56 protein-coding genes (2 of these 56 cut by a window edge) are annotated in these 57,671 nt (G+C 39.0%); 35 read left to right on the forward strand and 21 right to left on the reverse strand.

Going from position 1 to position 57,671, the window contains the following annotated elements:
- The 3 genes from RT138_RS10015 to RT138_RS10025 form a co-directional block, all read right to left on the reverse strand.
- Positions 1-1,042, reverse strand: partial view of a TonB-dependent receptor gene (locus RT138_RS10015; RefSeq protein ID WP_313190562.1) — the 5' end (the start) only. The gene continues 1,646 nt to the left of window position 1, outside the view; the window shows 1,042 of its 2,688 coding nt (coding positions 1-1,042); it begins with the start codon at positions 1,040-1,042; its stop codon lies beyond the left edge, outside the window.
- 220 nt (positions 1,043-1,262) lie between these two features.
- The gene (gene fdhA, locus RT138_RS10020) at positions 1,263-2,456 is read right to left on the reverse strand and encodes a formaldehyde dehydrogenase, glutathione-independent (protein WP_185211556.1); all 1,194 of its coding nucleotides are present in this window, start codon (positions 2,454-2,456) and stop codon (positions 1,263-1,265) included.
- A 43-nt stretch (positions 2,457-2,499) separates the two neighbouring features.
- Positions 2,500-2,901 carry a heme-binding protein gene (locus RT138_RS10025; protein WP_313190563.1) on the reverse strand — a complete coding sequence of 134 codons (402 nt, stop codon included), beginning with the start codon at positions 2,899-2,901 and terminating at the stop codon, positions 2,500-2,502.
- 138 nt (positions 2,902-3,039) lie between these two features.
- On the opposite strand from RT138_RS10025, the gene RT138_RS10030 reads away from it, so the two are divergent.
- The 13 genes from RT138_RS10030 (at position 3,040) to RT138_RS10090 (ending at position 15,901) form a co-directional block, all read left to right on the forward strand.
- Positions 3,040-3,939, forward strand: a complete 900-nt coding sequence (locus RT138_RS10030; protein ID WP_313190564.1) for a helix-turn-helix domain-containing protein — start codon at positions 3,040-3,042, stop codon at positions 3,937-3,939.
- Positions 3,940-4,304: 365 nt separating this feature from the next.
- Positions 4,305-5,645, forward strand: a complete 1,341-nt coding sequence (locus tag RT138_RS10035; RefSeq protein WP_313190565.1) for a MutS-related protein — start codon at positions 4,305-4,307, stop codon at positions 5,643-5,645.
- Between the two features lie 162 nt (positions 5,646-5,807).
- Positions 5,808-6,668, forward strand: coding sequence for a sugar phosphate isomerase/epimerase (locus tag RT138_RS10040; protein ID WP_313190566.1), 861 nt, complete (start codon positions 5,808-5,810; stop codon positions 6,666-6,668).
- Between the two features lie 28 nt (positions 6,669-6,696).
- Positions 6,697-8,403 carry an IlvD/Edd family dehydratase gene (locus RT138_RS10045; protein WP_313190567.1) on the forward strand — a complete coding sequence of 569 codons (1,707 nt, stop codon included), beginning with the start codon at positions 6,697-6,699 and terminating at the stop codon, positions 8,401-8,403.
- A 20-nt stretch (positions 8,404-8,423) separates the two neighbouring features.
- On the forward strand, positions 8,424-9,188 hold the full coding sequence (locus tag RT138_RS10050; protein WP_313190568.1) for an SDR family oxidoreductase: 765 nt from the start codon (positions 8,424-8,426) through the stop codon (positions 9,186-9,188).
- 55 nt (positions 9,189-9,243) lie between these two features.
- Positions 9,244-10,407: a Gfo/Idh/MocA family oxidoreductase gene (locus RT138_RS10055; RefSeq protein WP_313190569.1), complete on the forward strand. Its 1,164-nt coding sequence runs from the start codon at positions 9,244-9,246 to the stop codon at positions 10,405-10,407.
- Positions 10,408-10,691: 284 nt separating this feature from the next.
- A complete protein-coding gene (locus tag RT138_RS10060) occupies positions 10,692-11,417 on the forward strand; it encodes a hypothetical protein (RefSeq protein WP_313190570.1) in 726 nt (241 codons plus the stop codon).
- Between the two features lie 21 nt (positions 11,418-11,438).
- On the forward strand, positions 11,439-12,095 hold the full coding sequence (locus tag RT138_RS10065; protein ID WP_313190571.1) for a hypothetical protein: 657 nt from the start codon (positions 11,439-11,441) through the stop codon (positions 12,093-12,095).
- The gene (locus RT138_RS10070; protein WP_313190572.1) at positions 12,041-12,823 is read left to right on the forward strand and encodes an ATP-binding protein; all 783 of its coding nucleotides are present in this window, start codon (positions 12,041-12,043) and stop codon (positions 12,821-12,823) included. Before RT138_RS10065 ends, RT138_RS10070 begins: the two co-directional genes overlap by 55 nt.
- On the forward strand, positions 12,823-13,491 hold the full coding sequence (locus tag RT138_RS10075; protein ID WP_313190573.1) for a response regulator transcription factor: 669 nt from the start codon (positions 12,823-12,825) through the stop codon (positions 13,489-13,491). The genes RT138_RS10070 and RT138_RS10075 overlap by 1 nt, the downstream gene beginning before the upstream one ends.
- Before the next feature lie 130 nt (positions 13,492-13,621).
- Positions 13,622-13,948 (forward strand): hypothetical protein, encoded by a 327-nt coding sequence (locus tag RT138_RS10080; RefSeq protein ID WP_313190574.1) that lies wholly within the window; start codon positions 13,622-13,624, stop codon positions 13,946-13,948.
- Positions 13,949-14,141: 193 nt separating this feature from the next.
- The gene (locus tag RT138_RS10085) at positions 14,142-15,386 is read left to right on the forward strand and encodes a tetratricopeptide repeat protein (protein WP_313190575.1); all 1,245 of its coding nucleotides are present in this window, start codon (positions 14,142-14,144) and stop codon (positions 15,384-15,386) included.
- 29 nt (positions 15,387-15,415) lie between these two features.
- Positions 15,416-15,901: a hypothetical protein gene (locus tag RT138_RS10090; RefSeq protein WP_313190576.1), complete on the forward strand. Its 486-nt coding sequence runs from the start codon at positions 15,416-15,418 to the stop codon at positions 15,899-15,901.
- Here RT138_RS10090 and arr read toward each other — a convergent pair.
- On the reverse strand, positions 15,898-16,320 hold the full coding sequence (gene arr, locus RT138_RS10095; protein WP_313190577.1) for an NAD(+)--rifampin ADP-ribosyltransferase: 423 nt from the start codon (positions 16,318-16,320) through the stop codon (positions 15,898-15,900). The genes RT138_RS10090 and arr overlap by 4 nt on opposite strands.
- Positions 16,321-16,498: 178 nt before the next feature.
- Here arr and RT138_RS10100 point away from each other — a divergent pair, with 178 nt between their 5' ends.
- Positions 16,499-17,290 carry an NIPSNAP family protein gene (locus RT138_RS10100; RefSeq protein ID WP_313190578.1) on the forward strand — a complete coding sequence of 264 codons (792 nt, stop codon included), beginning with the start codon at positions 16,499-16,501 and terminating at the stop codon, positions 17,288-17,290.
- A gap of 205 nt (positions 17,291-17,495) precedes the next feature.
- A complete protein-coding gene (locus RT138_RS10105) occupies positions 17,496-19,025 on the forward strand; it encodes a CotH kinase family protein (protein ID WP_313190579.1) in 1,530 nt (509 codons plus the stop codon).
- A gap of 129 nt (positions 19,026-19,154) precedes the next feature.
- On the opposite strand, the gene mgrA is transcribed toward RT138_RS10105, so the two are convergent.
- A complete protein-coding gene (gene mgrA, locus RT138_RS10110; RefSeq protein ID WP_313190580.1) occupies positions 19,155-20,183 on the reverse strand; it encodes an L-glyceraldehyde 3-phosphate reductase in 1,029 nt (342 codons plus the stop codon).
- Positions 20,184-20,411: 228 nt separating this feature from the next.
- On the opposite strand from mgrA, the gene RT138_RS10115 reads away from it, so the two are divergent.
- On the forward strand, positions 20,412-21,143 hold the full coding sequence (locus tag RT138_RS10115; RefSeq protein ID WP_313190581.1) for a hypothetical protein: 732 nt from the start codon (positions 20,412-20,414) through the stop codon (positions 21,141-21,143).
- A gap of 78 nt (positions 21,144-21,221) precedes the next feature.
- Positions 21,222-22,037, forward strand: a complete 816-nt coding sequence (locus tag RT138_RS10120; RefSeq protein WP_313190582.1) for a glycoside hydrolase family 16 protein — start codon at positions 21,222-21,224, stop codon at positions 22,035-22,037.
- A gap of 48 nt (positions 22,038-22,085) precedes the next feature.
- Here the strand turns inward: RT138_RS10120 and RT138_RS10125 are convergent, their stop codons facing one another.
- On the reverse strand, positions 22,086-23,507 hold the full coding sequence (locus tag RT138_RS10125) for a DUF1501 domain-containing protein (RefSeq protein WP_313190583.1): 1,422 nt from the start codon (positions 23,505-23,507) through the stop codon (positions 22,086-22,088).
- Between the two features lie 14 nt (positions 23,508-23,521).
- Positions 23,522-26,050, reverse strand: a complete 2,529-nt coding sequence (locus tag RT138_RS10130) for a DUF1549 domain-containing protein (RefSeq protein ID WP_313190584.1) — start codon at positions 26,048-26,050, stop codon at positions 23,522-23,524.
- A gap of 208 nt (positions 26,051-26,258) precedes the next feature.
- Here RT138_RS10130 and RT138_RS10135 point away from each other — a divergent pair, with 208 nt between their 5' ends.
- The 9 genes from RT138_RS10135 (at position 26,259) to RT138_RS10175 (ending at position 34,268) form a co-directional block, all read left to right on the forward strand.
- Complete coding sequence (locus RT138_RS10135) at positions 26,259-27,236, forward strand: alpha/beta hydrolase (protein ID WP_313190585.1); 978 nt, start codon at positions 26,259-26,261, stop codon at positions 27,234-27,236.
- A 54-nt stretch (positions 27,237-27,290) separates the two neighbouring features.
- Positions 27,291-27,821: an N-acetyltransferase gene (locus tag RT138_RS10140; protein ID WP_313190586.1), complete on the forward strand. Its 531-nt coding sequence runs from the start codon at positions 27,291-27,293 to the stop codon at positions 27,819-27,821.
- A gap of 279 nt (positions 27,822-28,100) precedes the next feature.
- Positions 28,101-28,850, forward strand: a complete 750-nt coding sequence (locus RT138_RS10145; protein WP_313190587.1) for a sulfite exporter TauE/SafE family protein — start codon at positions 28,101-28,103, stop codon at positions 28,848-28,850.
- Positions 28,851-28,860: 10 nt separating this feature from the next.
- Positions 28,861-29,103, forward strand: a complete 243-nt coding sequence (locus tag RT138_RS10150; protein ID WP_313190588.1) for a MoaD/ThiS family protein — start codon at positions 28,861-28,863, stop codon at positions 29,101-29,103.
- A 1-nt stretch (position 29,104) separates the two neighbouring features.
- On the forward strand, positions 29,105-29,521 hold the full coding sequence (locus RT138_RS10155; RefSeq protein ID WP_313190589.1) for a molybdenum cofactor biosynthesis protein MoaE: 417 nt from the start codon (positions 29,105-29,107) through the stop codon (positions 29,519-29,521).
- Between the two features lie 45 nt (positions 29,522-29,566).
- Complete coding sequence (fdhD, locus tag RT138_RS10160; RefSeq protein ID WP_313190590.1) at positions 29,567-30,442, forward strand: formate dehydrogenase accessory sulfurtransferase FdhD; 876 nt, start codon at positions 29,567-29,569, stop codon at positions 30,440-30,442.
- A complete protein-coding gene (locus tag RT138_RS10165; protein ID WP_313190591.1) occupies positions 30,439-30,789 on the forward strand; it encodes a DUF7009 family protein in 351 nt (116 codons plus the stop codon). The genes fdhD and RT138_RS10165 overlap by 4 nt, the downstream gene beginning before the upstream one ends.
- 22 nt (positions 30,790-30,811) lie before the next feature.
- Entirely contained in the window at positions 30,812-33,205 is a 2,394-nt protein-coding gene (locus RT138_RS10170) for an FdhF/YdeP family oxidoreductase (protein WP_313190592.1), read from the forward strand.
- A gap of 145 nt (positions 33,206-33,350) precedes the next feature.
- Positions 33,351-34,268 carry a bestrophin family ion channel gene (locus RT138_RS10175; protein ID WP_313190593.1) on the forward strand — a complete coding sequence of 306 codons (918 nt, stop codon included), beginning with the start codon at positions 33,351-33,353 and terminating at the stop codon, positions 34,266-34,268.
- Here RT138_RS10175 and RT138_RS10180 read toward each other — a convergent pair whose 3' ends face one another.
- The 8 genes from RT138_RS10180 to RT138_RS10215 all read right to left on the reverse strand — a co-directional run bounded on the left by RT138_RS10180 (position 34,269) and on the right by RT138_RS10215 (position 42,278).
- The gene (locus tag RT138_RS10180) at positions 34,269-35,303 is read right to left on the reverse strand and encodes a HesA/MoeB/ThiF family protein (protein WP_313190594.1); all 1,035 of its coding nucleotides are present in this window, start codon (positions 35,301-35,303) and stop codon (positions 34,269-34,271) included. It lies immediately after the preceding gene.
- Positions 35,304-35,972, reverse strand: a complete 669-nt coding sequence (locus tag RT138_RS10185; RefSeq protein ID WP_313190595.1) for an NTP transferase domain-containing protein — start codon at positions 35,970-35,972, stop codon at positions 35,304-35,306.
- Positions 35,899-36,375: a cyclic pyranopterin monophosphate synthase MoaC gene (gene moaC, locus RT138_RS10190; RefSeq protein ID WP_313190596.1), complete on the reverse strand. Its 477-nt coding sequence runs from the start codon at positions 36,373-36,375 to the stop codon at positions 35,899-35,901. The genes RT138_RS10185 and moaC overlap by 74 nt, the downstream gene beginning before the upstream one ends.
- A 6-nt stretch (positions 36,376-36,381) precedes the next feature.
- Positions 36,382-37,620, reverse strand: a complete 1,239-nt coding sequence (locus RT138_RS10195; RefSeq protein ID WP_313190597.1) for a molybdopterin molybdotransferase MoeA — start codon at positions 37,618-37,620, stop codon at positions 36,382-36,384.
- A complete protein-coding gene (gene moaA / locus RT138_RS10200) occupies positions 37,583-38,569 on the reverse strand; it encodes a GTP 3',8-cyclase MoaA (RefSeq protein WP_313190598.1) in 987 nt (328 codons plus the stop codon). The genes RT138_RS10195 and moaA overlap by 38 nt, the downstream gene beginning before the upstream one ends.
- A gap of 99 nt (positions 38,570-38,668) precedes the next feature.
- Positions 38,669-40,534 carry a hypothetical protein gene (locus RT138_RS10205; RefSeq protein ID WP_313190599.1) on the reverse strand — a complete coding sequence of 622 codons (1,866 nt, stop codon included), beginning with the start codon at positions 40,532-40,534 and terminating at the stop codon, positions 38,669-38,671.
- Between the two features lie 172 nt (positions 40,535-40,706).
- Complete coding sequence (locus tag RT138_RS10210) at positions 40,707-41,084, reverse strand: hypothetical protein (RefSeq protein ID WP_313190600.1); 378 nt, start codon at positions 41,082-41,084, stop codon at positions 40,707-40,709.
- Positions 41,085-41,288: 204 nt separating this feature from the next.
- Positions 41,289-42,278 carry a hypothetical protein gene (locus RT138_RS10215; RefSeq protein WP_313190601.1) on the reverse strand — a complete coding sequence of 330 codons (990 nt, stop codon included), beginning with the start codon at positions 42,276-42,278 and terminating at the stop codon, positions 41,289-41,291.
- A gap of 323 nt (positions 42,279-42,601) precedes the next feature.
- Here RT138_RS10215 and RT138_RS10220 point away from each other — a divergent pair, with 323 nt between their 5' ends.
- From RT138_RS10220 to RT138_RS10240, 5 genes are all read left to right on the forward strand, one after another.
- The gene (locus RT138_RS10220) at positions 42,602-44,452 is read left to right on the forward strand and encodes a sensor histidine kinase (RefSeq protein ID WP_313190602.1); all 1,851 of its coding nucleotides are present in this window, start codon (positions 42,602-42,604) and stop codon (positions 44,450-44,452) included.
- Between the two features lie 3 nt (positions 44,453-44,455).
- Positions 44,456-45,082 (forward strand): response regulator transcription factor, encoded by a 627-nt coding sequence (locus tag RT138_RS10225; protein WP_313190603.1) that lies wholly within the window; start codon positions 44,456-44,458, stop codon positions 45,080-45,082.
- Between the two features lie 364 nt (positions 45,083-45,446).
- Positions 45,447-46,067, forward strand: coding sequence for a M17 family peptidase N-terminal domain-containing protein (locus RT138_RS10230; RefSeq protein ID WP_313190604.1), 621 nt, complete (start codon positions 45,447-45,449; stop codon positions 46,065-46,067).
- Between the two features lie 7 nt (positions 46,068-46,074).
- The gene (locus RT138_RS10235) at positions 46,075-46,368 is read left to right on the forward strand and encodes a hypothetical protein (protein WP_313190605.1); all 294 of its coding nucleotides are present in this window, start codon (positions 46,075-46,077) and stop codon (positions 46,366-46,368) included.
- Positions 46,369-46,512: 144 nt separating this feature from the next.
- The gene (locus tag RT138_RS10240; RefSeq protein ID WP_313190606.1) at positions 46,513-46,941 is read left to right on the forward strand and encodes a hypothetical protein; all 429 of its coding nucleotides are present in this window, start codon (positions 46,513-46,515) and stop codon (positions 46,939-46,941) included.
- Between the two features lie 99 nt (positions 46,942-47,040).
- On the opposite strand, the gene RT138_RS10245 is transcribed toward RT138_RS10240, so the two are convergent.
- The 3 genes from RT138_RS10245 to RT138_RS10255 all read right to left on the reverse strand — a co-directional run bounded on the left by RT138_RS10245 (position 47,041) and on the right by RT138_RS10255 (position 48,690).
- Positions 47,041-47,694 carry a sigma-70 family RNA polymerase sigma factor gene (locus RT138_RS10245; protein WP_313190607.1) on the reverse strand — a complete coding sequence of 218 codons (654 nt, stop codon included), beginning with the start codon at positions 47,692-47,694 and terminating at the stop codon, positions 47,041-47,043.
- Complete coding sequence (locus tag RT138_RS10250; RefSeq protein ID WP_313190608.1) at positions 47,691-48,077, reverse strand: hypothetical protein; 387 nt, start codon at positions 48,075-48,077, stop codon at positions 47,691-47,693. The genes RT138_RS10245 and RT138_RS10250 overlap by 4 nt, the downstream gene beginning before the upstream one ends.
- A 91-nt stretch (positions 48,078-48,168) precedes the next feature.
- Positions 48,169-48,690, reverse strand: a complete 522-nt coding sequence (locus tag RT138_RS10255; protein ID WP_313190609.1) for a hypothetical protein — start codon at positions 48,688-48,690, stop codon at positions 48,169-48,171.
- 168 nt (positions 48,691-48,858) lie between these two features.
- On the opposite strand from RT138_RS10255, the gene RT138_RS10260 reads away from it, so the two are divergent.
- Entirely contained in the window at positions 48,859-49,383 is a 525-nt protein-coding gene (locus tag RT138_RS10260) for a DinB family protein (protein ID WP_313190610.1), read from the forward strand.
- 118 nt (positions 49,384-49,501) lie between these two features.
- Positions 49,502-51,700 (forward strand): TlpA disulfide reductase family protein, encoded by a 2,199-nt coding sequence (locus tag RT138_RS10265; protein WP_313190611.1) that lies wholly within the window; start codon positions 49,502-49,504, stop codon positions 51,698-51,700.
- Between the two features lie 19 nt (positions 51,701-51,719).
- Here RT138_RS10265 and RT138_RS10270 read toward each other — a convergent pair whose 3' ends face one another.
- On the reverse strand, positions 51,720-52,199 hold the full coding sequence (locus tag RT138_RS10270) for an energy transducer TonB (protein ID WP_313190612.1): 480 nt from the start codon (positions 52,197-52,199) through the stop codon (positions 51,720-51,722).
- 207 nt (positions 52,200-52,406) lie between these two features.
- On the opposite strand from RT138_RS10270, the gene RT138_RS10275 reads away from it, so the two are divergent.
- A complete protein-coding gene (locus RT138_RS10275) occupies positions 52,407-53,129 on the forward strand; it encodes a hypothetical protein (RefSeq protein WP_313190613.1) in 723 nt (240 codons plus the stop codon).
- A gap of 8 nt (positions 53,130-53,137) precedes the next feature.
- Here RT138_RS10275 and RT138_RS10280 read toward each other — a convergent pair whose 3' ends face one another.
- Complete coding sequence (locus tag RT138_RS10280) at positions 53,138-55,375, reverse strand: S41 family peptidase (protein WP_313190614.1); 2,238 nt, start codon at positions 55,373-55,375, stop codon at positions 53,138-53,140.
- A gap of 263 nt (positions 55,376-55,638) precedes the next feature.
- Here RT138_RS10280 and RT138_RS10285 point away from each other — a divergent pair, with 263 nt between their 5' ends.
- Positions 55,639-57,078 carry a TlpA disulfide reductase family protein gene (locus RT138_RS10285; RefSeq protein ID WP_313190615.1) on the forward strand — a complete coding sequence of 480 codons (1,440 nt, stop codon included), beginning with the start codon at positions 55,639-55,641 and terminating at the stop codon, positions 57,076-57,078.
- A gap of 83 nt (positions 57,079-57,161) precedes the next feature.
- Here the strand turns inward: RT138_RS10285 and RT138_RS10290 are convergent, their stop codons facing one another.
- Positions 57,162-57,671: the 3' portion of an AAA family ATPase gene (locus RT138_RS10290; RefSeq protein WP_313190616.1), read on the reverse strand. The gene runs 3 nt beyond the window's last position; only the last 510 of its 513 coding nucleotides appear in the window; its start codon lies beyond the right edge, outside the window; the stop codon is at positions 57,162-57,164.

Here is a 57,671-nt window from a genome sequence, read left to right on the forward strand (position 1 = left end):
TATAAAAGGAATTGGATTCGCTTCGGGAATCATAATAAAAATCGTGTTGGCCATAGTTGTACATCAGATTGACCTTGAGTTTTTTCTCAATATCATAGTTAATGTTTACACCAGCAGAGATTTGATTCATTAAGCCACTTGTGCCATAATTACTAAAACTTGGATTTTCCGATCTATTCATCCCTCCATGTTCATTGAGTTCAGAATAATCAAATCCTTGTCGGTTAATATTGTTGGCAAAACCGATAAAACTGACCTGCAGGGTATCCCTGAACGTATTGATCAATGCCCCAGCCTCATATCGATCCCGCGTGGCTGCCCCTCCATAGAGCTTACCGAAATTGGCTTTTAAAAACTCTTTCTTCATCTTTAGGTTTAGGACTATCGGTAATTGGCTATCGTCTAAAATCTCCCTTTTTGATTCCCCTTTATCCTTGATGACCTGGACCACATCGATTAATGAAGCATCCAAGTTTCGGGTCGCTATTTTCAGGTCTTGGGCAAAAAAATCTTTGTTGTTTACCCGGACACTTTGAACCTGCCGACCTTGGTAATAGATTGTCCCATCAGCATTAACCTGTAGCCCTGGTAACAAACTGATCAATTCCTCCACATTCGCATTGGGTCTCGTCTTGAAATAGCTGGCTTTATATTCTAAGGTATCCCCATTTAATCGGATCGGTGGAACAGCAGTAATTTCAATTTCCTCGATAGTATTCCCTTTCATGATTATACTGTCCATTCTTAACTTTTCATTGGGCTTTAGGTTGATTTTCTTTTGAAAAGCCGAACTGTTGACATGAGAAATGAAGAAGGTCAATTCTTTATTGGTCGGAATCCTGACCAATTCAAACTCTCCCTTATCATTGGTCAACGCATAGGTAACAACTAAGGAATCCTGTTCGGAAACTAGGGAAACGGTCGCTTTTTCTAAGGGCTTAAGTTCGGAATCAAAGACCTTTCCTTTAATGCCAGCATTATTTTGAGCTTGCACAAAACTGATCATGGATACAAGAAAAATAAGGAGGTAAATTTTCTGCATAAAGGTTAATAAAAGTTAGTTAACCTAAATTAGATTATTTTTTTGACTAATAATTCCCGTACACAGGATTTAACATTATTTAGCTGTTTCAGGCAAATGATGGTAGGTTGAAAAACGAAAGCCCCAACATCTGTTGAGGCTTTACTTTCATTTGATAGATAGATGTGAACTTAAATTTTGTATAAAACCTAGTGAGTTTTATCCATAGTTCGTGTGATCTTTAAGCTGGGATCATACCATGTGGGTCGATTACATATTTCCGTGCTGCTCCTTTATCGAAATCTGCATAGCCTTGCGGCGCTTCATTTAAGCTGATCACCTGAACATTTACGGCATCGGCAATTTTGATCTTATCATATAGAATAGCGTTCATCAATTGGCGATGGTACTTCATGACAGGACATTGTCCTGTGTGAAAGCAATGTGATTTTGCCCAGCCCAAACCAAACCTGATCTTTAGGTTTCCTTGTTTAGCTGCTCCATCTACCGCTCCTGGATCTTCCGTTACGTACAGTCCCGGGATTCCGATCGCTCCACCAGCACGGGTGATTTCCATTGCCTGATTCAATACCACCGCTGGTTGTTCCTCCGAACTGCCCCCATGCGAATGGGCCCTCGCTTCAAATCCTACACAGTCCACAAAACAGTCTACTTCCGGAACACCAACGATGGCAGCGATCTGTTCCGACAGATCTTCACCTGTATTTAAGTTTACCGTTTCGCAGCCAAAACTTTTGGCTTGTGCAAGACGTTCCTCATTTAAATCGCCGACGATTACCACTGCTGCCCCCAAAAGATGGCAGCTCGCTGCACAGGCCAACCCAACAGGACCAGCACCTGCTACATATACTACCGAACCTGGACCTACACCTGCAGATACTGCACCGTGAAAGCCCGTAGGGAAGATATCTGACAACATCGTCAGGTCGCGGATATATTCCATGGCCTGTTCATTGTCTGGAAATTTCAACAGATTAAAATCTGCATAGGGTACCATGACATATTCTGCCTGGCCACCAACCCAACCGCCCATATCTACATAGCCATAGGCAGCACCCGGACGTGAAGGGTTTACATTTAAACAGATCCCTGTCTTTCCCTCTTTACAGTTTCGGCACCTTCCGCAGGCAATATTGAAGGGAACGGAAACAATATCACCGACATTGATGAATTCTACATCCCTTCCTTTCTCGACCACCTGACCTGTAATTTCATGGCCTAGGACCAATCCTGCAGAGGCTGTGGTCCTGCCGCGAACCATATGCTGGTCGGATCCACAAATATTGGTCGAAACGATCTTAAGAATAACCCCATGTTCACACTTGCGGTCTCCCAAGGCCAATTTCGGATAATCTATTTCCTGTACCTGGACCTCACCGGGTCCCATATATACAACACCGTGATTTTGACACATAATAAATAGCTTTAATTAAAAATTGTGGTTTAATTAATCTGCATTAAACAGCAGAAGCACCTGCAGCGGCAACTGCATGGTCATCCTCAACGGTACTGCCACTTACGCCTACCGCACCGATAATCTTGCCGCTTCCGTCCTTGATGACAACCCCTCCCGGGAAAGTAATCAAGCCATTATTGGAATGCTCGATGTTATAAAGAGAACCTCCAGGTTGTGATAACTTACCGATTTCTCCCGTATCCATATTAAAGTATCGAGCAGTTCTCGCTTTCTTCTGTGAAATATCAATAGAACCCAACCAGGCATCATCCATCTTGTTGAAGGCAACTAAATTAGTCCCCGAATCGACAACGGCAATATTCATTTTTACTCCTAATTCCTCTGATTTTTTAAGGGCTGCATCTACAACTTTTCTTGCTTGTTCTAATGTGATGTTACTCATAGCTTATGTTTTTTTAAGTTTATAAACATAAAGTTATTCCATAATGCTCTGGATTTGTGTAAGTATAGTTTCATTAAGTATTACGATAGTTCCAAAAAATAAATTTAACTTTAGGCTATAGGTAATCCTCCAATACAGATGAACAATACCATTGACTTACTGTCCTTACAGACTCCCGAACACCTAAGAAGTGGTCAGGAACACCAAACTCGCTTTGATTGTGGCGAATTTGAAGTCAATATTTTTGAAACCTTTCAATCGTCGACCAAGGTCAAGATTACCTATAAAGGCCTATCTATTTCCAGTATGATCCGTGGGTACAAAACGGTATATACGAAAAAAGGAGAGAGTTTTAAGTTCCTTCCTGGAACTTCTTTGATCTTACCTGAAGGGGAGACCATCTATGCTGATTTTCCTGAAGCAGACCTGAAAAATCCCGTACAATGCGCTACTATTCTAATAGGAAAGGATTCGCTAGAGAATCAACTAAAGTTCTTGAATGAAAATTATCCTGAAAATGAAGCCTGGAAACTGGATTTCTCTAATTTTCACTTTAATAACAATCCTGGATTGGTACGTGCTTTCAATGAATTGCTCCAAGTAGCCACCCGAGAAGATCCGAATATCCCTTTGAGCGATCTCTTGCTCAAATCACTTTTGATCAGGATCATGGAGTCCCAAAAAGAACATGCAAAGGAACAAAATAGCCTGACTGCCAATAGCCAGTTGCATGTAATCAAAAACTATATCCGCGAAAATTTGGGACAGACCCTGAATACCGAATTGTTAATGAAGATTGGTAACTGTAGCAAGAGTACATTGCACCGCATGTTTGAAGCGTATTGTGGAAAAACTCCAGGTGCCTATATCTTGCAGGAAAGGATGCTCAATGCACGAAACCTACTCCTCCAGGCTGATTCCAATGTTTCAGAAGTTGCCTATAAAACCGGCTTTAGTTCCTTAAGCTATTTCGTAAAACAGTTTAAGGCTTTCCATAACTGTACCCCTGGAGATTTCATCAAAAAATTTGGGAAATAAACCAACTTATTGAAAAATTTTAACCTTCTTCCTGGGTTTTGTTTTGACCTTATTCGAGACTCATTCGGAATTTTGGCAAGCTGTCCCGAATATGGGTAAAGCAAGGGTCGAAGCATGCTCGGATTTTCGGAACTGTTTCATTCTAAATTGTTTATTGAAAAAATGAAAGAATTATTGAAAAAGAATATGCAATTCTTAGGTTGAGTGCATCCTATATAAAAGGAAAGCTGACCTAGTGCTGGCTTCTAACTTAAAATATATATGATTTTTAGCTATGTACATGGTTTGAAAATTGTATTTTTAGTTTAGTATCCTTGGAGTGTAAAGCAATTTCAATAACCAACATTCGATCTAATCCAATAGTTATGAGTGAAAAATTCTTAATTGATGAACAGACCTTACAAGATATACAGCTTAGAGATAGGCATAGCCGTACCATTTTAGAATTCTTTGATCATACCATTACAGACGGAGGGATGTTCCATTTGATGGATATTTTCTATAATCCTGTTCTGGATGTGGATGTCATCAAAGATCGGCAGATGAAGATCCGTCGTTTAGAACCTGTGGCTGATCAGGATTTTCTGTTTTACAGGGTGATTGTAAAAGATTTGGAAAAATATGTCAAATCCTCACATTCTGGCCGTGCGGCTTCGCTGACCTTGATGGATTTTATCGGCGTAAGGAGTCCTGCTTATTATTATAAGAAAAGGTCTATTCAGGAAGCATGCGACTTTATGATCAAATGCCGCGACTATTATATGCAGATCAACAAGGATATACAATATCCCGATGTGGAAGATATCCTTCAATTAATCGAGGACTGCCTTTCCATGATTTTCAAAAAGAAGAATTATGATGCTGATAAGTTGCGGATCAATATCTTCAATATAGAGAATTTTGACAAGATGGTCCGTTATACCTTGGCTCCAAAGATCAAGAAGATCATTACGTTCTTTTATGAGATCGATGCTTTCTTGTCTGTTGCAAAAGTTTCCAAGGCGCATGGATTTTGCTATCCCGAGGTCTATCCTAAAAATCAGACAGGCGTGATAGAGATGAAGGGTGTTTACCATATCTTCCATAAGAATCCGGTAAAGAATGATGTGAGGATGGCCAGGGATAAAAAGATCTGGTTTTTGACTGGAGCTAACATGGCCGGTAAATCATCTATTATCAAAACGATTTCATCAGCACTTTATTTGACCCATATTGGTTTCCCTGTTCCTGCAGATTCCATCAAGACTGATTTGATCGATGGCGTCTTTACCAGTATTAATCTGCAAGATAATCTAGAAATGGGCTACAGCCATTTTTATGTGGAAGCGATGCGTTTAAAAACAATAGTGGACCAATTGCCTAAGGATTCCAACGCGGTTATCATTTTGGATGAGCTGTTTAAAGGTACCAACCACAGTGACGCTTCCAATGCGATATTAAAGGTGTTGCAGAATTTAGCCGAAGTGGATGGGCCTTATGTTATCGTATCATCCCATATTACGGAGCTGTCCAAGGAACTTGAGCATATACCTTCTGTTGGTTTCTTTAAGATGAATATTGAAAGCGACCCTGAAGGCTTGCCTATCTTTACCTATAAGATCAAAGAGGGAGTTGCAGAAGAAAAATTGGGCATGTGGCTGTTAAAGAAGAGTGGTGCATTTGACTCCATTGATAAGATCAAGAATACCGAGACAACAGCTTCTTAATGAGTTATAAAAGGCTTAAAAACGAGGTAACATAATTATTTCAGAAAAAACACCTTCAAATATCATGGAGGTGTTTTTTATTCATTAAATTTAGAGTAACTTATTCCTAAGGCATTTGCTGATCGGCAGCTCAATGCTTGAATAAACCTAAATCATAGCTGTATGAAAAGATACCTTCCGAGATTCGAAATGATGGCCTTTATGGCAGTCCTTTCCCTTCTGGTTTTTTCCTGTACGGGCCAATCGAAACCTGTGGAAAATAACCTGGAGGAAGCTGAAAATATGGAAGTGGGCGTAGGTCTGTATTCATTTAATCGATTTCCTTTTGAAAAATCAGTTGAAATGGCCAAAGGAGCCCATGCCCAAAAAGTGGAAGGTTTTTCCTTTCATAATTTAGGGGATCGGTTCGGGGGGAAGGTTATAGCAAACCTATCGGATGAAGAACTTTCGATGATGAAAGGCATTTTGGATAGCAATCAGGTTCAGATGGTTTCCATGTATGCCGATGGAAAAACGATAGAAGACTGGGAACAATTATTTAAGCAAGGCCAAAAGTTGGGATTACAGTTTTTGGTTGGAGAACCTGATCCATTGCTACTAGATAAAATCAATGAATTGGCTGGACAATATAAGCTACCCTTGGCCATTCATGAACATGCAAAAGGGCTGAGCCACTATTGGCATCCAGACAGCGCAATGGCAGCCGTGGAAGGACGAGAGCATCTAAAGATCTGTGCAGATATTGGTCATTGGGTGCGAAGTGGACTCGATCCAGTGGAATGCTTGCAAAAAGTAGAGCACAAATTATTGAGCTTGCATGTCAAAGATCTGGATGGTAGTGGGAATATGGAGGCGAAAGACGTGGCCATAGGAGCAGGAGTGATAGATTATGATAAAGTATTCGCTGAATTGAAACGCCAGAAATTTTCTGGAGAAATCTTTATCGAATGTGAGCATAATTGGGATAATAATTTTGAGGAAGTAAAAGAATCCGTAAATTATATGAGGCAAAAAGCCAAATAAACCTATTGATAACAATAAGCTACGACATATGAAACTAAGAAGCAAAGAATGGTTTGCTAGAAAAGGCAAGGATGGCTTTATCTATCGTGCATGGATGAAGAACCAAGGTATTCCAGCAGATATGTTTGAAGGAAAGCCCGTAATAGGCATCTGTAATACATGGTCAGAACTGACGCCATGCAATGCCCACCTTCGTGATTTGGCAGAAGCGGTTAAAAAAGGAGTTCTGGAAGCCGGAGGTTTTCCGCTTGAGTTTCCGGTGATGTCCTTGGGGGAAACCTTGATGAAGCCAACCGCCATGTTGTTCCGGAACCTCGCCAGTATGGACGTTGAAGAATCCATCCGTGCGAATCCGATGGATGGGGTCGTGTTATTGGTAGGCTGTGACAAGACAACACCTTCTTTGGTGATGGGAGCCTGTAGTGTGGATCTTCCGAGCATAGTGGTTTCCGGTGGAGCCATGTTGACCGGTAAATTTAGAGGTAAGGATATCGGGACCAGTGATGTTTGGCGATTTGCGGATGATTCCAAAAAAGGACTCGTTTCTGAAGAGGAGATGAATATGGCCGAAGCGGGGATGTGTCGTAGTATTGGCCACTGTGCAGTCATGGGAACAGCGTCAACCATGGCCGGAATGGTAGAATCCTTAGGCATTACCTTGGCTGGCAATGCGGCAATTCCTGCTGCAGATTCCAGAAGGAAGGTATTGGCTAGGATGTCGGGAAGAAGGATCGTGGAAATGGTTAAGGAAAACCTGAAATTATCCGACGTCCTGAAACGCGAAGCTTTTGAGAATGCGATCAAGGTGAATGCCGCTATTGGTGGATCGACCAATTTTGCCATCCACTTGATGGCTATTGCGGGAAGGATAGGCGTGGACTTGAATCTAGAAGATTTTGATCATTTATCTAAAGATATTCCCTTAGTTGCCAATCTGCAACCATCGGGACAGTATTTCATGGAAGACCTGTATTATGCGGGCGGAATACCGGCCGTGATGAACAGTATCAAAGGTTCATTGCATGCTGATATTTTGACCGTCAGTGGAAAGACCGTTTCCGAGAATATACAAGACCAAAAGAGTCTGAACGATGATGTGATCTCGACGAAAGAAAACCCATTCAATCCTATTTCAGGCATTGTAGTGCTCAAAGGGAACCTCTGTGAGAATGGGGCTGTTCTGAAACCTTCAGCTGCTACGCCTGAATTGATGAAGCATACGGGAAAGGCCGTTGTTTTTGAAGATATTGAAGACTATAAGAAAAGGATAGATTCGGATGACCTCGATGTCGATGCCAATTCGGTTTTGGTCCTGAAAAATGTAGGACCAAAGGGCTATCCGGGCATGCCTGAGGTTGGCAATATGGGGATTCCGAAAAAGTTGCTCGATGCCGGAGTGACGGATATGGTCAGGATATCGGACGGGCGTATGAGTGGTACCGGTTTTGGTACGGTGGTCTTGCACGTGTCTCCTGAGTCTGCCATAGGTGGCACCTTGGCTTTGGTTCAAAACGGGGACCTGATCGAGTTGGATGTGGAAGCTAGGAAATTGAACTTATTGCTAGATGATGTAGAATTGGATAGCAGAAGGAAAAATTTAAAATTAAATCTCAATCAATTTACCCGAGGGTATTGTAAGTTATATGTGGACCATGTGGAGCAGGCTCATTTAGGGGCAGATCTGGACTTTCTAAAAGGAGGTTCTGGTAGTGAAGTGCTTCGAGATTCCCATTAACAGGGGTTAAAAGAAATTATATGGAACAAAAAAGATTTGTAAATAAAACTGCAATCGTTACTGGAGCCGGTAAAGGCATTGGCTTTGAAATAGCCAAAAGTTTGATTTTGGAAGGAGCTACGGTAATTTTAAATGATGTAGATCCAGATTTGTGTGATGAAGCTACCGCCAAACTCAATGAAATCGGAACCTGTTATTCCTTTGCAGGCGATGTGTCTGTAGCTAGCTTTAACAAGGACCTTGTTGACTTTGCAGTTTCAAAAACGGGAACTTTAGATGTGGTGATGGCCAATGCAGGTATTACCTTGTTCGGGAGCTTCCTGGAGTATAAGGCGGAAGATTTATATAAAGTGCTACAGGTCAATATTGGTGGCACTTTCTTTTTGGCCCAAGCTGCCGGTAAATATTTTATTGAACAAAAGAAGAGAGGTAGCATTCTGTTTACTTCTTCGGTGACAGGGCATCAGGCCCATAAGGAGCTTGCAGCCTATGGAATGACCAAAGCTGCGGTAGAACTATTGGCGAAACACTTGGTCTTGGAGCTTTCTCCTTACGGAATCAATGTCAATGCCGTGGCTCCTGGAGCAACCTTGACCGAAAGAACCATGGAGGATCCGGAATATAAAAAGACCTGGGCAAATTTGACACCAATTGGTTCTGCGGCATATCCAAGTGATATTGCGCAGACAGCGCTCTTCCTGGTCAGTGAACAGGCGCGACATATTACGGGGCAGACGATCGTGGTGGACGGTGGTTGGTCTGCTGTAAGTCCATCCCCATTTTAAGAATAAAAAAGGTTATGAAAATAAATTCAGTGTATAAGTTAAAAACAGATTGATTATGGAAAACAGAAAGTTGAGGATGGGCATGATCGGTGGGGGGCAAGGGTCTTTTATTGGTGCAGTACATCGTTCTGCTGCCTTATTGGATGGCAAGATTGATTTGGTGTGCGGAGCATTCAGTTCGCGGCCAGAGGTTTCTGCCCAATCCGGAAAGGATTTGGCCTTGCCGGCAGACCGTGTTTATTCTTCTTTTCAAGAAATGATCGAAAAGGAAAAGGAATTGCCTGAGGATATCAGGATGGATTTCGTTTCCATAGTAACGCCCAACCATGCTCATTTTGAACCTGCCGTGCTCGCCCTTAGAAATGGTTTCCATGTCGTAATCGATAAACCGGTGACATTTACCTTAGAGGAAGCTAAAGCCTTGGCAAAAGTAGTGGAAGAAACAGGTTTAATGTTAGCCCTGACCCACACGTATGTGGGGTACCCCATGGTTAAACAAGCCAAAGACTTGGTTGAAAAAGGCTTGATAGGCAAGATCCGCAAGGTTTTTGTGGAGTATCCACAAGGATGGTTGACCAAGGGGATAGAGAATTCTGGCAGTGTGCAGGCAGCATGGCGTACTGACCCTCAAAGAAGTGGGAAAAGTGGATGTATGGGTGATATTGGAACCCATGCGGCCCATTTGGCAGAACATATTTCTGGTTTGAAAATAACGCATCTATGTGCCAATCTGAATATTTATGGAGCTGATCGTGTCATCGATGATGACGGAGATGTCCTGTTGAAATTTGAGGATGGTGCAACGGGTGTGTTAAGTGCATCGCAGGTGGCTACTGGTGAAGAAAATGCGTTGAAAATCCGTATTTATGGGGAAAAGGCAGGGCTGGAATGGAGACAGGAAGAGCCCAATTCGCTTTTTGTCAAATGGGATAATCAACCGATTCAGATCTATAGGACTGGTGGCAACCAGGTATATCAGATGTGCGAGGCAACTGGAGCATTCACCAGAACTCCAACGGGACATCCCGAAGGCTATATTGAGGCTTTTGCCAATATCTATCAATCTTTTGCAGCTCGATTGTTGCAAAAGATCACGGGTGACCAAGCTGAAATCGCTTTTCCAGCTTATCCAGATATTGAAGAAGGCATTCGAGGTATGTTATTTATTGATCGGGTTTTGGAGTCCAATGAGTCCGAAGCAAAATGGACAGCATTTTAATACAAAAAACTCATCAATTGATGAGTTTTTTCTTTTTATTGCCCGATTATCTGCTTAAAATACCAAGCCAAAATTATATCATAAAAACATGAATTATTTCATTGTATTTTAGCGGATTAATTATTAATTTTTAGTCTGAAATATAATCTTAAATTATTAAATAATTTCTATAATATAATTTTTATAAATTATTAATAATCAGTTTGTTGTAATTGTTATTATTGGTTAATTTGATTGAATAGCATGAATTTTTAATTATCTTTAAGCCTCTAAACTGATCAATTATGCTAAACAGAAAAGAATGCCAGCTTTCGATAAGGCAATGGCAATCATCGAAAGGCAATATAAATGAAATATTGAGGGTCTTTCCTCCTCATTTCATGTTTTCTGTAACTGAAGAGAGTAGCAGCTGGGTTCTGAAGAATAATGAAAACGAATGTTTTGTTATCAAAATGGGTATACATGATAATAAGGCGATCGTGATATTCTATCCTTTAGATTCAGCAGGCAATGAGATTGAGCTAAAAGAATATCCTTTTTCCTATTTAGGTCCATTGGAGGCTGAAATAAAATTTGTCGAGCAGGAGGTCAAGACCCAAACGAAAGTTGCGGTGTTATCCTGTGACCTGAAGGTTACCTCACGGGTTATTGAGGAGTCGCAGCCCCTGTATCAACATCAGATAGAATGTCAGGATACGATATTGGAACAGGTTGAGGACTGGAGGAATGAGTCGGCAGATTGGTTTTTTAAACAGATCAAGGAAACAAAAGGTGAAAGTATTTTCAATTTATTCCATGTACCGATAGAGGATCTTGAGGGTGGAAATCGGGATATTGTAGGCTTATTTGCCTTAAAATATTCAAAAATATATTCAGAGGTGTTACCAACCATTATTTTCGTCCATCATGAAGGGACAGTTTTGGGAAATTCAAAATTGCAGTCCATCCAGACGAATCTGTACAATTGGTCGCAGCCTTGCCCACCATTTTGTAAACCAAAAGGTGGTTAAACCATTTTATGAAATTTAATTATGCTCTTTTTTTACTTGACAATTGGTTTGTCCAATGTCATGTTGTTGCTAGCGAGTCTTTGGAATATTAAGTACCATTTTGAGTTCAGTAGCCCAGCAAGAAACCTAAGGTATTTCCTTCTTTTTCTCCTGGGGATCGAGCTTGTTTCGAAACTGTTGATCTATGTTTTCTCCGTGGAGAAAACGGAGTTTTTGTTCAATGTTTTTGTTGCCGGCGAACTCTTATTATTGACGAATTTTACCAATAGTATTGTATCTAAGAAAAGCAGGCTGTCCATGGTTTACCTGGCACTGTTTTTATTTTTAATAGGAGCTGCTACTATTCATAATTTCATTCAGGTAGTGACTTGGATGAAATGGATAAAACCAATCTCCAATATTATTATAGTTTTTGAATTAGGAAGGTGTTTATTGCATGCGTTGAAATCGGATTTTAAAGTGAATAATCCCGGTCTCTTCCATGTTTTGTTTGCCCTATTGCTCTATTACTTCGTGTCGACTATACTGTTTTTGATTTTAAATCAATTGAGTAACCTAAAGATCGAGTATGCGGGCTATCTATGGTCAATAAACAACATTCTGTCCTGTAGCTTATATGCCGTATGTCTGTATTACTTTTTTTCGTTTCAAAAATTTACATCGAAATCTATGAGATAATCATCTTATTGGTTTTGGCTATATTGATTGTGCTGTTTGTGATCGTCCTCTATAATCAATACTACAAAAAAATCCAGGAAGAGAATGATCTGCGGCACCAACAGGAGCTCAAGTTCCAGACGGAGACGAAGGCTCTGGCCATCAAAACGCAGGAAGAGGAAAGGAAACGGATTGCAAGGACATTGCATGACGAAATTGGCAATAAATTGCAGGTGCTTAAGCTGAGTTTAATCTCCAACAAAAATCAGATTGATGCTCAACAATATGTGGGACTGAGTGACAAGATCGAACAGCTGATAGATTCAGCAAGGGAGATTTCGCACCGCATGTATCCCGTGAACCTGGAATATTTTGGCTTGATCTTGACCTTGGAGGAATTGAAGCAAAATTTGATTGGATATGAGGTGGAGCTATATCTGCATCAACAGTATCAGGAAAGACCTTTAGATTTTGAGGTTCAGATCTATCGCGTGATCTTGGAGTTTGTCAGCAACACCATAAAACATGCTAAAGCGAATAAGATTTCGATCTTGGTCCGTGACGGTAATTATTTCCTCAGTTTTCTCTTAAAAGATAATGGAACGGGCTTTGAAAAGTTGAATGCTAATGGGATGGGGGTTTCCAATATTAGCAATCGGGTAGAATTACTGGATGGTAAATCTAAATTGAGTTCGTCACTGGGCAAAGGGACTCGGCTGATGATGGTGTTTCCAAAAATGGCAGTATAATGAGTGAAATGAAAATTGCATTGATGGATGATGAGTCCTTATTTATCGAGGGACTGAGTATGCTGATAGGAAAGATCCCTAATTGTCAGGTAATCTATAAGAATACAGACCCAAGTGCCCTGATCGCTGATTTCATGGCCATGGATGAAAACCAGTTGCCAGATATCTTGCTTTTGGATATTCAGATGGAACCCATTTCAGGTTTGGTGCTCGTGGAGCAACTCCTGCCAAGCTTTCCTAAAGTGAAGATCTTGATTTTATCCTCCCATTATAAGTCTAATATGATTGGGCATATGCTGAAATTGGGGGTTTCAGGTTTTCTGCCTAAAGTTATTGATATTGAAACATTGCAACTGGCCCTAGAAACGGTGTATAACACTGGAGTGTATGTTACAGCTTCTGATTACCAATTGCTGCACCAATACCTCAATAATCCCAATAAGAAGGTGTCCTTTGACCTGAAGGACCAATTGACCGACCGAGAGATTGAAGTCATCCGGTTGATCTGTGAGGAATATACCAATATTGAAATCGCAGAACAGTTATTCCTGAGTAAAAGGACCGTTGAAAGTCATAGGCAGCGAATCCTGGATAAATTAGGGCTTAAAAACACCGTTGGTCTGGTGATCTATGCCTTAGCCAATGAATTGTTCGTTCCCAAGAAATAAGCATTCCGTATAAATACCTAATTGCAACTTGCCGTTTTTGTGCTCTAAAAAACAGGGGCTAGGTTGATTAACTTTGATATATCAAGTTCAATAAAATAGTTAATTGCTAAGAATCTAAGACCAATCTGTTATGACACGTGAATTGAATAAGAAACCAGAAGCAAATGTAGAGACAGTAGAATCTACCTTTTGCGACCCAAATTTGACCAATTACATCAACAGTATTGTAGCTTATAAATTTTTGTACAATGATTATCTAGAAGACCTGAATTCGGGACATGCAGAAATCAGGGTCAGGGCCGAAAATTATTGGCAGGATAATCTAGCGAACTTGGAAGGAAATATCAAGATTGCATTTCAGAAAATGATCGCTTGCAAAAGCAAGTTTATCGATGATGCCCTGTATATTTTCGAAAATACGATTCGGGATAATAAACGGATCAACCTCTATGGGTAATGCCCATATTCAGATGTACCATACCATCTTTATTCAGGCTCTGAGCAGCTAATTATTTTGCCTGAGTAATTTATTAACCAAGTAATAATGTTAAAGTTCCTAACGGTCAGTTTAGGAACTTTTTTTTGATGGTAGGCCGTAAAATTCAAAAGGAAAATTACCTACATTTGATGTTGTAACCAATTAGAAACCAATGAAAACGAACCCTAAAAAGAGGAAAAATACTGATGTGTTTTTTCTCATCTGCATGCCTATTTGTTTGTTGTTCTCCAATTTAGGCTATGCGCAAGAGGCTGTCAACGCTCAGATTACTCAGCATTTTCGGGATGGAAAAGCGAAATATGATGCCAGACAGTATCCTGCAGCAATATCAAGTTATACCTCAGCTTTGAACCTGAAATCGGTGGATTCCATTTACCTTAATCTTGCTGCAGCTTATTATCTGAATAGGGATTATGGAAAGGCTATGGATGCCATCAATTCCGGTCTAAGCCTAAAGCCCATCAATACTGGTCCATATCTTAAATTAAGAGGAGAAACCTATTATGTTTTGAATAATATTGATGCTGCCATCGCTGATTATGATGAGATCATTAAGGTTGAAAGCGATTGTGTTCCTTGTTTTATCAATAGAGGGAAATACAAAAAAGATATTGGTGAATTTGATGATGCCATTGCGGATTTTACACAGGCGATATCATTGTCCGACACTTCCTCCGTAGCCTATTATCAAAGGGCAAACACCAAATTCATCATTCAGGATTTTGAAGGAGCTTTAGGGGATGCGGAGAAATCCATTGCACTCAATCCGAAAAACAGCTCGTCTTTTTTTACAAAAGGACTCGTTAAGACAGTGATGGAAGACTATAAGTCGGCCCTTAGTGCCTTTTACAAGGTTAGTAAACTTAGTCCAACTTTTGAGCCGGCCTATCTTGGGCGTGCCTATATTTTTGGGAGAACGAAGGAATATTTGGAGGCCGTAAAAGAGTTAAATCAAGCAATTGCCTTTAATCCTAGGAAATATGAGTCTTTTATGAACAGAGGTACGATGTATTATTTTATGGGGGACTATACAACGAGTATAAAGGATTTCAATAAAGCCATTGAGCTGAAACCTTCGGAAGAGGAACTCTATTTTAGAAGATCGAAAGTGTATAATGCCAATAAAATGTACAATGAGGCACTAACTGACCTGAATAAGGCCATAGAAATGAATCCTGACTTTTATGACTATTATTTTCATAGGGCAAATAATTATGAAGCCCTAAATAAGTTTGATCTTGCGTTGAAGGATTATAATGTTGCCCTTGAAATGAACCCACTAGATTACAGGGTCTTCAGGATGCGCGCTGGCCTGTACAAGAAATTAAACAAGACCACAGAAGCTGAGGCTGATCTTGAAAAAGCAAATGATTTGGAAACAAAAAGCCAGAATTAGCTATTATTGTAGGAAACACAACTTTTAATATGATGAAGATCAAATTCCTGTTCTTTTCCTACCTATTATTTTTGAGTTCTTGTTCTGTTAGCAAAACAGATCAACAAAAGCTAAGTAATACCATTGAAATTGGGGAGTATGAATTTGATTTTCCTGCCGATTTCAAAAAGGTTGAAAAGCAGGGAATTGATTCCTATGTAGGCCATGTCGTAGGTGATAGTATCAAGTTTTATTTTGATTATGGTTGGTACTCCAATAGCTTGAATGAGAGAGAACAAAGTATGCAGTATTATGTGGAAAAGGACAGTTCGAATAACCTGTACAGCAAGGTGCTTTGGCCTAAGGAATCTGTTGTCGGTTTAACAGGCATCCATGTCAGAAGAATGCCAGGGACTGTTGAAGAAAAGGTGCAGAATTCTTTAACACTGACGGCGGACTCTCTAAATGCTCAACAGCAGGAATTGGCAAAACGTATTTTTAAGACAGTAAGATTAAAGGACAAGAAGAAGGATTAATTGATAATTATCGCATTCGGGTCTCTGTGGAGCTTTGCTAGGTTTTCCCGCCAACGCTGCAACTCTTCCGGACTGAGCCTGGGCCAATCGGTAACCTCAGCTATGATTTTCAATGCAGCTGTACTACGGTAAGATTGGGTAGGGTTGCCAGGGAATTTCTTGTCGGTAACATTTGGGTCATCCTCAAAATCGCCAGTCAGTTCTACCATGTAGACACGAGGTTCCGCATCTCCAGGAGCTAGTTCAGCTGCCAATCCCGCACCATTTACCTGCTGGGTAAAATAGATGTGATTCATGATTACATCTGGATGGTAGTTTGATATTCTTCCGGCTGTCAGGAGGTCACCAACTTTTAAATCGGCTTTTGTGCCATGATAAAACGGGCCGTATTTGCCTTTTTTCAAATCTTTAGCATACATGAAGAGTAAGTTTAATTTTTAGGATTTTATATACTTTAGAACGCTTTATTTTTCATCATATTATTTCAAAAAATAATTATCTTTATCTTGCTTTAGAGGAAATCCTTTAACCCAATAATTTATTTCAAACCGACCTTTTTCCTTAAAATTGAAGGGTCCTAAACCTATGTCAAATAACATGTCAAAATCAATCCATTCGGTATTTTGCCGGCTTTCTGTTCTTACCGTCCTGATTTGTATGATGATGCAAAGTGCTTCATCTGCGGTAGCAAAAACCATGTACATCCAACTTAAAGTCTATCATTTTCAGCAGGACCAGCAAGAACAACAATTAGATCAATATCTCAGTAATGCCTATTTACCAGCCCTGCATAAGCTTGGGTTTAAGCAAGTAGCAGTTTTTAAGCCGTTGAAGAATAAAGAAAATGCCGATAAACTGATTTATGTCCTAACTTATTCAGATCGATTGGAAAACTTTGCCAAGTTGGATGTTCATCTGGATAAGGATAAGCAATACCAAGAAGCTGGAAAGGCATATTTGGATTTAGCACACAATAATCCGCCATTTCAAAGAATAGAAACTATTTTGATGCGTACTTTTGATGGAATGCCATTTGTGGAATTGCCTAAACTGAAATCTGATAAAAATGAAAGGGTATATGAATTAAGGAGCTACGAAGGTCCAACTGAAAAGCTGGCTGCCAATAAGGTTTCCATGTTCAATAATGGAGAGATCGATATTTTTAAGAAATTGAACTTCAATGCTGTGTTCTACGGCCAAGTTATCGCTGGGAGTACAATGCCTAACCTGATGTATTTGACAACATTCGAGAATATGGCTGATCGTGAAGAGCATTGGAAAGCTTTTGGACCGCTTTATAAGCCTATGAGTGAAATGCCGCAATACCAGAACAATGTGTCTAAAAACGTGACTGTCTTATGTACACCTACTGCTTATTCTGATTATTAGGGTTAGAACATTGATATTTCCAAAAAAACCAGTGCTAATAAATCTATTGGGTTCACTTGTTTAAACAAAAGTCGTTTTATATTTTTATTAAACGACTTTTGTTTTTTTTAGGGATTTTGAATCTGTAAAACAATAAATCAGGTTTTGAAAATTGACCACTAATCCTTTTTTCCGACTTGGTATTTCACCTAATTATACACTATTTATGAGAACAAAGATTCCTTTTATTCATTGTTGGTATTTCACATTTTTCTTTATCACGGTTCTATCTTGCCAGAAAGATAAGATTTCACCTGAGTTATCTACGGAAAACGAGTTGGTTAGTTTCGGTTTTGCAACTGATAAACAGACAAACTTATTGTTTGATATTGAAACAGAAATCATAGGCGATACCATTTTTGCCCATGCCCTCGTGGGAACAAATGTACAGGCATTGGTTCCTGACTTTGAACATAAAGGTGCTAAGGTTACTGTTGATAATGTTGAACAGACTAGCGGAAAGAGTAAACAGGACTTTTCTAAACTGGTAAAATATACCTTCGCCGCTCAAAATGGTGAAGCAAAAAGCTATATAGTCAAATTTGTTGATACAGGAATTCCTGCTATATATCTCTCTACCAATGGAAAGCCGATTGAAAGCAAAGATGATTATGTCAGCGGTAGCATTAAAATAACAAGTGGCTTTGAAGGAAAGGTCGTTTATGAAGGTGTTACTGAAGTTAAAGGCCGAGGTAATTCTACTTGGGGAATGCCTAAAAAGCCATATAGAATCAAGTTAGATAAAAAGGCTGCCCTATTGGGTATGCCTGCTGATAAAAGTTGGGCATTATTGGCCAATTATGGCGATCAATCGCTATTGCGTAATGAAATAGCCTTTGAGGTCAGTAAGAGATTAGATGTGGGTTATTCGCCACGTCAACAATATGTAGAATTGTTTTTAAATGGTGAGTTTATGGGGAATTATACTTTAACGGAACATATCAAAGAGGGGAGCGATAGGGTAGCCATCGATGAGGACAATGGGGGCTTTATTCTTGAAGGTGATGGTTATGCCTATTCTGAACCGGTTCATTTTATTACCGAACAGAATATGCCGGTCACAGTGAAATTTCCTGATGAAGATGAAATTACTCCTGCCCAATTGGAATATATCACCAAGTATGTGGGAACTTTTGAGAACAGTCTGTACAAAATAGGAGATCAAGCAAATTCCAATTATCAAGATTATTTTGATTTAACAAGTTTTGTGAATTACTATCTAGTTAATGAGTTATGTGGCAATTCAGATATGCTTTGGAGTATGAGAATGTACAAGAAGAGTAGTTTGGATCCCAAGATTTATGTTGGTCCAGTGTGGGATTTTGATCTTGCCTTTAATAATGATAAGCGTCTCGGAAATAGCCAAGAAGTTATGATGTTGGATAGAGCTCATGAGCCAAGAGCATGGATGAACAAGTTAATGGTAGATCCTAATTTCAAGAAATTGGTGAGAACACGTTGGAAAGAAGTAAAATCGAAAATGGAATCCATGCCAGAGTTTATAGATCAGCGAGCTAAAAAGATCAATTATAGTCAGAAATATAATTTTAAACGTTGGGATGTCTTAGGGAAAAACATCAATCAAAGTTGGTATGTAGGAGTAACCCATCAAGACTACGTAAATTTTGTTCGTAATTATGTGTCAAAAAGAATTACATGGCTGGATGGAGTAATCAATGGACCTAAGTTTGACTAGCTTTTGTTAGGTATTGTTTAAACAGTAACCCGGTTAATAACAATAGGATTCGGTTGTTCCAAGAAGGGATTTAAATTGAATATCAAAAAGGCTTCAACATCGTTGAAGCCTTTTTGATATTCAAGATTTTTACAATTCAGCTGATTGTTGCCAGATATTTATTCCGCCATCTTTTGCATACTGGTCGATTTGTCTTAATTCCGCATCGGTAAACTCAAGATTTTTTATTGCTCCGACACAATCTATTACCTGTTGGACTTTACTTGCGCCAATCAAGGCAGAGGTTACTTTGTCTTTTTTCAATACCCAGGAGATTGCCATCTGCGCTAGGGTCTGGTTTCTGTTTGCGGCGATTTCATTTAAAGCCCAGATGTTTTTTAAGTTTTCTTCTGAAAGGAAATTCTTATTTAAGGATTTATCCTGATTCGCACGGCTGTCCTGAGGGACTTCATTAAGATATTTATTCGTCAACATTCCTTGAGCAAGAGGAGAGAAGACAATAGAACCCAGTCCTAAATCTTCCAAAGTGTCTAATAATCCGTCATCTTCAACCCATCTGTTTAACATGGAATAGCTAGGTTGATGAATAATAAATGGAGTACCTAGGGATTTTAGGATATCATAAGCCTCTTTTGTCCTTTGCGCATTATAGGAAGAAATACCCACATATAAAGCTTTTCCAGAACGTACAATTTGGTCCAGTGCCATCATTGTCTCTTCCAATGGCGTAAGAGGATCGAAACGATGGGAATAAAAAATGTCAACATAATCCAGTCCCATTCTTTTCAAGGATTGATCACAACTAGCTATCAGGTATTTTCTGCTTCCCCATTCACCGAAAGGACCTGGCCACATTAAATAGCCTGCCTTTGATGATATGATCAATTCATCCCGAAGACCGGAGAACTCTTCTTTTAAAATCCTTCCGAAAGCTAATTCAGCACTACCAGCTGGAGGGCCATAATTATTCGCTAGATCAAAGTGGTTAATCCCTAGGTCAAATGCTGTGGTGCAGATCTCGACCTTTTTGCTGTGTGCTGTGTCGTCTCCGAAATTATGCCATAATCCTAAGGAAATCGCCGGTAAATGTAAACCGCTCTTACCACAGCGATTATAGATCATCTTATCATAACGATCACTTTTTGGTTTCCAGTCCATTGTTTTTGTCAGTTTATTGCGTTGAGTTTTCGTTCAAAAGGTTTGGGATTTCAAGAATTATCGCCTTTAGAACAATACTAATTTAGCATTAATAGCTGGTTTTTGAACCTAAAAAATGCCATTATCATGAAATGCATATTCTATCATCTTATTCCCTGAACATACATTGTATGATTTTTAATTTAAAGCAATTTTTCTGACTTTTAGGAATCACTAATGATTAATAACATGAAGAAAATATTCTCAATAAGCATTGTTCTGGTCCTTTTGTTGGCATTTACTATACAATCTTGTACTCAAAATAATCAGCAAGGGAAGACTAATGAAACCCTATCAGACAGTACAGATGCGGTATCAAAAGATACAATTGGAGGAACTGCAGATAAAAATTCTGGAAAACTTCAATTGTCAGATAAGAAAGTAAAATTTCTATGGAGAGAAAAGAAATACAATGAAGAAGTGAAGGCGGATGTCAGCAGTATTGTCCTCAATGAGGATTATATCAGGACGATTTCAGATCCTGAACGAGCTGTTTTAGGATTGGTAGCAACCTTTGTCGGCAATGAATGTGCTTGGGATGGTGAAGCCAAGGAAGATAGGAGCAATCTAAAATGTAAGGTTCTTTGGGCTCTAGACCTTGGATATCAATGTTCATCCAAGCAAATGGACTTTCTGAGGCAATGGTTTCGGGCAGAACCTAAGATTCTGGAAGAATTAAAGAACTGCCCTACAACACCTGATGGAGCAACTATTCAAGATACGTTTGATGAAATTAATCTAGAGGTAAAGGGCAATCAAATATTGGTTTCTTTCAAAGCTAATGGAATAAATCTGAGAGATGCAACATCATGGAACTGGACTGAAGATCATACCTATGAATTAAGAGGAGATGAGTTGTTTTTAATCAACAAAAATGTATCTGAGAAAAAACAGAGTAAGATTTCTGTTGGTGAAAACTAAAAGTAATAGAAAAGTGAAGCTCCCCGATGCATGGCGTATGGGGAGCTTCTATTTGAACTTATATCAACACAAAGCGTTATGAAAAACTTTCTGAATATTACCCTGTTACTCCTTTTTTCCATTTTAAGCAGTAATGCTTTTTCTCAGCAAATGGAAAAGAAGAGCAAGAAATGGAAATTAGTCTGGCAAGATGAGTTCGATTATGAAGGACTGCCGGACTCCACGAAATGGAGTTTTGATACCAAGGGGAATGCATATAACTGGGGCAACAATGAAGCGCAGCATTATACCGACAAGGACTCGTCAAATGCGTATGTCAAGAATGGATTCTTGACCATTACAGCGAAGCGTGAGGATATTGGCAATAAGAAATATAGCTCAGCGAGATTACGCTCCATACATAAAGGGGATTGGAAGTATGGCCGTTTTGTAATTAGGGCTAAGGTTCCTACTGGACGTGGTACCTGGCCTGCAATCTGGATGATGCCTTCAGTAGATACCTATGGAGGCTGGCCAAAGAGTGGTGAGATCGATATTATGGAATATGTAGGCTCACATCCTGATTCAGTCTTGGGAACTGTCCATACAGAAAGCTATAACCATGTCATTGGAACCCACAAAGGAAAATCCACCTTCCTGCCCGATGCCCACAAAAAGTTCCATACCTATGTGTTGGAATGGGATGCCAATGAAATCAAGATCTTTGCAGATAAGAAACTCTATTTCACTTTTAAGAATGAAGGAAAAACAGCTGCTGAATGGCCATTTGACCAAAAGTTCCACTTGCTTCTCAATCTAGCTATTGGCGGGGGGCTTGGTGGGCAGAAAGGAATAGACGATAAGTTATTCCCTCATCATTTTGTCATCGATTATGTCAGGGTGTACCAACGTTAATTGAGCCCAATAGAAGAGGCCATAATAAGTTTACATCATGGCTTTTTATTATATAAAGAGTTCTAATTCAGCTTTGTGTACACCGTCAGGTGTAGTATAGAAAGGTCTTCCTTCGACCACCACATTTTTTTGGGGATCAATACCAAGAGCATGGTAGATGGATTGATGGATCCTTTCAATGCGAATAGGTTTTTCGATCGTTTTGCAAGGCCTTTCATCAGCTGTTTTACCATAAACAAAACCTTTTTTGACACCACCGCCGAACATGAGGATGGAACTCCCATCCGTAAAATGCCTGTGCATTCCATAATTCTTAATGTCGTTGATGATATCCGGCTGGTCAACTTGATGCAAAACCTCTGCACCTGGTCTTCCTTCCATCACCATGTCGCGACTGAATTCACTGGCAATTATCACCAAGGTACGGTCTAAATGTCCCGAACGTTCCAGATCTTTCAATAATTGGGCAATTGGAGCGTCGATCAGTTTCTTCATGTCCTTGGCTCTGGTATGACCATTTTCATGAGTGTCCCAGCCCATAAAAGGTTCATATTCACTGGTCACCGAAATAAAACGGGCACCTTGTTCCACCAATCTGCGAGCCATCAGGCAGCCTAATCCAAATTTACCTGTGTTATAGATATCATACGTTTCTTTAGGCTCCTCAGATAGATCGAAGGCCTTTGCCTCCGGAGATTTAAGTAGCCTGTAGGCCTGCTCCATCGACCGCTTAAAGGATTCCTTTTGGTAATCACTGCCAAGGTCTCCGATAGCGTTTTTCCCTAAGAGTTCATTGTAAAGTTGGTTGCGACGTTCGAACCTACTGAATGACATGCCCGCGGGTGGTTTTACAGAATCTAGACCAGATGAAGGATCCGGAATCATAAAAGGACCAAATTCACTGCCCAAAATACCGGCTGTATGAAAGGCTTTTAGCTCCTCGGCTTCACCTACGGTCATACGCTGCCCTATATTGATAAAGGCGGGTATAACGGGGTTTTTCGGCCCCAATTCCTGGGCTATCCAAGAACCTATATGTGGTGCAGCCACCGTTTGGGGTGGTTCATAGCAGGTATGCCAATGATATTGATGCCTAGAATGCAGGATATGTCCCAAATCTGCAGCCATGTATGAACGTATCAGGGTACCTTTATCCATCATGGCAGCAATAGACTCCAAACCTTCAGAAAATTCTATTCCATCCAACGCAGTGGGAATAGATTTAAAGGTGCTCAATACCTTATTGGAGTCAAGGCCTTTTTCATAGGGCGTATAGCGCTTCGGGTCAAAAGTTTCGGTATGTGCCATTCCACCAGCCATCCATAAAAGAATCACCGAATCAGCAGTTCCCTTCATATTGCCTGAACAGGAGGATAATAATGCAGAAAGGGGAGAGCCAGCAGCCAAAGCGGCCAAGGTCCCAACACCGGCTGTTCGTAAAAAATCCCTTCTGTTATAATTCAGTTTCATGATCTATAGATTTATTATTCAATAAATTGAAATTCCGGAAGTAAGACGATCGCCCAAAGTAGCTCCTGAACAGATCCTTCTTCCAGCTTTTCCTCAAATAGGGAATTTGCAATCCTGAGTTCATCGGTACTTGGCTTCCTACCTAAAGTTTGCCCGTAAATAGCTTGGATCAGTTCATTCGGATCTTTATACTGTGTCACCCATTTCTTTGCGCCATGGATCAAGGTCTCGTTTAATTTTGTGCCATTTGTTAATTCCATGGCTTGTAATAAAGTTACATGACCTTCTCGCACGCTGATTACGTTTTCCCTGCTTGGTCGTCCTAAAGCCGTTAAGAATGGATCGTTTTGGACCAAGGCCGCTCTTACAAAAGTGGAGGCATCCATGTAGGCTTTGGGGTCTGCAAGCGGATTATATTTCAATGCTTCCACGGTATATACAGGTGATACCAATGTGCTCAGGGCATCTGAAAATTGTTCAGCGGTGAGTTTCTTTTTTAATATCCCTTTAAAGACAAAATTTGGAGCATTGATGGCACTTTGGTCTTCCAGTCCAATGGAAGGTAATTGATAGGTTTTTGAAGTTGTGATGAGGTAGAGCAGCTTTTTGATATCATAGCCTTCCTCAACAAAATTTACCGCCATCCAATCCAATAAATCGGCACTCCAAGGCTTCTTATCCATTTCATCCGTTGGCGAAACGATCCCTCTTCCCATTAATTGCGCCCAGATCCGATTTACCAAGGTCCGGTATAACCTGCCATTTTCGGGTTGGGTCAAGTATTGGCTCAATTCCTTGGACCTTTCTGCTACACTGCCTGTTTTGTTGATCGTTCCCAATTCCGGCCAGAGCATCCTTGTATCGGCCATTTTTCCGGTGGGAATATCACAGCGATTGATTTCTAACTGTTCTTCCGAAAAGATATTCGCAAAGGCATAGGCATCGTCTAACTTCCAATCACTGACAAAACTATCATGGCAAGAAGCACATTTCAGGTTTACACCCAATAAGGCTTGTGAAACATTCTGGGCAGCCTGCATAGCGGTGGTCTGACTGCTGTTTACTGCCCCTCTCCAAGCAATACCCTTAATAAAGCCCTTGGATTCCTCCGTAGGATCCAGTAATTCCATGGCAAATTGCTTATAGGGCTTATTGGACTGCAAGGATTTGAATAACCAATCTGATATATTGAATCTTCCTCCAGTGATATAGCCTGTGCCTGAATAGTCATTTCGCAATAGATCATTCCAGAAGGTAGTCCAATGCGTTGCATATTCACGATCCTTGGAAAGAAGGCTAGTGACCAGTTTTTCTCTTTTATCGGTTTGCCCATCGGCGATAAAATTCTTGATTTCTTGATCCGTAGGTGGCAAGCCAATCAGATCGAAATAAACCCGACGGATATAGGTTCGATCGTCCACAGGTTTCTGCCATTGTATTCCATTTTTCTCAAAGTAGGCATTCACCAGGCGATCGATAGGATTTTCCATTCCGGCCACTACAGGAGGCAAGGCTGGTTTTCGAGGGGCTAAAGGTGCATTCGGAAAGATACCTTTGATGTTATCTGGCCAAGGGGCACCTTTGTCAATCCATAATTTGATAATGGCGATGTCCTTTTCACCCAAGGGTTTTCCTTTGCCTGGCATAGCTTCTTTATGGCCTGGAGGCAGAGATACCCTGCGTAGCAATTCGCTATGTTCAGAATCCCCAGGTTGTATGACTTTTCCCGATTCCCCGCCTTTAAAGACCATTTCTTTTTCGTCAAGGCGAAGCTCACCTTCGGTTTTATCACTGCCATGACATTGAAAACAATGGTGGGCAAATATCGTTCGTACAGCTAGGTTAAGATTGACCTGCTGTTCTGTGGTTAAACTATCGGATTCCGTGGAAAAGGAGGCGAAATCAAAATCTGCAGATGATACTCCGCCGGCAATTTCACCCAGGTTCTCATCTTGTGGAGCCCATGGAGTCGTGCTCAATAGATAATCTTGGCCATGGGTCAATGATCCTCCAAAATGTCCCGCCATAAAAATGCTTAAGACCGTTAAGAGGAGTGAGGTGCGATAAATAGGAATCAGGCCATTTTTGCGATGCTTTATGATCTGCAGGAGAACAATGGCCGTAATGGTTCCAAATACGGCGGTACTGATGCCTGTCCATTGGTGCCATTCGAAGGTTTCCCCAGAATAACTACCTGTATTGGCTAGAAACAAACCTAATCCTGCTGCCACAACCGCAGAAATGGCACCAATATATATCAGCCAATTGGTTCCTGTCCGGAGGTTTGATTGAAAGCTGCGTAGTTTGGCCAGTTCCATAAAGCCAGCCACCAATATCAAGGCTACCGGAAAGTGGACCAACATAGGGTGTAGTCTCCCTAAAAATACCCATCCCCACCAAGGATCCGCTTCAAGATTGTTTTTTTCGATAGTTTCTACGGCAACTTCTTGGGCCGATAAAACAAAAAACAAGAGCATAAAGCCCACAAAAAGAAATGCGGATTTATTGAAATTAAAAATCTTCTGACAATTCGGTTTATACATGATTGGTCCTTTATTGATGACCAGTGTTTAACTAAAGTTAATAAATAATTAGCAAGGACCATCCTGCACCATCATGGCATGAAATCTATGGAAATCAGTAATTAACAGCTTTCTCCAACAGTTTGCTGCTTTATTTGTTAATCCTATAATCTAATTGTTACGATGTTTCTATCGTAACCTCATTTTAATAAATCATAACACTATTACTATGTCAGAAAAAAAAGCAGAGAAAGATCCACAAATCATAGTTCAAATCCGTGAATTTTTAGATGGTCTCAACAATAGCGGAGACGAACCATTGGAGACCCTTTCTCCAGAGGATGCCCGTCAAGTTTTGATAGACGCCCAAAAGTCAGTGAAAGTTGATTATTCAGGTATATCGGAGTCTGAAAGAGAGATTACCCAAGATGGTATCACTGTCAACATACATATCGTAAAACCTGAGCAGAGCAAAGATCAAAAGCTGCCAGTTTTTATTTTTATTCATGGCGGTGGCTGGATATTGGGGGATTATCCAACTCATAGACGACTGGTTCGTGATTTGGTTGTCAATTCCGGTGCTGCAGCCGTATTTGTGGACTACACGCCTTCACCTGAAGCGAAATATCCTGTCGCCATCAATGAAATATATGCAGCCACAAAATGGGTTTCCGAGAATGGCGATGAAATAGGGGTTGATGGTTCGAATCTAGCTGTCGCAGGAAATAGTGTCGGTGGGAATATGACCGCAGTTACCTGTTTGATGGCAAAGGACAAAGGAGGACCAAAGATCAAGTTCCAATTGCTCTTATGGCCAGTGACCGATGCAGACTTTAACCGCGACTCCTGGAAAAAATATGCAGAAGGAAGATTCCTTACTTCCAATATGATGAAATGGATGTGGGATAATTACCTGCCAGATGAAAACAAAAGGAAGGAATATTACGCTACACCTTTCAATGCCAGCATCGATGAATTAAAAGGATTACCTCCAGCATTGGTTCAATTGGCTGAAAATGACATCCTGTATGATGAAGGCTTGGCCTATGCCAGAAAGCTGGATGAAGCGGGTGTGCCTACCACCATTCAGACCTACAATGGTTTTATCCATGATTATGGCTTGTTAAATCCCTTGGATCATATTGAGGCCGTTAAATTCTCAACAGAACAGGCTGCCTTAGGTCTTAAGAAAGCTTTATTTGGTTAGGGGTGTTTTCGGTAAAATTCAATATCTTGAATGCATCATTAACTGGTTAATTATATGGACCTGAAAATAAGAAAAGAAGAGGAAAATGATTATCCATTCGTTTTTGATTTAATAGAGAACGCATTCCATGAAGAAGCCATGAGCGATCATCAAGAACAGTATTTGGTAGATCGATTAAGGCAATCTGCTTCGTTTAGGGAAGAACTCTCCATCGTTGCGGAAAAGGAAGGGAAGATTGTAGGTTATGTCCTGTTAACAGAAATCAACATCATAAACAGCCAAAACCAAAGTTTTATTTCTTTGGCTTTGGCACCTATTGCAGTATTGCCCGCTTATCAGAAACAGGGTATTGCTGGAGCATTGATGCATGCTGCCCATGAAAAAGCCAAAGAACTAGGATATGGTTCCATCGTTATTTTAGGGCATGCAGATTATTACCCTCGGTTTGGATATCTGCTGGCCAAAGAATTTGGAATAAGATTGCCTTTTGACGTACCTGATGAGAATTGCTTTGTAATTGAGTTATTCGAGGGGGCATTAAAGCATATAAATGGGACCGTGGTTTATCCAGCAGAATTTGGTTAAAAAAGGAGTTATTATTTTAACCTTGTTCGAGATTCATTCGAGACATATTCGAGAATAATTTTATCCAGTTCGAATTTTCCGAATGTGTCTCGAATGAGGTCAGAACGAAATTCAGATATTGCCATCAATTTTAAAAAATTCATATTATCAGTTTTGGATATATTAAAGCTCAGCCTAAATTATGGATAGAATCCCATAAATGTTTATTAAATTGAATGGACTTAAAAACCATTAGGTTTTATCATTCAACAATTAAAACTTTTAATAAACAAGTTTAAGATGGAGCATTGGGAACTCGTACTGATCTTTCTGATGATTGCTTTTGTGTATTCGTCAGTTGGCTTTGGTGGAGGCTCAAGTTATTTGGCAGTTTTGGCCATGTACAGTTTGCCGTATCAAGAAATCAGGCTTACTGCGCTGATATGCAATGTAATCGTGGTTGTAGGTGGCGTGATCATTTATATCAGAAATAATCAAGTTGATTGGCGGAAAATATTGCCATTAACATTGATCAGTGTACCGATGGCCTATTTAGGAGCTATCATGAAATTAAGCCAAGAAACATTTTTTATGATTTTGGGAATAACATTAGTGATAGCAGCTATTTTATTATGGCTCCAGACAGGTAGTGGACCTGAAGCAGAACAGACAGACCAGGGTAAGATAGGTGTAGTCCAAAACAGTTTTTTAGGCGGCGGTATAGGGTTTTTGTCGGGATTGGTTGGAATTGGCGGAGGAATATTTTTATCGCCCTTGCTCAATTTAATTAAATGGGATACCGCCAAGAAGATTGCCGCAACCTCTAGTGTGTTTATTTTGGTAAATTCCATATCTGGAATTGCTGGTCAGTTCTCAAAATTATCAGTCGAGATGAACTTTTCAAGGATCGGAATTTTATGTCTTTCGGTATTGCTAGGAGGACAGATTGGATCGAGGATGTCTATCAAATGGAATCCTTTGATTGTAAAAAGAATGACAGCAGTTCTTGTATTAATTGCTGGAATAAATGTTTTGATAAAATATTGGTAGCAGAAATAAAATGAAGATTACAGTGTTGGGTTTTGGGATAGCAAAAGAAATTTTTGGTTCATCGGAGATTTATTTGGAAGTGAGCGATGTGCTAGATGTCAGAGAGTTAAGGGTTTTGTTAGAGGAAAAGTATCCTCCATTGACAAAACTTAAATCTTATATGCTGGCTATTAATGAGGAGTATGCAGATGATACGCAGATCATTAACAGTGGAAATGAAATCGCATTGATTCCACCTGTGAGCGGAGGCTAAGATGGTAGAAATTAAGATATCAGCAGAAGCACTTGATATTGTTCATTGTTTGGCAATTTCCAAGGATCTGGAGAGTGGCGGGGCAGCTTCATTTATTGGTTCCGTGAGAAACAATACCAAGGGGAAACCAGTCATTCGACTAGAATTTGAATGTTATGAACCCATGGCGCTAAAAGAAATGCGAAAGATAGCCGAGGAAGCCATTTCCAGATTTGCAGTAAGGAATGTGGTTATCCAACATCGGGTGGGGATTTTATATCCTGGAGATGTAGCAGTGATCATAGTGGTCAATGATGGGCATCGGGATTCAGTTTTTGATGCGTGTCGATTCATCATAGATACCTTAAAAAAAACGGTGCCCATTTGGAAAAAGGAAATCTTTGAAAATGGGGAAGAATGGGTGTCTGCGCATCCTTAGGTAGGGGATATATTTAGTATATTTAATAGATAAGATTGTACGCTGATGAAGGAAGAGGCCTTGAAAAACAATTCCATAGAGCAACTTGATATCATAAAAGTCAAGGAAAACAGCAGTCATCCCATGATGGATGAAGTTTCAGTGGAGGAGCCATTAGAAATCAAGGTTCGGTATGGGAATGATTCTGAGAAGAAAATCAAGAATCTATCTGTTACCATGCGGACTCCAGGAAATGATATGGAACTTGCTGCAGGATTCCTGTTTACCGAAGGGATTATTTCTGAGCTTGGCCAAATCAAACACATTGAACATGCTAAATCCGATTGTTCCAGAAACAATGAGAACAGTATTGTTGTTGAACTTGTATCAGGGTTTATTCCGGAATTAATGAATTTGGATAGAAACTTTTATACGACCTCAAGTTGTGGGGTATGTGGTAAGGGATCCATTGAGTCAATCCGGACGGTTAGTTCTTTTCAAGCAATGGAAAAGGAAGTGCTGAAAATTGATCTGGAGGTTTTTTACCAACTATCTGAAAAGCTTAGGGGCTTTCAGGATAATTTCAGTTCAACGGGGGGCATACATGCTTCTGGTATTTTCGACTTAGAAGCTAATCTATTAGGGCTTAGAGAAGATGTAGGTAGGCATAATGCTTTGGATAAACTGGTCGGTTATTTCCTTTTGGAAAATCAATTGCCATTAAGGAATAGGATTTTGGTCTTGAGTGGTCGTGCCAGTTTTGAATTGGTTCAAAAAGCTGCCATGGCAGGTATTTCCATTATTGCAGCTATTGGTGCACCATCCAGTCTTGCAATCAAGCTTGCTAAAGAGTTTGATATCAGTTTGTTGGGTTTTCTAGGTAAAAATAGATTTAATGTCTATCATCAGGGGGCAAATTTGACTATTAATAATTTAACATGAAAATTAGGGTAAAAGATAATTCTGTACGGATCCGGCTGACACAGTCGGAAGTAAATGCACTATACCAAGATGGGAATATATCGAGCAGGACGGAATTCTTGGAACAAGCATTTGTATATGCTGTGGAAAGAGCGGATGTGCCGGAATTATCCGTAGAGTTTGTAGAAAATAAAATCACCTTGAAAACCCCTGCTAATCTGCTTGAACAACTGTATTCGACGGATGTCGTAGGGTTTGAGGGCCTTACGGGAAAGGTAAAATTGTTATTAGAAAAGGATTTTGTGTGTTTGGACAATACTTTGGAAGACCAAAGCGATAATTATCCAAACCCAAACATGAAGTGTTAACCCATTTGAAAATCGCATGGCTATGGACGAACGAGATAAAAAATTGATTGAGCAGGAAATTAAATCAGAACCAAGTGCGGAAAATCCCTTTAGATTATTGGATTTAAAATTGACTCCTGTTGAGAAAAAAGCGGCTGGTATTCCGGCGGTTTTGGCAGTATTCAGTGATTTATTTGAGGAGAAAGCCGTAGTCCGTGCTGGTCGAGCTTTGTTCAAGGTAAATCAGATGGAAGGTTTTGACTGTCCGAGCTGTGCCTGGCCTGATCCCGATGATGAACGTTCAGTGCTTGGTGAGTACTGTGAGAATGGAGCAAAAGCGGTGGCAGAAGAAGCCACGAGTAAGCGTGTTACCCCCCAGTTTTTTAAGGAAAATTCAGTTGCTGATCTAGCCAAATTGGATGATTACCAAATAGGGAAGATGGGCAGGTTAACCGATCCGATGTATTTGCCAGAAGGGGCAACTCATTATCAACCCATCAGCTGGGATGATGCTTTTAAAAAGATTGCTTCCCATTTAAATGCACTGGAATCACCCGATCAAGCGGCTTTTTATACTTCTGGAAGAACTAGTAACGAGGCATCCTTTGTCTATCAATTATTTGCCAAGGAGTTTGGAACCAATAATATGCCTGACTGTTCCAATATGTGCCATGAAACTTCAGGTTCGGCCTTAAGACCCACTATCGGTATTGGTAAGGGGACAGTCACCCTAGAGGATTTTTATGATACAGATGTTATTGTCATCATCGGTCAAAACCCTGGGACGAATGCACCGCGAATGATGAGTGCCCTTGCCAAAGGGAAAAAGAATGGAGCAAAGATCATTGCCATCAATCCATTACCTGAAGCCGGCCTGATGGGGTTTGTTGATCCGCAAAGCGTACTGGGCGTTTTGGAAGGCGGAGTTAAGCTAGCTGATCTTTATTTACCTGTTAAGATCAATGGTGATATGGCTCTCCTGAAGGCCATCGAAATGCTCTTGATAGATTTTGAAAAGAAGAATCCAGGTTCGGTGTTTGATGAGCAATTTATTGAAAATAAGACGGTTGGATTTGATGAGTTTCTGCAACAGTTCAATGATCTTGATCTGGATGAGCTAGCTAAAGAAGCTGCTGTCGATAAGGATCTGATCTATGAAGCTGCAGCAATGATTGCTTTCAAGAAACGCATTATTATCAGCTGGGGAATGGGGCTGACCCAACAGCCTAATGGGGTAGATATGATTCGTGAGATCCTAAATATCCTGTTGTTGAAAGGAAGCATCGGTATTCCAGGAGCTGGGGTTTGTCCGGTACGCGGACATAGTAATGTACAAGGAAATAGGACGATGTTAATTGATGAAAAACCATCAAATGAACAGTTGGATAGAATTGAGAATTTCTATGGATTCCAGGTTCCTAGAAAACATGGCTATGACGTAGTGCGGGCGATAAAGGCTATGCATGAAGGAAAAATAAAATTTATGTTCTGCATGGGAGGGAATTTCCTTTCGGCCACACCTGATACGACTTATACGGCCAATGCCCTGCGCAAGCTTAATCTTTTGGTCTGTGTGTCCACTAAGCTCAATAGAGGGCATTTGGTGCATGGAAAAGAAGCCATTATATTACCGACCTATGGTAGAAGTGATAAGGATATCGTGAACGGAGAGCTTCAGATTATTTCTACTGAAAACTCTATGGGAGTTGTTCAGCAGTCTAAAGGTATGTTGGATGCGGTTTCGGATAACCTTGTTAATGAACTGCAGATCGTATGTAGAATGGCAATGGAGACCCTTGCTAATCGTTCCGTGGTAAATTGGCAAAGATATCATGACAGTTACGATGCGGTCAGGGATGATATAGAACAATGCATTCCGGGTTTTGATAATTACAATGTTCGCGTTCGGGAAAAAGGAGGCTTTTACTTACCTAATGAGGCGCGCGACAAACAATATTTCTCTAAGAAATTAGAGGGTAGGGCACCATTTACCTTAACTGAGGTTCCAGATAATACCTTGGCTGATGATGAGTATATGATGGCAACGACAAGGACCCATGATCAGTTCAATACGACAATTTATGGATTAGATGATCGTTATCGCGGCATCAAAAATGAGCGCCGGGTTATTTTTATGAACCAGAAAGATATTGATAAAGCTGGTTTCAAAGCTGGAGATAAAGTGGATCTATATAATTTTGATGATGGAATAGAGCGTGTAGCACCATTATTTATTATTGTTTCCTATCAGGTTCCTGAAAAGAATACAGTAACCTATTTTCCAGAGACCAATGTGCTTGTTTCGGTAAATAACGTGGTTAAAGAAAGTAACATGCCAGCATCGAAATATGTGAAAATCAAAGTAAAAAGGCATGATCCAGCGGTTTTCAAAAAGGTTGATCAAATGTTGTATCAAGGTGCTATTCAAAGGCCCTAGTTGGGAATATTTTAAAAGGGAATTTATTATATAGTACCTCAGGTTAAGCCTACCTTTGGCAAGAGAGATTCCAGCAAAATCCAAATGCAGGAATGATTCCTAGTCTTTCGGACGCTGATTTAATTCCGCTAAGATTTAAAATAATATGATTATTAAAAAGAAAGAGCATTGGTTCAAGATGCTTTTTGTTTGGCATGGTTCGGTATTACCTGCATTGGTACCGAGATTATTATTGCTTTTGCTGTTTTCTGTTTTGGTTGCCTATTTCCATGGCACCGTATTGGATTTTAAAGTTCCCTTAAATCCAGCTCCATTGACTTTGTTTGGTTTTGTTTTGGCCCTATTTCTGGGATTCCGAAACAATGCTAGCTATGATCGTTTTTGGGAAGGTAGAAAATTATGGGGAGCTTTGTTGAATACCTCCCGGTCTTTGGCTAGGCAGGTCATGACCTTAAATAATGGCGAGAAAAACAAGACTTTTGTTGTTGGATTTATCCGTTTGATCAGTGCATTTGTCTTTGCTTTGAAACATCAGCTTCGAGGAACCGATCCAACGGAGGATATGGAGAAAAGGTTGGATCCTGAAAGTTATGAACTCGTTATGGCTTCCAAGTATAAGCCTGTAACCATTATGAGGATCATGGCTGAGCAGTTGCAACAAGCAAAGTTGGAGGGGAGGATGGATTCCATTCAACAGGCAAGAATGGATGAGAACCTCGATAAGCTTTCTGATATACTAGGTGGCTGTGAACGCATTATCTCTACACCTTTGCCCTATAGTTACAGCGTCTTACTTCACCGGACGGTTTATATTTATTGCGCCATGTTACCATTTGGCCTAGTGGACTCATTGGGATGGTTTATGCCCTTAATCGTGGTATTTATTGCCTATACTTTTGTTGCATTTGAGGCCATAGCCGATGAAATTGAAGAGCCATTTGGAGCGGAAGCGAATGATTTGGCACTCAACAGCATGAGTGAAATGATCGAAGAGACCATTGAGGAGCTTGTTGGGCTACCGAATACAAGGAAGCCAAAACCGTATCAAGAAATTATTGACTAATTACAAGCCTAATAGACCGTTTTTTAGGGAGTAGACTTTTAAATCTGGAAAAGCTTTCTTGATTATACGGGCAGCTATTTTACTTCTTTTTCCGGACATACAATATAGAATCACCTGAGCATCGATAGCTGCGAATTCCTCTAGGTGTTGATGCAAGTCGTTCAATGGAAGGTTTTTACCGCCAATATTAAATTCTTCGTGCTCATCTGGTTCTCTTACATCGAACAGGACGAATTTTTCAGGATGGAGGTTATATTCTTCTAAAGCAATGGTTGGATTGCTTTCCGGTAAAGCCTTGATCTGAATATTTAATTTTTTTAGTTTAATGATCCTTGATCTGCCTGTTGATGTATCCATGATCCATAATTTTCCAGCCAGAATATCCGGCATACCAGTGAGGTATTTTATGGCTTCATTGGCTTGCATACAACCAACAATTCCAGCTAAGCTGGGGATGACACCGCCTTCACTACAATTTGGCACCGCTGTATTTTCAATATCATGGTAAACATCCCTGTAATTGGTGGAATATGTTCCATCCTGAAGTTTTGCATTCCAAATGCTTACCTGGCCTTCATACTGGTAAATTGCAGCATAAACCAATGGTTTGCCAGCTAGTACACAAGCGTCGTTGATTAGGCATTTGCTTTCGAGGTTATCGGTTCCTTCCAAGATCAAGTCGTATTCTTTGATCAGGTCCATGATATTATTGGAGGTCAAGCGGATTGGGTAGGAGATAATATTGATCTCAGGGTTCTGAGATTTAAGTCGATCTTTTGCAACTTCTACTTTCCAATTACCGATATCTTGTGGTCCATATAGGACCTGCCGGTGTAGATTGGATAGCGAAATGATATCATCATCAACCAATCCTATGGTTCCAATACCGGAGGCAGCGAGATATTGGGCTGCAGGGCAACCCAAACCGCCCATTCCGACAATAAGAACTTTGGCATTTTGGAGCAATTGCTGCCCTGTGTTACCAAATCCTGGTAAAGCTATTTGACATTGATATCTTTCGAAATTAGGATTCATCTATCGTCTTTTTTGTTCTTGAAGCGTTTTACCTGCTATTTCTGCATCCTCTGGACTGTTCACATTCATTAGAGCATTAGGATTAATTGGGTCTAAGATCAAGCAATCCGAATGGATCAGGACTTTCCTAGGGCAGGTAATGCCATTTGCTAGAAAGCTCAACAGTAAGGGATAGCTTTTTGGCTCCCAGATACTTATAAAAGGTTCTGGAAGACCGTCAAATGGGCTTTTATAGGTTGTTGCTAATTTATTAGAGTCGCGTGATTCCAGTAGTTTGGCCAGGGAGTCTTTGTCCAACAGAGGAAGATCACAAGCTACAACCAGCCAAGCTTTGTCGCGATGGGCATGAAATGCTGAAAGGATACCGCCAAAAGGACCCATATTGAGGAAAGTATCTGTCAATGCCTGGTAGTTCGGGTCAAAGTCTTGGGTTTGATCTTGACGGCAGGAAATAAAGACCTGGTCACAGAATCCTGCTAGCAGATCAGCAGCATGGTATCTTTGTTCCTTGCCATGCCAATGGATTAGATCTTTTGGTTTTCCCATTCTACGGCTTTTCCCTCCCGCGAGGACCAGACCATAGATTTCAGCAACCTTATTCTGATCTTTTGAAGTCATTTTTTCCTCCTGTTTTTTCAACCAGTTTAATTTCTTGAATGATGATATCATGGCTGAGGGCTTTGCACATATCATAAATGGTCAGTGCAGCAATAGAAACCGCTGTCATTGCTTCCATTTCAACTCCGGTCTTCGCTTCTACCTCTGCTATGGCATATATGTCAAGACAGTTACGGTTGAATTTTATTTCAACTTCACAATTTTCCAGGCCAATGGGATGACATAATGGTATCAGTTCCCCAGTCTTTTTCGCAGCCATAATTCCCGCGATAATGGCGGTGTGGATAATGGAACCTTTAGCGGTATTGAAGTTCTCTTCGGTCAGCTTTTGCATAACTAATGGAGGAAGTTCAATGCTTGCTTTGGCCGTTGCTCGTCTTTGAGAGATCTTTTTATCCATGACATTGACGATACTGGGTTGTTGGTTTTTATTGATATGCGAAAAATTGGTCATTTTATACTATTTATAGGTCCATACTTGGTAAACTTCGCCCTTATAAAAACTGTTTTTTTCTAAGGGAAGTTCAATAAAGGCATTTGTTTCGGCGAGATGTGAAAAGTCTCCCGAACCATTGCTGTTGACGGATTCTGCCGTTAATTGTCCCAAATTGTTCAATTTCAGTTTTACCTGAGCAAAATATTGTAATGCAGTTGAAAACAGAATGTCATTTTGTAAGATGGCATACTTCGGGGAGGATGCTTCGATATTCAATGAAGCTTCCAACCAGGGAATGAGATATCGATTCAGGCACATAAATACAGAAACTGGATTGCCCGGGAATGCGAATAGCAGTTTGTCGTTTTTATCCCTTCCGAACCAAAAAGGTTTGCCAGGTCGCTGTTTGATTTTGTGGAAAAGTTGCTTTACGCCTAATTCGGAGCAAACTTTTGGTAGAAAATCATATTTTCCCATTGAAACGCCACCAGTCATGACTATTACATCGTAATGAACGAGGAACTCAGAAAGTTTTGCTTTGATTTCATCGAAATGATCGTTGAGATGGTATGCATCCGCCGAAATCTGATATTTCTTCAATGCAGATTGTATACTGATGCCGTTGGATCGTCTCAATTGATATGGGCTTGGAACTGAATCAATGGACACCATTTCGTCGCCAGTGGAAATAATGGCGATTCTCGGAAGTTTTTTTACCAAAACCTCCGTTTTTCCAATAGATGCGGCAATTCCCATGATAGCAGCGCCAATAATTTTTCCAGCTTGAACAAGGACTTCACCTTGTGCTTTATCTTTAGCCTTTACATGGATATTTTGTCCTTTTTTAACCTCAAGATTGATGACGGCATAGCCATTCTCAATGCTTACATCTTCATAACGGATAATACTGTCCATTGAAGGGCCTAAAGCTGCACCCGTCATGATCTCTATACAGGAGTCTACGGATGTAATCGAAATAGGTTGTTCTCCAGCAGCTTGAACGCCTTGGATTTTAAACTTCTGAACTCCAGCAGAGAGGGCTTTAGCATTGATTGCTATTCCATCAACCGTTGCTCGGTCAAATGGAGGTAAATCGCGATCCGCGAACAGGTCTTCAGCGAGTACCCTTCCAATAGCATCCTGAAGAAGAATAGATTCTACTCCAAAATCCCTTTTTTCAGAAAGGATAATCTGTTCAGCTTGCTCAACGGTAATCATTTCCATTTTATCCTCCAATTGTTGCCATCGATTGATGAATAGCATTGGGATCTAAACTAATTTTTTCAGCTTCCCAACCATCTTTAGGTTTATGCTGTACGCTTTGTATGATTAAATCTTTTAGCTCCATATCTGTTTTTCCCAATCGCATTTCATCTTTTAAGTTTATTCCCCCACCTTCATATAGACAGGTTTTCAAAACTCCTAATGGACTAATACGGCCTCGGTTGCAATCCCCGCAGAAGCTACGGGAGTATGCTGCTATGATTCCAAATTCCCCATTAAATCCTGGTATTTTATAATTATAGGAGGTGGAACTTATAGGGTCTTTTAGTTTATTGATTTCTCCAAAGTGTTCTTGGATATGCTGATATATTTTATGATAGTTCCATTTTAGGGAAATCTCTTTATTATCACCATTGAAAGGCATTTCTTCAATGAACCTGACAGCAATTGGGAGGGTCTTGCCCAAGTTGACCAATGGAATGATGTCTTCTATATTTTGACCGTCCATTACTACGCAATTGATCTTTACTTGAATATCGTTTGAGAGTAGGCCTTCCATAGTTTTCATGACCTGATGAAATTCATTTCTCCGGGTAATTTTGAGGAATCTATCCTCGTCCAAGGTATCTAAGCTAAGGTTGACAGATTTGATTCCAACAGCTTTTAGCTGCGGGATAAAAGGTTCTGTCAAGATACCGTTGGTTGTGATGCTTATTTCGCTGAGCTTGTCAATTTGGGAAATTCTTTGGATCAGTTCCATGCAGTTTTTCCTTACAAAAGGTTCACCACCGGTAATACGGATCTTATCTACGCCAAGTTGAGAGAATATGTTGCATAGCCTGATTATTTCATCATCTGTCATCAATTCATTTTGCTTGATCCAGGGAAGACCATTTTCGGGCATACAGTAGGTGCAACGTAGATTACATCGGTCTACAACAGCAAGTCGTAAATAATTAATAGAGCGCCCAAATTTATCCTTCAACATATCCTTCATAGATGTCCTCTACCAAATATACTTAATGTTTTAATAGGAATTAAGGCAATTTGGGGACATATTGAGGGAATAAATACCCTTTGGTTAATTTTATTTATTAAAAAGGGTGTACAATGGAATATCTACCAATACGGAAACATTGAATCTGGAGACAGAAATATGCTCTTCCGTGATAGCAGCTTCTCCATTACCGATCTTGATGGTTCTTAGGCTTGGAATATAATTATAATGTACCCCAAAGGTTAGGGGAGAAGATTTATGGTTAATATAGAACCCTACACCTGGAGCAAGGAAATGTTCAAATTTAAGGTTTGAATAAAAAGTAGTGTCATTGTTCAAACGAACATTCACCAATGTTCCTAGATCAATAATGCTCGCAAAGAAAGTGATGTAATTTTTAAAACTGACCGATACGCCGATTGGAGCTGCAAGTCCAATATTGGTTTTGGTTTGATTTTCTGAACCATAGGCAATCTCTCTTCCTGCTGTTAAACCGACATATCCATTTAAACTGATGTTAAAATTACTATGTCTTTTGATGGAACTTCCCCCAATTGGTAGGGCATATGCTTCCAATAGTTTTTCCATGTCTTTATCTGCTTCAACTTCCGCAAGTTGAACCATAAAGATGAGGGATCTTCGATAGGTATCTTGTTTATCGGCAGGTAGGTAATCTCTCATTTGGCTTAAAATGCTCACCAGTGCTTTTTGATAATCTCGTCGGACCAAGGAGGAAGCGAAGTCCTGATAATTTGAAAAGAATGCGAGATATTCTTGTTTTAAGTAGAAAACACCTTCGGCATTGCCTGATTTCAAGAATGTTGAAAAGGAGGATTGGAGCATACCTAATAGTGTCAGCCCTTGTTCGGTATTGAGGTAATAATTGTTTTTGGCAATAAACTGGCTTGCGGCATTTAACTCATCAAAATAGAACAGTAATTGTTTTATTGACTTCTCAAATTGGTAGATGTCATATTTATTGGAATATGGCTTAAATTGTTCATTCAGGAGGCCGATAAAATATCTTTTGGTCTTATTGTTTGGGTCAGAGAAGTTTAGTCGATTGATATTGATCCAAGTACTCGTACCTCCAACAGTATCTCGTAAGGCTTCGGATAATAGGTGGTTTATGGCGACAGCTTTAGCAATTTCCTGATCATGGTAGATTTCACTGTTCAATTTTTGAAATATACTAGGGAGTGAAATTCCAGTACCTAGGTCAGCGTGAAGATTGGCAGCAATTTTTAGGATATCTGCACCTTGAGGAGGGATTCTTGGAAAAACCCGTATTGCTTCACTGGCCAGTCTTTTATGGATATTTCCAAGGTCATTATCAACTACCTGTCTAAGGAATATCAAATCTGCACTGTAATAACTTTTTTGATCATATAGCCTTTTGGTTTCTTGGTAAGTTTCAGGGAGTAAGGCATCGAATATTTCCTCTTCTTTGTCTGTGATCTGTTTAAATAGTTTATTTAAGCCATAATAAATAACCTCCTGTTTGAATCGATTCGCCATAAATGTAGAAAGACCATTGATTACCGCCGCTTCCCAACCAAATCCTGGCGCTGTATTTAATGTAATTGCTTTAAGATCTAATTCTTTAGCTTTCCCTGGCACATCAGTATCCTCATCATTATCGGTGAAAGCTTTAGAAGAATCCTGAGAAATGGCTTGGTCCACGGAAGGTATAATCTTTATGGCATTTAGTAAATCCTGCAGGAATGGGTTTTGTATTTGATCGGCATTTCTTTCATTGATATTATATCTTTCTAAGACCGTCTTTATTTCCTCAGAAAAGGAGCGTAAGTCTTCAACTTTCTTAGATTTGACCAGATTTTCCAATTTGGCGAGATATACTGCATCAGCATAAGTGGGTTGAATATTGGGTTTCACAGGATGCTGTCCAAATGAAAGTATTGGAATAATCAAGAAAAGATAGAGAAGGCTTTTCATAACAAAGAATAATTTGGTGTCGGCAATTTTTGATTGCCATTAGTGTAATAGAAAGTAATAACTGGTTGCAGGTTTGCTTTACGCAAAATGAATTTTAACCTATTCTAAATTACAGGATTAAATAATGGATGGAAATACCTATTGGTAGGTATTTTTAGGGAATGTTTATGGGTTATCCAGCCATTAATGTATAGAGGAATCTACCCAATCCACCAAAAATGAGAGCTAGACAAAATGATACTATTCCAAGTAAGTTTTTATTTTTCTCGATAAGTTTCAGATCGGGCTCTTGGTATCCATTGAAGCGTTTGGCAATTTCTACTCCCACAGTACCATCATAAAAGCCAACCATGCCTGATAAAAAAAGTACGGTATTGGCCGATGTGAACATCGATAAAAAAAAGCCACTTAGAAAATAGATAGCAAATGAAAAGATGATGAAATAAGCGTAATTGAATTTGAATCTGAAAGCGATAATAGAGCCTAATGTATCAATAATGGATACGGCAAGCAGGGCAAGCACAAAGATGATTACGATTTGGGTACTCATTTTATCAGTTTTGATAATTATAAAACTAAGAAAATCTAAAATGTTATAAAAAGGTTATGAAGAATATTATTGGCTATAATTGATTTGAGATTATTCTTTTTATAAAATAAGAAAGCAAACAGACCATTCGGTCCGTTTGCTTCTTTGAAACTTTGTTTATTACTATGAGAAGCCTATCCTAGATAGGTTGAATCATACATTGTTTTATCGCCAGATCAGATTTGCACTGCAAGGTATTCCTGCATAATCGGCATCAGGTTGTTTCAGCCAAATTGCACCACTATCCTTTTTCTCCAGATCATACATTTTTCCATCGGCAGGAATGATTACGATGTATCCATATTTTCCACCAACAGATGCAATCCATGAGCCATCCGCATAGTCATGGTCGCTCCAAGGGGTTCCTCCTTTACTTGCCCCCGTAAAGGCTATGTATTTTCCATCGGGGGAGAAGGTAGGCCTGTGCTCGCCGTCGTAGCTTATCACCTCTGATAGTTCACTGGTCGTGATCTGCTTCATGTCACTTCCATCAATATCGCACATCCATAGGTGTCTATCCTTACGGAATGCCAGTTTTGTGCCTTGGGGATTGACGGTGACAGAACTAATCCCACTTTGGGTAAAGACATTCGGAGCGGTCTTAAAACCATCTGCCGCAGAACTCTTAAAAACCGAATTGCCAATCCTGAAAAAGACGGTATTGTCGGAAGTCCAGACAGGAATGCCATAGTTCAAGAAACTTACCCCCTTCACGTACCAGGAATTAATGAAATTGCCGTTTGTCGCATCAATGATGGTTATTGGCATATCTGCAAAATGTTGGGCATCTAATACGAGGTATTTTTCATTTGGCGAGATATGGGCATCGGTAATTTCAATATCATCTGCTTCATAGGTGATATCAAAAACATTTTTTCCGTCCTTTAATGAACTGTAATCCATTTTTGCACCTTTATCCCGAAGGACAAATCTTCTTTCCGTAAAATTAAAGGCACCTTCAACATCCATGGTCAGCAGGGTCTTTTTATTGTCCCAACTAATGTCATAACTATCATACCGGGAATTTCCAGGGCCGATACCTATCCATTTGTCATTATATTTTCCTGAACCAAAATCCATATAGCCCACTTCTCCTGCAAAATACCAATATATGCTTCCCGGTAGGTTTTTTATTGCCTTGCTATCGCTTCCCATGATGTCATCTTTGCTACAAGCAGTTAAAGAAAGTATAATGACAATGATGAAAGGGAAGATTGTTTTTTTTGTTTTTATAAGCATGGGTCTTAGTATATATCGTGTAAACCTGATTGATTTTGCAATTTTCAAAAGCTTGATACAAAGTTAAATCCAGCCCAATTTTATAGCAATACTATAAATCGACTAAAACCTTCTACTAGTTTTCCAGTAGTTTTAATTATAAGCGTAACATTTTTGATAAAATCCATGTATCTTAATACATACTTATGCCTGCAGTTCGCATTCATATTGCCGTCTTATTTTTGATTCTACTACATCTTATGGCGAGTGGACAAGAACTTCCTGCATTACAGTCGAATCTCGAGCAGGCCAAAACCAAGGAAGAAAAATTTACTGCTTTGGTAAAACTTTCCGATTACTGGTCCTATCGCGATACAGCTAAAGCCTTTGAGACGCTCAGGCAAGCTCAGCCATTGGTCGAAGGGAAAGATTTCCTGCGTGGAATCTATCTGTTTTATGAAGCTGGGATTTACTATGGCTATGACAATCCAAAAAGTCAGAAGCTCTACATGGAGGCTGAAAAATTCCTCAAGGATATAGATAAGCCTGCTGCTTACGGTTATCGGGCAAGATTGTGGCATAATTACGGTTCGTTGGAGCAACAGGCGGATAATGATAAATCATTTTTGGACATCACTTTGACCTATTGTATCCCTTTTGCCATAAAATCGGGGGATAATGATCTGCTATTGGGTTATTTTACAGATGTAGGAATGGTATTCTATAACAATAAAGAATACCAGAAGGCTTTAGATTATTTTGAGAAGGCAGTCTCATTGGTCCGGACGCCCGAACAGGAGTCAGGAAACCTATTATTTACCTATCTCAATATGTTTGATTTATTCTATGCGATGGGGGAAATAGAAAAGGGAGACCGTGTTTTGGGTAAAGCGGAGAAATTGTTGAATAAGTTGGAGGACAAGAAATTAGCTGCTGCATATTACAAGAATAGGTCGAGGTCGCTGATTCAACAGAAAAATTACCAAGAGGCATTGAAAAGTATCGAGAGAGGATTGGAATGGGCTCAGGAATATAATTCCTATTGGGATTTCTATTATTTGAAGTATGAAAAGGTTGTTGTATATAATTTGATTGAAAATTATCAAGCCGCGAAGGTTGAGCTCGAAGAATTATTGCGCGATCCAAGAGGATCAGCCATGACCAAGAACCGATTAGGTCTGATGAGTGACCTTGCAGAAATGGAGGCGAAATTAGGGAATATGGGGGCTGCATATCAAATTATCCGAAATCATAAACAGATGAGTGATAGCTTGAGTTCATTGGATTTTAAAAAGCAAATGGCGGAGCTTGAAACTCGTTATCGGACAAAGGAAAAGGAGCAGGAGATCATACTGCTCGAAAACCGGAATATCTTGAACAGGGCCATCTTATTGGGTGGGGTCCTGTTGACCAGCATTTTTGGCCTCTGGGTCTGGTATGCTTGGAATGCTCGGAAAAAGCGTAATATGAAGGATACCCTTTTACTCAAACAGCAACGTGAAATCGATGTGGCAAAGGCATTGGTCGATGGGGAAGAGCAAGAACGAAAACGCTTGGCCAGAGAACTTCATGATGGGCTTTTGGGTAGAGTAACGGGACTAAAAATGAATGTGGAACGGATTGCTCGGGATTCGGAACAAAAGGACCTACCCACTGTAGTCAATGAGTTGGAGACTGTCATCACCGATTTGCGGCATACGGCCCAGAATTTGGAGCCTTCGGTATTGAAGAGAAATGGACTGGATGAAGCGATTCGACATTTTTGTCAAGCTATGCAGTCCGTCAGTAGGCCAATTTCCTATTATGGACAGGGTTTGGAGGGAATAAAGGACAAGAATATTCAACTCTCCATTTATAGGATTGTACAGGAATTGGTTACCAATGCGGTCCGACATGCGCAGGCAACAAAAATATTGCTGCAATGTTCCGTAGAAAATGGTTTCCTCATGATTGAAGCGGAAGATAATGGAAAGGGTTTTAACCCTGAAAGTATACAGCGAAATATGGGTTTGGATAATCTAGAGTCCCGATTGAAAAGCATAGGAGGTTCATTGAAGATCGATTCCCTACCTGGAGAAGGAACACATATAATTATAGAATGCCAATTGTAAATTATGATTAGAACTGTTATTTGCGATGATCATCCCTTGATTACCCAAGGCTTGACAAGTTATCTTGCCGCGCACGATACTATTGAAATAATAGGCTCCACATCTTCAGCTAAAGAACTTCGGGAAATCATCTCGAAAGTGGTGGTTGATGTACTCCTGTTAGACATTCAATTGCCTGATGGGAATGGCATTGATCTTTGTGTCGAATTGAAGAAGGAGTATCCTGATTTACAGATCTTGGCCCTGAGCAATCTGGATGATAGGAACGTCATTTTGAGGATGTTAAATGGCGGTGCATCAGGCTATTTGCTTAAGAGTGCAGCAATGGATGAGATCGTTAAGGCGATAAACCATATTCATGAAGGTGGTGTTTATCTGGATTTGAATGCGCAAAAAAGTTTGGGAAGTTCGAAGGTAAACCTTTCCGAGGAATTTCCACCAATCACCCGACGAGAAAAGGAGGTGATAAAATACCTTTCTGAAGGGATGAGTTCGGTACAGATTGCTGAAATTATGTTTGTCAGTCCATTTACGGTGGATACCCATCGCAGGAATCTGATGCAAAAATTCAATGTTAACAAAACTGTCAATCTCCTGCAGAAGATAAAGGATTTGGGATTGGATGAATGATTTTTATTGGAGAACTTGGCTTGGATTAAGGAAAAAACCAGGTGGAATGTTTGTAGTAGGCCGAATCGTCATTCGGATAACCCCTAGGGGGGAAATCTTTTTCAAATAATCCTCTTTAACAGCATACAAAAAAATGGTTCTCTCATCTTACGATTCGAGATGACAAGGATTCTTAAAAAAATAAAAAATAGATTCTTCGCTGTGCTCTGAATCTCTCTTTTACACATTTCTAATTCTGAAAGAATCGTGAAAAAGAAATTAATTTGCAATAATAATTATTCTGGAAAACATTTTTGAAAACCTAATGTTTTGATTATAAAATTTAATCACCGAATTATTAAAATTTCTTTTCGATTTAAATATTATGTCAAATCCATCTGTTCAAAGAAGCCAAATCGGCACTTACAAATCCGTAGAAATAGAATTAGTTACCTGGGATGCCTCCATGGCTGAGGTTGATTTAAGTTGTGCCTGTTTATTTACGCACGAAATAAACCAAAAGGAACCTGTAGGCGGGCTGTTGCATCTTAATGATGCCATGGACGGATTACTGTTTTCTTTAAGGGATCAGAAAGCCTTTTCCGGAAATTATCTGGATACCTTATTGGTTGATCAGAACCTTGGGAAGATCAAATCTGAAAGATTGCTCATAATTGGTTTGGGAAGACCGGAAGATTGGTCTGGACAGACGAGTGCCGATGCGGTGAGTGTTGCTACTAGGTTAGCTTATCAACTTAATTTGGAAAGTGTAGCTATTGCTCCAAGTATTTTGGATAGTGGTATTGAGCCGGATGGAGATTTTTCCTTGCAGATGCTTTCCGCCTTAAAGGAACGTATCGATAGGCAAGAACAATTTCACCAACTCGGTTTAGTCAAAGCTCCTTCCATCAAGAAATGGTTTTTTGATGCTGGATTTACAGATTTCAATGCTAAGGCGGATAAATTCAAGGGGAATTTTCAAAAATTAATGAACAATAATAATTAGATCGCATATGTCCAAGAAAATACTTAAGGCAGAAGAATTGCATATCACAGATGCAGCAGGTGTTTCAAGATTGATCATCTCGATTGAAAATGGCTTTCCTTCCATAAAACTTCAGAATCCGAATCCTGATTTCCCATCTGCAGTGCTAGAGCTTGACAGCAAAGGAACCCATATCAAATTCAGCCATCCCAAAGGAAACAGCAGTTATTTCTTTCTGAATAATGAAGGGGGCTCTGGTTTGGTCATGATCAATGAAAGGGGCGAAAGAACCTATGAGAAGATTGTTGATGATAAGGGATAGGTATTGGGACTATGTTTTTCTAGGTAACTAAAATCAGGTGTTTTATTATACCGGTTTGCAGGTATTGAATTTTATTTCTTCGGGTGATAATTTTGCTGTATTCAATCAAACTTTCTTCCAAGCCAGAAGATTTAATTATTCAATATGAAAAGAGATAAAAATTTAAAGACTATTTTTTCCATTTGCTTGCTGTTTGTGGGCATGACTATGTTGTTTACTAGCTGTTCCAAGGATGAAAAGGAGCCAGAAACTGGTTCGGGAAGTATTGACGAAGTGATCGGAACCTTCAAAGGAACCATTGATATCGTAGGTGGAGAGAAAAAATTTAATGAATTGCTAGAAATTAGTAAAGTAAGTGACAATAAGGTCAAGGTTACTGTAAAAAACAGCAGCTTAAAACTTCCAGTGAAAGAAGTTCAGGTGTACAATAATTCCGGTAGAGGGATATTGACTGAAAGCTCAGAACCTCAGGGGATATTAGTCTATTCCAATTCTAACAAAGCGTTGTCCTTTGTATCAAAGGTTACTGCTGAAGGAGAGGAAATGTACAGTTTCGAGGGATCGAAACAATAAAGACTACAGACTTAAACTTTTCCATATAAGGCAAAAAATGCGAAGTGAAAACTTCGCATTTTTATCAAATAATAAATATGGATATATAATAAGGCTGCACTAAATTTCATGGATCTTTTTCATGACTCTTTCCGTAAAGGGATTGCAATAGCAGAGATTAAATTCAAATAGTTCCTCTGGTGAATAAGTTTTTTCGATTTCGGTCCTGAGCATAGCTTTTGCACGATTTAAACGCACTTTTACATTCGCTTCACTGATGTCAAGTAGGGAAGAGGTTTCTGCTACATTCAATCCATTGATTTCACGTAGAGAGAAAACCATCCTGTAGTCCTCAGGAATCCTCAATAGAGACGCTTCGATAATTTTCCCCAGTTCATGGCTGAAGATCTCTTTCTGCGCATCGTTGTTGGAGTTGAACATAGGCATTACATTTTCGTTGATAATCTCATTGACAGTCTCTTTCTTGAAACTGAACTTATTTTTCTTCCTGTAGCAATTGTTGAGCATGATCCTGATGATCCAAGTCTTGAAGCTTGATCCTTGCTTAAATTGAGCCAAGCATTTAAAGGCATCAATATAAGTGTCCTGCATCAGGTCTTGGGTATCTTCATGGTTATAGCTGTACGACCGTCCAATTTTATAGAGGTAGGTATTAAACCGCCTTACAATAATTTCATAAAGCGGTTTGTCGCCATCTAAAACCCGATCGATGATTTCAACCTCTGTTAATTGCTCAAATTGTTCTTTTATCATTGTCCTACAATTTTTGCCAATCTAGCCATGGATAATGCCGCAATGGCCATCACCAAATCCCGAACTGCAACATCTACATAGTTAAATCCGGCCAATAAGGAAAGGGCGATCAATGTAAGCCAAGCCGAAACGATAAATCCTCCTAATTCTGGTTTCTTAAATACGATTATACCTGCTACTATTTCAATTACCCCCACAATCTTCATAAACAAGGCTACCGAAAAGGGGAGGAGATCAGCAATAGATGGATTGACATACTGTTCCCAATTTGTAAGTAAGTTAGTGAATTTGTCAGCTCCCGCTACTATGGGGACCACTACAAAGACATATTTCAATAAATTGAATATTGAATTCAGCGTGTGATTTTTAATAGTATTTTCCATGTTTTTTCCTTTTTAATTCGTTTGTATTTATTTAGGGTAAATGACATCGGGAAAGGTTACAAGGAATTTGGAAATTATTGAAAAAGCTCTTTTAATAGGCCGTAAATCTTTTTTCTAAGCTAAGTTTTATTTTATAAATCCTTAATATCGTTTGATGGTATTCAGTTTCCTGTCTTGGAAATAAAGACATCAGTGCCGTAAAGAATGTAATGGCCTCCTGAATCAAAACTTCCAGAAATTGTTCCGCCTTCATATTAATGGATTTATCTTCTATTACCAACCGAATCCTGTCCTTAACGATTTTAATGGAAACCGGCAGCGGCTGGCTTGGAAATGAAAAACTGCTTTCATTCTTTATGATCAACTCCTCCAGGGAATTGATAAAGTAATGCCAAAGATCAACGATATCGTCCCAGAAGGTGAAATCCATAATGGTCTCCCCATTGAATTTCATAAGCAGTACACCATCAATATAATCTCGGTCTAACTTTTCAGGGTCTAGCTGGGAAATATCCGTTATTGGGATAAATTGGGAGGAATCTATCTTGTTGATATCACGGATGCTGTATTGCTTGTCTTTTAAGATGAAGGTGGTTAGTTCTAGATTTTCCATTTTCAGGTGTTCATCGTTAAGTATAGATTGTAAAGTTAAATCTAAATATTTGTTGTTCTTCAATCGTGAATAATTTCATTATTAAATCGAGAGGAAATTCTTGCCATAGGACAAGTATTTCTCTTTCCGTAACGGCTAACTTTGATATACACTAATAAATTAATTATCATGGATACAGCTAAATCAGCACAATTGAACATCATTATCCCCGCATATAGAATGCATACCCAAACCTTTATCAATGTTCTGGACGGTATTTCGGAAGAGAACGCACTCAAGAGAATCGATAATCGGACAAACCACTTGGTATGGATGGCCGGAAATTATGTGAATGTTCGCTATAGCATGGGAAACATCTTAGGATTAAAAGAAGGGGATCCTTATCATGATCTATTTTACATGGGAAAGACATTGGATGCTCAAAAGGAGTACCCAACATTAAAGCAATTGCTTGATAATTTCCATCAGATTTCACCAAAAGTTTATCAAGCCTTGTTGGAAGCTGATGATGCAACTTTGGCAGAAACGTTTGAGATGGGAATGCAGGTGCCCTTTATTAAGGAGGATAAATTAAACTTTGTAGGCATGTGCATTGGCCGGGAAGACTACTTGTGCGGACAGATGGCCCTCATGCGTAGAATCTTGGATTATCCCGGAATGAAATATGATGTGGATAATAGTATTGCTTATTAATAAGAATTATCTTAATTCTGGTAAATCCACTAGCAATATTTTTCAATAGTTAATAAAAGGTTAAGGTTTTGGTAATATGCTCTTTAGGAGTTATATTTAATTAACTAATTATTATGCCATGAAGAATATTGCTATTTTCTTTTTTGTCCTATTTGGCCAGTTGGCTTTTGCGCAAAAATATCCTATCCATTATAAGATTGTGGAGACGACTATCAGTAATGACCAATCCACGCAAACCACATTTTACATTTCAGTTCGTGAATCCAGCAATACTGAAAAACAAAAACAACTGGTATTGAGCCTAGATGGTATGGAAGAAATTGATCTAAAGGATAAATCCGTAAATTTCTCTACTCTAAAAACCGATGATATAATTAATGGGCTAGGTAGTTCATCCAATTTTCTAGGATTTGTCCAATCCTATTTAAACTATCCTTTAACTTTTCAGAACAAAATTCTTGTACAGGATTCTGCGGTATTCAATCAAAAATTGACAAATGTAAAAGAGGAATTTAATTTAACCCTATTAAAGGATGAGATTTTTTTAATCAACAATAGCTTTAAAAGCCTTTTTCACGATGTCTATTTCAATGACTTTGCCCATGTTAAACCAGAGCAATTAAAGCAATCTGAATTTCAATTAGGAGCATTTACCTATAAAATAAAAGAAAGAAATAAGAAGGCTTGGGTAGTTGGAAGAACGAATAGCACGGACAGTCTGAAAACTTCTGAAATCAGATTTGATCCTAAAACTAAATATATAATAGCAATAACAGCTAAAATAGCTGGGACAACAACTATTGATGGTAATACTTTTAATTATAGTCAGTTATCAGTAGTTACTAGAGAGGAGGGGAGAAAAGTGGAAAAACTTGATCCCCATTTTAGTGCCATGGTCTTAAAAGGTAGTTATAGAAGTAAGCATTTCAGGCATAACCAAGAAGTTGATAGCGTAAAATTCGAACAATATATCAGTGATTATGGTAAAGAATTTGGTTCTGATCCCAATTATTTAAAAATAATATTACCTACCTATCAAACTAGGAAAGACTACCTTAATTATGAACGGGTGCTAATGAAAACACCTTCAAAGATTCTGGTCAACACCTATCATCTTATCAATAAGGTTAGAATTGATAGCTTGGCCATGGAAGACTTCCTGGAAACTACTGCTTTGCTAACCGATCATTACCTTTATGATTATTTACAATCGGGTTTATCTCAAGGAGTCAGATCCAATACACAATATAGCATAGACCGTATGGATGCTATTTTTACGAAATTAACTGATCGAGAAAAGCGCTTCATTGGCCCAATGAAAGTCTGGTCTACATATAAGGGATCTTCAGATAATCAAGCAATCCAAAATGGTATTGATGAAATGTTTGCATTGGATGATGCTGACTGGAAGGATGGAAATGTTGGGCGATATATTATTTTGTTAGTTCAAAAACAATTTGTCAATGGCAGAACCGATACTGAGGAGTATAATAAACTCGAAAAAAGGCTGGCAGTTCTTGCTGAGGATAAAATCAAGGACAAAAGACTGATCAATAAGGCCCATCTTGCTTTTGTTAATTTTTCGATGTTTGAGGCATTAAAGAATAAAGATCCAGAGTTGGGAGGAGTATATTTGAAAAAGGCTTATGATTTATCTTCAAAAGGAAATATTGAATATGAGTACCAAAGTTACTACGACAACGTTTTTACAGGGGCAAAGAAGGACTATTCAGAGGTTTACTTAGCTGAATTGGGTAAGCGTTCAGGGAAGGATTCTGTTCTCAAAGAATATATTTCAGAATTTGCAAAATCTCCTGCCAAGAGTTTTTCCATGTTAAAACAATTTTATCATGAGAACTATGATAAAGCTGGATTTTCGAGTTTCTTGAAATCTGATGTTTTCCCTAAACTTGAAAATGCACCCGCATTCTTGTTGAAAGATCTGGCAGGTCAAGAAGTTGCTCCTTCTCATTTTGAAGGCAAATGGACCTTTATCGACTTCTGGGGAACATGGTGTGGTCCATGTGTTGCGGAGCTTCCTGAATTTAACTCGCTCTATGAAAATAAATATGCCTTGATGGAGGATAAATTAAAGATCTTGACAATCTCTTGTTATGATCAGGAGGCTGATCTTAAAAACTTTATCAGTAAGAATAAATACAGCTTCCCCGTTTTGATATCAGATGGAAAAGTACAGACTGATTACAAGATTACGGGCTATCCATCAAAGGTGCTGATCAGCCCTGAAGGAAAAATGATTCCAATTGAGTTTGGGCAAGATTGGAAAAGCTTGGTTGAAGAATTTGTAAGCTTATAAAAGAAATCAGATCCAATAATTAATTGATAGTGAGATCACGGAAATTTAGATATAGGACGTAATTAATCCATACGCCTATATCTTTTCCTTTGTATTTCGCAGGAAACCAAGATTCATGGGTATTTAATCTCTTTACGAGTTCAGGTCCTGTTCCGTAGCCCAGGTCACGAACTATTTTATAATCCATTGCATTTCCCTTTTCATCAACATAAAATCTTACTTCTACATAGCCCTCAACTTTATGGTCTATCGCATCGTTTGGAAATCGATAGCTCTTATTAATTTTTTGGACAAAATCATAAGGCCCTATTGTAGGTACAGCGTTCTTATCCACAGGTTGAAATTTATTGGTCAAGGATGAATCTTCAATATATTGCCTCATCATCACACTTTCGATGGCTTGGCTAAAAGATTTTTGAATCCAGGTTTGTCCAAATAGGGGACTGATTGAGCAAATAGACAAAATAAGTAGGACAGTAAATTTATTAAAAGGGTTCATATTGGTTAAATTGTTTTTAGGTTATTAATTCCTTTGGTTGGTTAAAAACCTCAAGTTATCGAAATAAGATTAAAATTTTATGTAACTTTCTGTAAAATTTAATCCTAATTAAAGGATAGGGATAAGATTGACTTATTATTTAATAATGACGATATCAAAACCATTAGTCTAGCTATATTAATAACCATCCTTAATTAATACCTTTTTATGAAAATAATACTATCCATATTTATCATATTTTTAATCCCTTTTATTAGTCAAGGCCAAATAAAATCATCCGAATTAACGTATCTAAGGATCGCTGAATTGGAGTATTCCAATGATTCACTTTTTCTATGGCAGCAAATTCGTCCTAATCTTGGTAGGATGGATAGTACAGCAGGTACCTATCATAAATTGCCATTATCAGATAAAGAGAAAACAAAGTTTCTCAGGTTAGTTGATAAGACCAAACTTCTAAGTATTCAGTCAAATAATAAACAAAAATCCGGTTATTTCACTTTTGAAATCACATATAGAACTGCTGGTCGAAACTATAAGATCAGCAGTTATGAACCTGGAATGTCTCCAACAGAATTAGAAAGCTTCCATAAGTATCTAGAAGAGATTGAAACCGTTATAGATCGAAGAAAAGCTCAAGAGCAATTTCTCATGACCTTAGCAGATGCTGAATACCAATTGAAGACTCGCCTTAGATACCAACTAAGGATAGGACCTAGCGGTTGGGATGCTTGGCAAAAAAAGAACGGCGCAATAAAGCGGATAGGTGTTCCATTGTTATTCGTAAATGGAAAAGAAGAGGACTACACCCGCTTTGAAAGAAGGAATCCAAAAAGGATAAAATCTTTCGAAATCCTAAATCAGCAAAAGGCAGACTCACTGTATGGCGAAAGAGCTAAAAATGGAGTAGCTATCATTACTACGAAATAAATAGGTTCTTAATTCATATTTATCAGTTCAAGGGCTTTATCTAAAACTTCATCTCGACCATCTTTGATTCCCTTAATGGTAGGTTTTACGATTATATCTGGAATGATGCCCACCCTTTGGGTTTCAGTTCCATCAGGGTAATAAACCCCAATCCCAGAAATTGAGGTCCTCAATCCACCAGGCAATAAGATTACTGAAACATTTCCATCAGCTCCAGCTGTGGTACTGCCGACAATCTTTGAATTGCTCACTGCCCTGAAGGCCATTGCCGTAAATTCTGCTTGGCTTTGGGATATTTCATTGACCAAAATGATCAATTTCCCTTTGTAATATAACGGATCGTGATTAATGGTCACAGGATTGGTGAAAGTAAATTCTCCAGGGTTTTTCGGGTTTGCAAAGGTAAATTTTGTAAATGCTGTAGGTTTTGAAAGAAAAAATGGTCCCAATGCATATGGAGCAAAACTGGATGGATAGTTCCTGATATCAATGATAATACCCTTCGTATCCTTAAAAGATTTTTTTATCATATGGAAGTCCTCATTTTTGATATTTGCTAAGGTGATATAACCAATATTTCCATCTAAGATCTTATATGCTTTTTCATCCTGATTGATCCTGTACATGCCATACATCTTTAGTTTTGCTCTATCAAATAATGGGAGTTCATGCTGAAGGCTTTTACCATCCGTCACATACTTAATATGCAAGGAACTGTTTGTTGACCTTAGCAGGTCAGCAGAAATATCTCTTAGCATAACGGAATGATTGGAAGACGGATAATACCGTGCTAAGCTGTCCACTATCGAATCAATTACCTTTCCGTTGATATGGGTTATGATATCGCCGACATTTAACTTAGCTTGATCTGCGTATTCAGGATTATAATAATCCGTCACAACATATTTGTCCTCGATGAATTCCGCTTTGAAAGGAGCAAAGTTCTTGCCCCTTAATTCCTGTATCTTATCTCCGCCTTCCCTTAAATTGGCATGTGTATCTTTGACGTCAGCAATGATTTGCAAGGCCAGCAGCTCATATTCCAACTCATTTTCAGCATTTAGGAATCCTGGAATATATTCCTTCAATACCGTGTTCCAATCTTTTTCAGTCAGATGTTTGTAGGGATTAAAGTAGTTCATCATATTCCAATACTTGTATAGAGCCAATAATCTAAAGCCAGCATCAGGATAGGGCATATTGCTGTATGGTTTCTCGTTAGTGAAATCAGGATTGTTAACGAATTGATGGAGTTTAATATAATAGTTTTCACCTTGATTTCTGTTGTTGTAAATCTCATTCAGCAAGACTTTAATTTCATTTGATAGGTTTGATTTCTCAATCCAAGACAGGTCAGGCTTTAAAACAGCATTTTCTGGGCTAGGTTTACAGGTCGTGCAAGCTGCTATTTTTCCATATTTTTCAATCCATGTTGTAATTACCTTATCGCGTTCCTGGTTATTTTTTGAATTTACATATTGAGGTAAGATCCTGAACAATTCATAATCCCAATTATACTTTCCTTTTGCAACTTCTGGGTGATGGTATTTCATGAATCCCCAAATTCTACCTAGCAATTCAAGGTTGTTGATGGATTCATTGGTCAAAGTTGGGAAAGTAATATTTGAGCCTTTGTCAAACTCATTGTCCTTATCAGCTGGTAGTAAATCACGTTTATATATTTCGATTTCATCTTTCCCAATTATTTTCCCATCGATTGAAACCTGTAAATTATCTAACCACATTTTTCCTTTCCCAGTAAGTAAGCCTCCAATTAGAATTCTTTCCGTTTTCGCAGGATTTAATTTTAAAGTTATTTCATATTCTTTCCAATCTGAATTGCCTTTTACCCCTCGTTTGTCCATGTTGTCAAAAGCCAGCTGAGGATCTATTCGCATCCAAAGGCCTGCATATCCATCCGTAACGCCTTCGGTTTTGATACTGCCGGTCAGGCGAATGGTTTTGCCTTGATAGTTATTGGGAAGGGTAAATGCCAGAGCTTTAAACACATGGTTGCCTTCGGTACTCTCGATTACGGCAGCATATTTTCCGTTTTTAGCTTGATTGGAATCGATATAGATTTTGTAATCACCTTCTCCGAAATCTATCCATTCGATGGGATATCCATTATTGAATTTTTCAAAGTCAAGGTTTAAATGCTGATCATTTGATCTGTTTAGATTTTGAGAACATCCATAGATTGGAATTAACAGGATAATTAGGAAATTGAGAAGGTGTTTTTTCATAATCGGCTTCTATAAATGATTGGTCAATAGTTAGTAAATTAATCTATGTGCTAATAAATTAAAAATAACTAAATAATATGTGAAGTAATAATAATATCCGAGATAACTATACCCTTTTTAATACAGAAATATTTTTCAACAACCATTATAAGCTCTCCACCATTCTTGTTTGATGTGGATTCTTTTGAATATTACCTAAACTTTTCATTATAAATCACTAAATTAAGGTAATTAAGCTTTTGTAAACCACTAAATTTTCTTCTATGCGAACTACTTTCCTTGCTTTAATTATTTGTTTATTCGTCCTACCATCAATTCAAGCTATTGCTCAAAAGAAGGATCAACCAGGTTACAGCAGCATTCAATTTCAATTAAAGGGGAATTATCCGAAAGATTTCGACCTACAATCCTTTGGTAAAGGAGATGCCCTCACGGGGGAGCGTCTTTTGAAGCTTGAGAAACTCAATGATTCAACTTATTTTGCCAAATTCTTCAATCCCTACCTGACTAGTTATTATTTCATCTCGAACAATAAATATTATTCAACCTTTATTGAATCAAATAGAAACGATACCCTCGAATTAGTCTTTGATAAGGAAGATAATTTCGTGATTAATTATTCAGGAGGCTATAAAACACTGTTTCAGAACTCCAATCAGTATGCGGATTTATTCAAGAACTATTTTTTTATTCAAAATGACGTTGATACCTGGACACGGAAAACGTTTGACGTAAAAAATGTGAATGAATTGATGCATTACGTAAAGGAAAGAACCATAAAGAAGAAGGCCCATTTAAATTCCTCGACGGAAAATACCATCATTCGAGAAATAGGTTCTGATGTAATCGAAATTACCGAAATATTATATGCATTAAGTACAAAAAAGGAACTGTTGATAGACACTAATCTGGAAAGGAGATTTGAATTTTATCAAGCAGTTTTCCGAGATAAAGCAGCATTATTGGACATGGATCTCCCAATGTCAAATTTCGTATATAAAGAGGTTTTGCGTGATTCTGCCCTTAACCTCCCTGATTTGTTGAAAGTTGGTCCAATTATATATCAAGATTATCTAAAGCGCATATTTAAAAGTAGCTTGGGTACAGATGAAAGGGAATTCTATGAACATCTGATTGCCATCGCCTATTTAGAAAAGCTGGCCTCAGGCCCTAGTTTAACAGCTACACAGCAAGTTGACATCCTAAATTATTTTTATAATAATATTTACAAGACCAGCCTGCTCCGACAAAATGAACTCATTACATCCCAAGCTGTTGCTTCCAATATACACTACTTGCCATTCCCAGCTGAAAAAGAAGATGTATTCCAAGATATCATCGCTAAATATAAGGGGAAGGTAGTATTAATAGATTTTTGGGCTACATGGTGTGGGCCATGCATATCAGCTTTTGAAACCATAAAACCACTCAAGGATAAATATAAAAACAATAAAGATTTTGTTTTCCTGTATCTTACCGATGAAACGTCTGACCTTAATCTATGGCATAACTTTACGGAAAAGCTAACAGGTGAGCATTTCTATATTACAAAAGCTCAGCAAAAATTAATTAACGATAGAAATAACATCGATGCAATTCCTCATTATATGTTGATCGATAAGAATGGTGAAATAAAGCATTCCGAAACACTTCCTCAAGATCTTTACAAGACCATTGATAGTTGGATCAAATCAGTTCTTTAATAAGCTATACTGCTTAGTTTGGTCCTTAATGTCTTAATGTGTGAACTATAAAAAGGTCTTAAAAGACATGGCTAAATCAGTTCCTACGTATTAATTCTACCAAGTACCTGATTCACGCGATCCGATAAGCTTCCATGGACTGCAATCACGTCTTTACCAAACTCATCTATCCAATCATGTAGCACTTCATCAACCTGACGTCTAAGTTTTGGAAAGGTTACTTGATGTTCCGCTATCCGGTCTGGATCTTCAATTGGAACAAATACCAGTAGGTCGATTTCCGACATTATAGTTTGTGCTGATTTATAATAAGACTGTATGTCACAATGGGGATCTAGAACATAAAGGTACGCCATGATATCCAGTCCGCAACGGTCAAAGATCACCTTATCAAAACTTTGCGAAATCAATTTGGATGAAAAGTTAAACTGCTCTACAAAATCATCTGCACTTGGGGTTACTGAAAACGCAAATCCTGATCCCTCCAGTTGATAATAAGGTTCAATTTCGAAGCTATAGTCCGGTAATCGCTCCAAAAGCTCCTCCGCTAAGGTAGTTTTGCCAACATTGTGGCTGCCTATTATCGCTATTTT

Source organism: Sphingobacterium sp. (genome assembly GCF_032065005.1).
Taxonomy (GTDB): Bacteria; Bacteroidota; Bacteroidia; order Sphingobacteriales; family Sphingobacteriaceae; genus Sphingobacterium.

Bases quoted from the DNA above. Each gene is read 5' to 3' on its own strand.
- RT138_RS10025 (WP_313190563.1), bottom strand. From the start codon at position 2,901: ATGAGTAACATCACATTAGAACAAGCAAGAAAAGTTGTAGATGCAGCC.
- RT138_RS10165 (WP_313190591.1), top strand. From the start codon at position 30,439: ATGAAAATTAGGGTAAAAGATAATTCTGTACGGATCCGGCTGACACAG.
- RT138_RS10065 (WP_313190571.1), top strand. From the start codon at position 11,439: ATGCTCTTTTTTTACTTGACAATTGGTTTGTCCAATGTCATGTTGTTG.
- RT138_RS10085 (WP_313190575.1), top strand. From the start codon at position 14,142: ATGAAAACGAACCCTAAAAAGAGGAAAAATACTGATGTGTTTTTTCTC.
- RT138_RS10150 (WP_313190588.1), top strand. From the start codon at position 28,861: ATGAAGATTACAGTGTTGGGTTTTGGGATAGCAAAAGAAATTTTTGGT.
- RT138_RS10285 (WP_313190615.1), top strand. From the start codon at position 55,639: ATGCGAACTACTTTCCTTGCTTTAATTATTTGTTTATTCGTCCTACCA.
- RT138_RS10250 (WP_313190608.1), bottom strand. From the start codon at position 48,077: ATGGAAAATACTATTAAAAATCACACGCTGAATTCAATATTCAATTTA.
- RT138_RS10060 (WP_313190570.1), top strand. From the start codon at position 10,692: ATGCTAAACAGAAAAGAATGCCAGCTTTCGATAAGGCAATGGCAATCA.
- RT138_RS10040 (WP_313190566.1), top strand. From the start codon at position 5,808: ATGAAAAGATACCTTCCGAGATTCGAAATGATGGCCTTTATGGCAGTC.
- RT138_RS10195 (WP_313190597.1), bottom strand. From the start codon at position 37,620: ATGCTATTCATCAATCGATGGCAACAATTGGAGGATAAAATGGAAATG.
- RT138_RS10035 (WP_313190565.1), top strand. From the start codon at position 4,305: ATGAGTGAAAAATTCTTAATTGATGAACAGACCTTACAAGATATACAG.
- RT138_RS10100 (WP_313190578.1), top strand. From the start codon at position 16,499: ATGTCAAAATCAATCCATTCGGTATTTTGCCGGCTTTCTGTTCTTACC.
- RT138_RS10245 (WP_313190607.1), bottom strand. From the start codon at position 47,694: ATGATAAAAGAACAATTTGAGCAATTAACAGAGGTTGAAATCATCGAT.
- RT138_RS10145 (WP_313190587.1), top strand. From the start codon at position 28,101: ATGGAGCATTGGGAACTCGTACTGATCTTTCTGATGATTGCTTTTGTG.
- fdhD (WP_313190590.1), top strand. From the start codon at position 29,567: ATGAAGGAAGAGGCCTTGAAAAACAATTCCATAGAGCAACTTGATATC.
- RT138_RS10045 (WP_313190567.1), top strand. From the start codon at position 6,697: ATGAAACTAAGAAGCAAAGAATGGTTTGCTAGAAAAGGCAAGGATGGC.
- RT138_RS10170 (WP_313190592.1), top strand. From the start codon at position 30,812: ATGGACGAACGAGATAAAAAATTGATTGAGCAGGAAATTAAATCAGAA.
- RT138_RS10140 (WP_313190586.1), top strand. From the start codon at position 27,291: ATGGACCTGAAAATAAGAAAAGAAGAGGAAAATGATTATCCATTCGTT.
- RT138_RS10210 (WP_313190600.1), bottom strand. From the start codon at position 41,084: ATGAGTACCCAAATCGTAATCATCTTTGTGCTTGCCCTGCTTGCCGTA.
- RT138_RS10205 (WP_313190599.1), bottom strand. From the start codon at position 40,534: ATGAAAAGCCTTCTCTATCTTTTCTTGATTATTCCAATACTTTCATTT.
- RT138_RS10050 (WP_313190568.1), top strand. From the start codon at position 8,424: ATGGAACAAAAAAGATTTGTAAATAAAACTGCAATCGTTACTGGAGCC.
- RT138_RS10130 (WP_313190584.1), bottom strand. From the start codon at position 26,050: ATGTATAAACCGAATTGTCAGAAGATTTTTAATTTCAATAAATCCGCA.
- RT138_RS10220 (WP_313190602.1), top strand. From the start codon at position 42,602: ATGGCGAGTGGACAAGAACTTCCTGCATTACAGTCGAATCTCGAGCAG.
- RT138_RS10275 (WP_313190613.1), top strand. From the start codon at position 52,407: ATGAAAATAATACTATCCATATTTATCATATTTTTAATCCCTTTTATT.
- RT138_RS10115 (WP_313190581.1), top strand. From the start codon at position 20,412: ATGAAGAAAATATTCTCAATAAGCATTGTTCTGGTCCTTTTGTTGGCA.
- RT138_RS10125 (WP_313190583.1), bottom strand. From the start codon at position 23,507: ATGAAACTGAATTATAACAGAAGGGATTTTTTACGAACAGCCGGTGTT.
- RT138_RS10070 (WP_313190572.1), top strand. From the start codon at position 12,041: ATGTCTGTATTACTTTTTTTCGTTTCAAAAATTTACATCGAAATCTAT.
- RT138_RS10215 (WP_313190601.1), bottom strand. From the start codon at position 42,278: ATGGGAAGCGATAGCAAGGCAATAAAAAACCTACCGGGAAGCATATAT.
- RT138_RS10240 (WP_313190606.1), top strand. From the start codon at position 46,513: ATGAAAAGAGATAAAAATTTAAAGACTATTTTTTCCATTTGCTTGCTG.
- RT138_RS10175 (WP_313190593.1), top strand. From the start codon at position 33,351: ATGATTATTAAAAAGAAAGAGCATTGGTTCAAGATGCTTTTTGTTTGG.
- RT138_RS10280 (WP_313190614.1), bottom strand. From the start codon at position 55,375: ATGAAAAAACACCTTCTCAATTTCCTAATTATCCTGTTAATTCCAATC.
- RT138_RS10230 (WP_313190604.1), top strand. From the start codon at position 45,447: ATGTCAAATCCATCTGTTCAAAGAAGCCAAATCGGCACTTACAAATCC.
- RT138_RS10105 (WP_313190579.1), top strand. From the start codon at position 17,496: ATGAGAACAAAGATTCCTTTTATTCATTGTTGGTATTTCACATTTTTC.
- RT138_RS10155 (WP_313190589.1), top strand. From the start codon at position 29,105: ATGGTAGAAATTAAGATATCAGCAGAAGCACTTGATATTGTTCATTGT.
- RT138_RS10090 (WP_313190576.1), top strand. From the start codon at position 15,416: ATGATGAAGATCAAATTCCTGTTCTTTTCCTACCTATTATTTTTGAGT.
- RT138_RS10120 (WP_313190582.1), top strand. From the start codon at position 21,222: ATGAAAAACTTTCTGAATATTACCCTGTTACTCCTTTTTTCCATTTTA.
- RT138_RS10180 (WP_313190594.1), bottom strand. From the start codon at position 35,303: ATGAATCCTAATTTCGAAAGATATCAATGTCAAATAGCTTTACCAGGA.
- fdhA (WP_185211556.1), bottom strand. From the start codon at position 2,456: ATGTGTCAAAATCACGGTGTTGTATATATGGGACCCGGTGAGGTCCAG.
- RT138_RS10135 (WP_313190585.1), top strand. From the start codon at position 26,259: ATGTCAGAAAAAAAAGCAGAGAAAGATCCACAAATCATAGTTCAAATC.
- RT138_RS10080 (WP_313190574.1), top strand. From the start codon at position 13,622: ATGACACGTGAATTGAATAAGAAACCAGAAGCAAATGTAGAGACAGTA.
- RT138_RS10260 (WP_313190610.1), top strand. From the start codon at position 48,859: ATGGATACAGCTAAATCAGCACAATTGAACATCATTATCCCCGCATAT.
- moaA (WP_313190598.1), bottom strand. From the start codon at position 38,569: ATGTTGAAGGATAAATTTGGGCGCTCTATTAATTATTTACGACTTGCT.
- moaC (WP_313190596.1), bottom strand. From the start codon at position 36,375: ATGACCAATTTTTCGCATATCAATAAAAACCAACAACCCAGTATCGTC.
- RT138_RS10235 (WP_313190605.1), top strand. From the start codon at position 46,075: ATGTCCAAGAAAATACTTAAGGCAGAAGAATTGCATATCACAGATGCA.
- RT138_RS10055 (WP_313190569.1), top strand. From the start codon at position 9,244: ATGGAAAACAGAAAGTTGAGGATGGGCATGATCGGTGGGGGGCAAGGG.
- RT138_RS10255 (WP_313190609.1), bottom strand. From the start codon at position 48,690: ATGGAAAATCTAGAACTAACCACCTTCATCTTAAAAGACAAGCAATAC.
- RT138_RS10185 (WP_313190595.1), bottom strand. From the start codon at position 35,972: ATGATATCATCATTCAAGAAATTAAACTGGTTGAAAAAACAGGAGGAA.
- RT138_RS10030 (WP_313190564.1), top strand. From the start codon at position 3,040: ATGAACAATACCATTGACTTACTGTCCTTACAGACTCCCGAACACCTA.
- RT138_RS10270 (WP_313190612.1), bottom strand. From the start codon at position 52,199: ATGAACCCTTTTAATAAATTTACTGTCCTACTTATTTTGTCTATTTGC.
- mgrA (WP_313190580.1), bottom strand. From the start codon at position 20,183: ATGGACTGGAAACCAAAAAGTGATCGTTATGATAAGATGATCTATAAT.
- arr (WP_313190577.1), bottom strand. From the start codon at position 16,320: ATGTATGCTAAAGATTTGAAAAAAGGCAAATACGGCCCGTTTTATCAT.
- RT138_RS10225 (WP_313190603.1), top strand. From the start codon at position 44,456: ATGATTAGAACTGTTATTTGCGATGATCATCCCTTGATTACCCAAGGC.
- RT138_RS10265 (WP_313190611.1), top strand. From the start codon at position 49,502: ATGAAGAATATTGCTATTTTCTTTTTTGTCCTATTTGGCCAGTTGGCT.
- RT138_RS10075 (WP_313190573.1), top strand. From the start codon at position 12,823: ATGAGTGAAATGAAAATTGCATTGATGGATGATGAGTCCTTATTTATC.